Annotated in this window: 62 protein-coding genes and 5 pseudogenes (1 of these 67 only partly in view); 12 read left to right on the top strand and 55 right to left on the bottom strand. The window is 37.4% G+C overall.

What is annotated here, in order from left to right; translation table 11 throughout:
• The 18 genes and pseudogenes from OMU_RS15225 to rpsN all read right to left on the bottom strand — a co-directional run.
• Positions 1 to 196 carry the 5' portion of a metal-dependent transcriptional regulator gene (locus OMU_RS15225; protein WP_010708749.1) on the bottom strand. It extends 38 nt beyond the left edge of the window, so the window shows 196 of its 234 coding nt (coding positions 1-196); it begins with the start codon at positions 194 to 196; the stop codon falls past the left edge of the window.
• Positions 197 to 211: 15 nt separating this feature from the next.
• Positions 212 to 1153 (bottom strand): metal ABC transporter substrate-binding protein, encoded by a 942-nt coding sequence (locus OMU_RS15220; RefSeq protein ID WP_016180771.1) that lies wholly within the window; start codon positions 1151 to 1153, stop codon positions 212 to 214.
• A complete protein-coding gene (locus OMU_RS15215) occupies positions 1150 to 1992 on the bottom strand; it encodes a metal ABC transporter permease (protein WP_016180770.1) in 843 nt (280 codons plus the stop codon). The genes OMU_RS15220 and OMU_RS15215 overlap by 4 nt, the downstream gene beginning before the upstream one ends.
• Before the next feature lies 1 nt (position 1993).
• Positions 1994 to 2713 (bottom strand): metal ABC transporter ATP-binding protein, encoded by a 720-nt coding sequence (locus tag OMU_RS15210; RefSeq protein ID WP_016180769.1) that lies wholly within the window; start codon positions 2711 to 2713, stop codon positions 1994 to 1996.
• A gap of 199 nt (positions 2714 to 2912) precedes the next feature.
• A pseudogene (locus OMU_RS15205) lies at positions 2913 to 3889 on the bottom strand (NAD(P)/FAD-dependent oxidoreductase).
• A 67-nt stretch (positions 3890 to 3956) separates the two neighbouring features.
• Entirely contained in the window at positions 3957 to 4469 is a 513-nt protein-coding gene (dcd, locus tag OMU_RS15200) for a dCTP deaminase (RefSeq protein ID WP_016180767.1), read from the bottom strand.
• Positions 4466 to 5544 (bottom strand): annotated as a pseudogene (locus OMU_RS15195) (ammonium transporter). Before OMU_RS15195 ends, dcd begins: the two are co-directional and overlap by 4 nt.
• 28 nt (positions 5545 to 5572) lie before the next feature.
• Complete coding sequence (locus OMU_RS15190; RefSeq protein WP_016180765.1) at positions 5573 to 6664, bottom strand: CobW family GTP-binding protein; 1092 nt, start codon at positions 6662 to 6664, stop codon at positions 5573 to 5575.
• Between the two features lie 1053 nt (positions 6665 to 7717).
• Complete coding sequence (locus OMU_RS15185; protein WP_016180764.1) at positions 7718 to 8125, bottom strand: NusG domain II-containing protein; 408 nt, start codon at positions 8123 to 8125, stop codon at positions 7718 to 7720.
• Positions 8122 to 9345, bottom strand: coding sequence for a GTP-binding protein (locus OMU_RS15180; RefSeq protein WP_016180763.1), 1224 nt, complete (start codon positions 9343 to 9345; stop codon positions 8122 to 8124). Before OMU_RS15180 ends, OMU_RS15185 begins: the two co-directional genes overlap by 4 nt.
• Before the next feature lie 79 nt (positions 9346 to 9424).
• Complete coding sequence (locus OMU_RS15175; protein WP_016180762.1) at positions 9425 to 9664, bottom strand: hypothetical protein; 240 nt, start codon at positions 9662 to 9664, stop codon at positions 9425 to 9427.
• Between the two features lie 21 nt (positions 9665 to 9685).
• Entirely contained in the window at positions 9686 to 11215 is a 1530-nt protein-coding gene (locus OMU_RS15170) for a zinc ABC transporter substrate-binding protein AdcA (protein WP_016180761.1), read from the bottom strand.
• A 17-nt stretch (positions 11216 to 11232) separates the two neighbouring features.
• Positions 11233 to 11355: a putative metal homeostasis protein gene (locus OMU_RS23175; protein WP_010708761.1), complete on the bottom strand. Its 123-nt coding sequence runs from the start codon at positions 11353 to 11355 to the stop codon at positions 11233 to 11235.
• A 23-nt stretch (positions 11356 to 11378) separates the two neighbouring features.
• The gene (locus tag OMU_RS15165; RefSeq protein WP_016180760.1) at positions 11379 to 12371 is read right to left on the bottom strand and encodes a CobW family GTP-binding protein; all 993 of its coding nucleotides are present in this window, start codon (positions 12369 to 12371) and stop codon (positions 11379 to 11381) included.
• A 23-nt stretch (positions 12372 to 12394) separates the two neighbouring features.
• Positions 12395 to 12544, bottom strand: a complete 150-nt coding sequence (gene rpmG, locus OMU_RS15160) for a 50S ribosomal protein L33 (protein ID WP_016180759.1) — start codon at positions 12542 to 12544, stop codon at positions 12395 to 12397.
• A 23-nt stretch (positions 12545 to 12567) separates the two neighbouring features.
• Positions 12568 to 12945: a hypothetical protein gene (locus OMU_RS15155; protein ID WP_016180758.1), complete on the bottom strand. Its 378-nt coding sequence runs from the start codon at positions 12943 to 12945 to the stop codon at positions 12568 to 12570.
• Between the two features lie 30 nt (positions 12946 to 12975).
• The gene (gene rpmF / locus OMU_RS15150) at positions 12976 to 13155 is read right to left on the bottom strand and encodes a 50S ribosomal protein L32 (RefSeq protein ID WP_016180757.1); all 180 of its coding nucleotides are present in this window, start codon (positions 13153 to 13155) and stop codon (positions 12976 to 12978) included.
• A 26-nt stretch (positions 13156 to 13181) separates the two neighbouring features.
• The gene (rpsN, locus tag OMU_RS15145; RefSeq protein ID WP_025188931.1) at positions 13182 to 13451 is read right to left on the bottom strand and encodes a 30S ribosomal protein S14; all 270 of its coding nucleotides are present in this window, start codon (positions 13449 to 13451) and stop codon (positions 13182 to 13184) included.
• A gap of 206 nt (positions 13452 to 13657) precedes the next feature.
• Between rpsN and OMU_RS15140 the strand changes: the two genes are divergently transcribed.
• Both OMU_RS15140 and OMU_RS15135 read left to right on the top strand, forming a co-directional pair.
• The gene (locus OMU_RS15140; protein ID WP_016180756.1) at positions 13658 to 14680 is read left to right on the top strand and encodes a YibE/F family protein; all 1023 of its coding nucleotides are present in this window, start codon (positions 13658 to 13660) and stop codon (positions 14678 to 14680) included.
• Positions 14680 to 15435, top strand: coding sequence for a YibE/F family protein (locus tag OMU_RS15135; RefSeq protein WP_016180755.1), 756 nt, complete (start codon positions 14680 to 14682; stop codon positions 15433 to 15435). Before OMU_RS15140 ends, OMU_RS15135 begins: the two co-directional genes overlap by 1 nt.
• A 148-nt stretch (positions 15436 to 15583) precedes the next feature.
• Here the strand turns inward: OMU_RS15135 and OMU_RS15130 are convergent, their stop codons facing one another.
• The 18 genes and pseudogenes from OMU_RS15130 to rpsP all read right to left on the bottom strand — a co-directional run bounded on the left by OMU_RS15130 (position 15584) and on the right by rpsP (position 31540).
• Positions 15584 to 16495 (bottom strand): conjugal transfer protein, encoded by a 912-nt coding sequence (locus tag OMU_RS15130; protein WP_016180754.1) that lies wholly within the window; start codon positions 16493 to 16495, stop codon positions 15584 to 15586.
• A 176-nt stretch (positions 16496 to 16671) separates the two neighbouring features.
• Positions 16672 to 17481 (bottom strand): HNH endonuclease signature motif containing protein, encoded by an 810-nt coding sequence (locus tag OMU_RS15125; RefSeq protein WP_016252570.1) that lies wholly within the window; start codon positions 17479 to 17481, stop codon positions 16672 to 16674.
• Positions 17482 to 17716: 235 nt separating this feature from the next.
• A complete protein-coding gene (gene ltrA, locus OMU_RS15120) occupies positions 17717 to 18961 on the bottom strand; it encodes a group II intron reverse transcriptase/maturase (protein WP_016178253.1) in 1245 nt (414 codons plus the stop codon).
• A 68-nt stretch (positions 18962 to 19029) separates the two neighbouring features.
• Positions 19030 to 19152 (bottom strand): hypothetical protein, encoded by a 123-nt coding sequence (locus tag OMU_RS23945; protein ID WP_016178252.1) that lies wholly within the window; start codon positions 19150 to 19152, stop codon positions 19030 to 19032.
• Between the two features lie 352 nt (positions 19153 to 19504).
• Positions 19505 to 20440, bottom strand: a pseudogene (locus tag OMU_RS15115) (reverse transcriptase domain-containing protein); the annotation flags it as partial.
• Between the two features lie 617 nt (positions 20441 to 21057).
• Positions 21058 to 22023: pseudogene (locus tag OMU_RS15110) on the bottom strand (FtsK/SpoIIIE domain-containing protein); the annotation flags it as partial.
• A gap of 82 nt (positions 22024 to 22105) precedes the next feature.
• Positions 22106 to 22441 (bottom strand): hypothetical protein, encoded by a 336-nt coding sequence (locus tag OMU_RS15105; protein WP_002297364.1) that lies wholly within the window; start codon positions 22439 to 22441, stop codon positions 22106 to 22108.
• A gap of 5 nt (positions 22442 to 22446) precedes the next feature.
• A complete protein-coding gene (locus OMU_RS15100; RefSeq protein ID WP_016180750.1) occupies positions 22447 to 22821 on the bottom strand; it encodes a YdcP family protein in 375 nt (124 codons plus the stop codon).
• A gap of 12 nt (positions 22822 to 22833) precedes the next feature.
• Positions 22834 to 23148, bottom strand: a complete 315-nt coding sequence (locus tag OMU_RS15095) for a YdcP family protein (RefSeq protein ID WP_002297366.1) — start codon at positions 23146 to 23148, stop codon at positions 22834 to 22836.
• Positions 23149 to 23262: 114 nt separating this feature from the next.
• Positions 23263 to 26496: a fibrinogen-binding MSCRAMM adhesin Fss3 gene (gene fss3 / locus OMU_RS15090; protein WP_016180749.1), complete on the bottom strand. Its 3234-nt coding sequence runs from the start codon at positions 26494 to 26496 to the stop codon at positions 23263 to 23265.
• A gap of 84 nt (positions 26497 to 26580) precedes the next feature.
• Positions 26581 to 27236 (bottom strand): annotated as a pseudogene (locus tag OMU_RS23755) (hypothetical protein).
• A gap of 359 nt (positions 27237 to 27595) precedes the next feature.
• Positions 27596 to 27943, bottom strand: a complete 348-nt coding sequence (gene rplS, locus OMU_RS15075; protein ID WP_010746105.1) for a 50S ribosomal protein L19 — start codon at positions 27941 to 27943, stop codon at positions 27596 to 27598.
• Positions 27944 to 28085: 142 nt separating this feature from the next.
• Positions 28086 to 28661 (bottom strand): helix-turn-helix domain-containing protein, encoded by a 576-nt coding sequence (locus OMU_RS15070; protein ID WP_016180746.1) that lies wholly within the window; start codon positions 28659 to 28661, stop codon positions 28086 to 28088.
• A gap of 165 nt (positions 28662 to 28826) precedes the next feature.
• Positions 28827 to 29567, bottom strand: a complete 741-nt coding sequence (trmD, locus tag OMU_RS15065) for a tRNA (guanosine(37)-N1)-methyltransferase TrmD (RefSeq protein WP_016180745.1) — start codon at positions 29565 to 29567, stop codon at positions 28827 to 28829.
• Positions 29554 to 30078, bottom strand: coding sequence for a ribosome maturation factor RimM (gene rimM / locus OMU_RS15060; protein WP_016180744.1), 525 nt, complete (start codon positions 30076 to 30078; stop codon positions 29554 to 29556). Before rimM ends, trmD begins: the two co-directional genes overlap by 14 nt.
• 22 nt (positions 30079 to 30100) lie before the next feature.
• Complete coding sequence (locus OMU_RS15055; RefSeq protein WP_016180743.1) at positions 30101 to 30928, bottom strand: membrane lipoprotein lipid attachment site-containing protein; 828 nt, start codon at positions 30926 to 30928, stop codon at positions 30101 to 30103.
• A gap of 79 nt (positions 30929 to 31007) precedes the next feature.
• Positions 31008 to 31253: a KH domain-containing protein gene (locus tag OMU_RS15050; protein WP_016180742.1), complete on the bottom strand. Its 246-nt coding sequence runs from the start codon at positions 31251 to 31253 to the stop codon at positions 31008 to 31010.
• 11 nt (positions 31254 to 31264) lie between these two features.
• Complete coding sequence (gene rpsP / locus OMU_RS15045) at positions 31265 to 31540, bottom strand: 30S ribosomal protein S16 (protein WP_016180741.1); 276 nt, start codon at positions 31538 to 31540, stop codon at positions 31265 to 31267.
• 193 nt (positions 31541 to 31733) lie between these two features.
• Here rpsP and OMU_RS15040 point away from each other — a divergent pair, with 193 nt between their 5' ends.
• The gene (locus OMU_RS15040; RefSeq protein WP_016180740.1) at positions 31734 to 32288 is read left to right on the top strand and encodes an NADPH-dependent FMN reductase; all 555 of its coding nucleotides are present in this window, start codon (positions 31734 to 31736) and stop codon (positions 32286 to 32288) included.
• Between the two features lie 108 nt (positions 32289 to 32396).
• On the top strand, positions 32397 to 33044 hold the full coding sequence (locus OMU_RS15035) for a GNAT family N-acetyltransferase (protein ID WP_016180739.1): 648 nt from the start codon (positions 32397 to 32399) through the stop codon (positions 33042 to 33044).
• A gap of 74 nt (positions 33045 to 33118) precedes the next feature.
• Here OMU_RS15035 and OMU_RS15030 read toward each other — a convergent pair whose 3' ends face one another.
• On the bottom strand, positions 33119 to 33634 hold the full coding sequence (locus OMU_RS15030) for a dihydrofolate reductase family protein (RefSeq protein ID WP_016180738.1): 516 nt from the start codon (positions 33632 to 33634) through the stop codon (positions 33119 to 33121).
• A gap of 67 nt (positions 33635 to 33701) precedes the next feature.
• Positions 33702 to 34283 carry a DNA-3-methyladenine glycosylase I gene (locus OMU_RS15025; RefSeq protein ID WP_016180737.1) on the bottom strand — a complete coding sequence of 194 codons (582 nt, stop codon included), beginning with the start codon at positions 34281 to 34283 and terminating at the stop codon, positions 33702 to 33704.
• Positions 34284 to 34418: 135 nt separating this feature from the next.
• Here OMU_RS15025 and OMU_RS15020 point away from each other — a divergent pair, with 135 nt between their 5' ends.
• From OMU_RS15020 to OMU_RS15005, 4 genes are read left to right on the top strand one after another with little or no spacing between them, the layout of a single operon-like run.
• Positions 34419 to 34805, top strand: a complete 387-nt coding sequence (locus OMU_RS15020; RefSeq protein ID WP_016180736.1) for a GntR family transcriptional regulator — start codon at positions 34419 to 34421, stop codon at positions 34803 to 34805.
• Complete coding sequence (locus tag OMU_RS15015) at positions 34802 to 35686, top strand: ATP-binding cassette domain-containing protein (protein WP_016180735.1); 885 nt, start codon at positions 34802 to 34804, stop codon at positions 35684 to 35686. The genes OMU_RS15020 and OMU_RS15015 overlap by 4 nt, the downstream gene beginning before the upstream one ends.
• Entirely contained in the window at positions 35683 to 36873 is a 1191-nt protein-coding gene (locus OMU_RS15010) for an ABC transporter permease (protein ID WP_016180734.1), read from the top strand. Before OMU_RS15015 ends, OMU_RS15010 begins: the two co-directional genes overlap by 4 nt.
• Positions 36874 to 36877: 4 nt before the next feature.
• Positions 36878 to 37498, top strand: coding sequence for a VanZ family protein (locus OMU_RS15005; RefSeq protein WP_016180733.1), 621 nt, complete (start codon positions 36878 to 36880; stop codon positions 37496 to 37498).
• 109 nt (positions 37499 to 37607) lie between these two features.
• On the opposite strand, the gene ffh is transcribed toward OMU_RS15005, so the two are convergent.
• The 3 genes from ffh to OMU_RS14990 are packed head-to-tail and all read right to left on the bottom strand — an operon-like array spanning position 37608 to position 39838.
• A complete protein-coding gene (gene ffh / locus OMU_RS15000; RefSeq protein WP_016180732.1) occupies positions 37608 to 39023 on the bottom strand; it encodes a signal recognition particle protein in 1416 nt (471 codons plus the stop codon).
• 15 nt (positions 39024 to 39038) lie between these two features.
• Positions 39039 to 39377, bottom strand: a complete 339-nt coding sequence (locus OMU_RS14995; protein WP_016180731.1) for a putative DNA-binding protein — start codon at positions 39375 to 39377, stop codon at positions 39039 to 39041.
• Positions 39377 to 39838, bottom strand: a complete 462-nt coding sequence (locus OMU_RS14990) for a 2-thiouracil desulfurase family protein (RefSeq protein ID WP_016180730.1) — start codon at positions 39836 to 39838, stop codon at positions 39377 to 39379. Before OMU_RS14990 ends, OMU_RS14995 begins: the two co-directional genes overlap by 1 nt.
• A gap of 118 nt (positions 39839 to 39956) precedes the next feature.
• Here OMU_RS14990 and OMU_RS14985 point away from each other — a divergent pair, with 118 nt between their 5' ends.
• Positions 39957 to 40652, top strand: a complete 696-nt coding sequence (locus OMU_RS14985; RefSeq protein WP_016180729.1) for a response regulator transcription factor — start codon at positions 39957 to 39959, stop codon at positions 40650 to 40652.
• Positions 40649 to 42385 (top strand): sensor histidine kinase, encoded by a 1737-nt coding sequence (locus OMU_RS14980; RefSeq protein WP_016180728.1) that lies wholly within the window; start codon positions 40649 to 40651, stop codon positions 42383 to 42385. Before OMU_RS14985 ends, OMU_RS14980 begins: the two co-directional genes overlap by 4 nt.
• A gap of 76 nt (positions 42386 to 42461) precedes the next feature.
• Here OMU_RS14980 and OMU_RS14975 read toward each other — a convergent pair whose 3' ends face one another.
• Complete coding sequence (locus OMU_RS14975) at positions 42462 to 43334, bottom strand: phosphate ABC transporter substrate-binding protein PstS family protein (protein WP_034876272.1); 873 nt, start codon at positions 43332 to 43334, stop codon at positions 42462 to 42464.
• 246 nt (positions 43335 to 43580) lie between these two features.
• Here OMU_RS14975 and OMU_RS14970 point away from each other — a divergent pair, with 246 nt between their 5' ends.
• Positions 43581 to 43781, top strand: coding sequence for a hypothetical protein (locus OMU_RS14970; protein WP_016180726.1), 201 nt, complete (start codon positions 43581 to 43583; stop codon positions 43779 to 43781).
• Positions 43782 to 43835: 54 nt separating this feature from the next.
• On the opposite strand, the gene OMU_RS14965 is transcribed toward OMU_RS14970, so the two are convergent.
• On the bottom strand, positions 43836 to 45002 hold the full coding sequence (locus OMU_RS14965; RefSeq protein ID WP_016180725.1) for a pyridoxal phosphate-dependent aminotransferase: 1167 nt from the start codon (positions 45000 to 45002) through the stop codon (positions 43836 to 43838).
• A 343-nt stretch (positions 45003 to 45345) separates the two neighbouring features.
• Here OMU_RS14965 and OMU_RS14960 point away from each other — a divergent pair, with 343 nt between their 5' ends.
• Positions 45346 to 45729, top strand: coding sequence for a hypothetical protein (locus OMU_RS14960; protein ID WP_016180724.1), 384 nt, complete (start codon positions 45346 to 45348; stop codon positions 45727 to 45729).
• A 41-nt stretch (positions 45730 to 45770) separates the two neighbouring features.
• Here the strand turns inward: OMU_RS14960 and OMU_RS14955 are convergent, their stop codons facing one another.
• From OMU_RS14955 to infB, 12 genes are all read right to left on the bottom strand, one after another.
• Positions 45771 to 46679, bottom strand: coding sequence for a helix-turn-helix domain-containing protein (locus OMU_RS14955; RefSeq protein ID WP_016180723.1), 909 nt, complete (start codon positions 46677 to 46679; stop codon positions 45771 to 45773).
• Between the two features lie 107 nt (positions 46680 to 46786).
• The gene (locus tag OMU_RS14950) at positions 46787 to 46972 is read right to left on the bottom strand and encodes a DUF6440 family protein (protein WP_016180722.1); all 186 of its coding nucleotides are present in this window, start codon (positions 46970 to 46972) and stop codon (positions 46787 to 46789) included.
• A 292-nt stretch (positions 46973 to 47264) separates the two neighbouring features.
• Positions 47265 to 48107 (bottom strand): MerR family transcriptional regulator, encoded by an 843-nt coding sequence (locus OMU_RS14945; RefSeq protein ID WP_016180721.1) that lies wholly within the window; start codon positions 48105 to 48107, stop codon positions 47265 to 47267.
• Positions 48108 to 48129: 22 nt separating this feature from the next.
• Positions 48130 to 48870, bottom strand: a complete 741-nt coding sequence (locus OMU_RS14940; protein WP_016180720.1) for an ABC transporter permease — start codon at positions 48868 to 48870, stop codon at positions 48130 to 48132.
• Positions 48863 to 49585 (bottom strand): ABC transporter ATP-binding protein, encoded by a 723-nt coding sequence (locus OMU_RS14935; protein WP_016180719.1) that lies wholly within the window; start codon positions 49583 to 49585, stop codon positions 48863 to 48865. Before OMU_RS14935 ends, OMU_RS14940 begins: the two co-directional genes overlap by 8 nt.
• 69 nt (positions 49586 to 49654) lie before the next feature.
• Positions 49655 to 50053 (bottom strand): GNAT family N-acetyltransferase, encoded by a 399-nt coding sequence (locus tag OMU_RS14930; protein ID WP_016180718.1) that lies wholly within the window; start codon positions 50051 to 50053, stop codon positions 49655 to 49657.
• Positions 50054 to 50204: 151 nt separating this feature from the next.
• Positions 50205 to 51149, bottom strand: a complete 945-nt coding sequence (gene ribF, locus OMU_RS14925; protein ID WP_016180717.1) for a riboflavin biosynthesis protein RibF — start codon at positions 51147 to 51149, stop codon at positions 50205 to 50207.
• Positions 51150 to 51345: 196 nt separating this feature from the next.
• Positions 51346 to 52287 (bottom strand): tRNA pseudouridine(55) synthase TruB, encoded by a 942-nt coding sequence (gene truB, locus OMU_RS14920; RefSeq protein ID WP_016180716.1) that lies wholly within the window; start codon positions 52285 to 52287, stop codon positions 51346 to 51348.
• A 135-nt stretch (positions 52288 to 52422) separates the two neighbouring features.
• Positions 52423 to 54504, bottom strand: a complete 2082-nt coding sequence (locus tag OMU_RS14915) for a cation:proton antiporter (RefSeq protein ID WP_016180715.1) — start codon at positions 54502 to 54504, stop codon at positions 52423 to 52425.
• Between the two features lie 4 nt (positions 54505 to 54508).
• Positions 54509 to 54799, bottom strand: a complete 291-nt coding sequence (locus tag OMU_RS14910) for a hypothetical protein (RefSeq protein ID WP_016180714.1) — start codon at positions 54797 to 54799, stop codon at positions 54509 to 54511.
• Between the two features lie 122 nt (positions 54800 to 54921).
• On the bottom strand, positions 54922 to 55269 hold the full coding sequence (gene rbfA / locus OMU_RS14905; protein ID WP_016180713.1) for a 30S ribosome-binding factor RbfA: 348 nt from the start codon (positions 55267 to 55269) through the stop codon (positions 54922 to 54924).
• Positions 55270 to 55388: 119 nt separating this feature from the next.
• Positions 55389 to 57671: translation initiation factor IF-2 (infB, locus tag OMU_RS14900; protein WP_016180712.1), on the bottom strand; the 2283-nt coding region annotated here is incomplete at its 5' end.

The raw sequence follows: 57671 nt of genomic DNA, 5'->3' as shown, positions 1-57671 counted from the left end.
TTCCTTTAGACGTTAAACGAAAGTCTTTTTCTAAATAATCTTCACTCCTGAGCTTATCCAACATCTCACTAACAGACGATGGATTGACGTTTAGAATTTTTGCTAAGTCATTGTTCTTGATTCCTTTCCTTTTTTTAGATAATTTTTGTATTGCTAGCAAATAGATTAATATGGTAGTTTGTTTAATTTTAACCATGTTTTATCCTCCAAATTATTTAGAGAGTCCTTCAGCAATCTTATCAAGATTCCATTTCATCATCGCATAGTAACTATCTCCATCTTGCCCTTTTTCTGCAACAGAATCGGTAAAAATAGTTGAATAGATTGGGATATTCGTATCTTTCGCTACTGTCTTCATCGGTCTATTATCTACACTACTTTCTACAAATAATGCAGGAACTTTTGTGGTGCGGAGTTTTTCAACTAAGCTTTTAATTTGATCAGGAGTTCCCTCTTCTTCAGTATTAATCTCCCAAATATAGGCAGATGGAACATCATACGCTTTAGAAAAATACTTAAAGCATCCCTCACTCGTCACTATCATTTTTTTATTTTCAGGAATTGCAGCAAATTTAGATTTTGCTTCTTTATCTAAAGAATCTAATTTTTCAACATACTTGTCTAAATTCTCTTTATAGAACTTTTTATTTTCAGGATCTTTTTCTGCTAAACGTTCTTCAATATTTTTTGCATAAATAATCCCATTTTCTAAATTCAACCATGCATGAGGATCTTCCTTGCCTCGTTCATTTTGTCCTTCTAAATAAATGATATCTATTCCATCACTAACCGCAAAGTAATCCTCATTTTCCTTTTTGTTAGCATTCTTCACTAGCTTTGTAAACCAAGCGTTTCCACCAGTTTCCAGATTTACACCATTATAAAAAATCAAGTCAGCTTTCGAAGTTTTTTGAACATCTTCTGGTAAAGGCTCATATTCGTGCGGATCTTTTCCAACAGGAACTATGCTGTGCAACTCTATTTTATCACCGGCTATATTCTCGGTAATATCAGAAAGAATAGAATTTGTAACGACCACTTTTAGTTTTTCATTTGTTTCTTTCGTATTATTTCCGGTTGAGCACGCTCCTAACATGAAAATACTTATCAAGGCTCCTAAGCCTAACGCAATGTTTCTCCATTTTTTTTTCATAAATTCGTAACCCTCTTTCTTAAAAATTTTTGTTTTGGCGAAATTAAAAAACTAATAGCAAAAAATGTTGCCGAAGTAAGAACAATACTAGAACCAGCCGCAATATTAAATGTGTACCCTACAAATAATCCTAATATAGACGAAAAAGCTCCTAATATTGATGATATAAAAATCATAGTTGATAAACTAGTCGCATATAAATAGGCAGTCGCTGCTGGGGTTATGAGCATCGCGACAATTAGTATGGTTCCAACACTTTGCATTGCAGTTACAGCGACTAGAGTAAGTAACACCATCAATAAATAATGGTAAAAATTTACGTTCATTCCCATTGCTTTTGCCATCAAGGGATCAAAAGAAGTAATCAGCAATTCTTTAAAGAATAAAAAGACAACAATTAATACGATGATTGAAACTCCTATTGTGATCCACTTGTCTATATCTTGTACTGCTAAAATATTACCGAATAAAATATGGAACAGATCTGTTGAACTATTAGCAACACCAATAAGAATGACTCCTAGTGCTAAAAAGGAACTGAAAGTTATCCCAATAGCAGTGTCTCCTTTTATAATGCTGTTGCCTTTTATAAAAGTAATAATTATAGAAGCAAATAACCCAAACAGAATTGCCCCTATAAAAAAATTAATCCCCAAAATATAAGAAATAGCAACCCCTGGTAAAACAGCATGTGAAATTGCGTCGCCCATAAGTGACATCCCTCTTAAAATAATGAAGCATCCTACTGTTCCAGAAACAATTCCAATAACTACAGAAGTAATTAATGCATTTTGTAAAAAGTGAAAGTCATACAGTCCATGAATAAAATTTTGAATCATACTACACCTCCTTTTCTATGAATATAGTATCTCCGTATGCTTTTTTAAGATTTAATTCATTAAAGACATCCGCAACTCTCCCATGAGCAATTAAATTCTTATTTAAAATTAAAACATTATCAAAGTAATCTTTTACCTTACTTAAGTCATGATGAACGATTAAAATAGTTTTCCCCTGTTTTTTTAGTTCCTTAAGGGTATTCATAATAATTCTTTCACTAATTGAATCTATTCCCACAAAAGGCTCGTCTAAAAATATATAATCAGCATTCTGTACTAAGCATCTCGCTACCAGCACTCGCTGAAATTGTCCCCCTGACAATTCCCCTATTTGACGATTTGAATAGTCTGATAAATTCACTTTCTGTAACGCTTCGGTAACTTTTTTCCACTCTTTATTTTTTACTTTTTGAAAAATTTTCATTTCTGCATATGTTCCTAAGGAAACACATTCTTTAACCTTTATCGGAAAGGTGGAATCAATAGTTGCTTTTTGTTCAACATAAGCAACCTTCTTTAATTTTTTTTTACTATCCTCATTATCAATCATTATTTCTCCTTGATGAGGAATAATATTTAGCACAGCTTTTAGTAGAGTAGATTTCCCAGCGCCGTTAGGACCTACTATTCCTGTAATTGTTCCTTTTTTTATTTCAAATGAAATTTTTTCTAAAGCTAAAAAATTATTATAAAAAACACTAGCATCACAAACTTTTAACATAGCTCTCCCCCTTCTAATCGATAATGATTATCAACAGTTTTAGGTTACCCTAAAAAATTTTTTTTGTCAACCACATTTGCGGCCATTTCTAATACTAGAGACTAAACAATAAGGATTCTTCATTTCAATTTTCGTGTTTCTTTAACACGTACATGTTATTTCACAACTAGAACAATCCTCTAAACAGAAAGATTGCATTTTATAGTAGTCTAATTTTTTTATCGATAATAAGCTCATTTCGGTGGGCAATCTCACTAGCAATCAATGCAAATCGTTGTCTGAATTTATAAACATAACAGAATATCGCGGAACCGTTTCGTACACTCGGTCCTGTTAGAAAAACATTTTTTGCTACTGTTGATTCATCAAATTGGTTTAATAACGCCTCTCCGTTTTCTTTATACTCAAATAAAGATGTAGCAATTGTTTTTACGCCATTTTGAAATCCTGTACAAACAATTGGGGTATTTTCCGCCTTAAATGATTCTCCATTATCAGTAATCAGTTCGTATCCATCTGCTAATTTCTCGATTCTTCTAATTGTTGCAGATGTAAAAATCTCTGTCTTGTATAAGGGGATAGTCTTATACTTGGATCTGCTTCCCTAGAATCTAAACCAGAACTTTTTGTATAGATAGACACATCTTTACCTAATTTCGCTAATTCAAGAGCGGCGTCAATTGCACTTTCATTCCCCCCGATAATCGTTTGGTGTTCCCCTTCAATTTCTTTCCAAGAATTCACTTCTCCGTAATGCAATCCAAATCTATCAGCACCTTCAATGTTGGTTTTAACCGGAAAAGAAAATTCTCCAACAGCAAAGATGAGATACTTCGTAGAAATCGTTCCTTTAGTTGTTTCTATAAGATATTTTGTTCCTTCTTTTTTTATAGTTTTAACTGTACAATCTGTCTTAAGTGGAAGATGATATTCATCTGAAACCAATTGCAAGTATTCTGCGTAATCAATACCTGAAAGCCGTTCTTTTCCTAGAGTATACGCAGGAGAAGTATCAACCGCTACGGCATTTAAATCAGACATACCAAACCCATTACTTGTAAAAGAAGGGGTAATAAATCTCGTCTCTTGCGGCCAATTAGCAAAACTGTTTCCAACTTTTTCTTTTTCAAGAATCACAAAATCACTCATCCCAAGTTCTGTTAAAGTGACTCCCATTCCAACACCTGCAGCTCCAGCACCTATAATTACGATTTCTTTTTTCTCTACCATTTTCTACCTCCACTTAAAATTCCATATACATTTTGCTAGCTTCTAAACCATTATTCTCAGAGTATTTTTTCCGATAGAGATCATACTCACCTTCGATTGTATGATAGTATATCTGACAAATATCAATTCCAGGATAAATCCAAATCGGAGCAATCGCATGCATTTCTAATGTCCAATAGCCAGAGAAACCGATATCACCAAACCCAGCTGTTACATGAATATTTAATCCGAGTCTCCCTAAAGAAGATCGTCCTTCTAACATAGGTACGAAAAAGTCCGTTGCAGTGTACTCAACCGTTCTTCCTAAATATAGGTGATGGGGTTCAAGCAGAAAACCAGATTGTGGAATTGTAAATACCTTTATTTCATTTTTTCTTTTCACATCTAAAACCGAATCCGTATAAACTCCAATTTGATTATGCAATCGCAAATTATAACTATTAGGATTGATTTGTTCTTCATTAAATGGAGTGATAATAATTTTATCATTTTGTAACTCTTGAATTTTTCTTCCTGATAAAATCAACGTTTCACCTCCGTACTTGAAATATATTCTGTTTCATTATTCTTTGAAGAGGATTGTGCATCAAAATCATTAATCAGCTTTCTCAAAAAGTAATGAATAAAAAAACTTAAACCAAAACTCCATAAGCAAACAAAAAAGTCCCGATCAATTGATTAAAAAAATTCCCTTTTTCTGCTAGAATACCTGTTAAAATAGACCCAATAATTCCGCCAATCGCGTTCATCCCAAAAGAATCTCCTGCATCATCAAAGTTTGGAAAATACTGATGTATTCTTTCAATAACAATTGGGCAAGCAATACACACAATTATTGAAATCAACAATGAAGCGCTTGGTCCCACATAACCTACAGAACAGGTACTTCCTACCAAGCCAACAATCATTCCATTCATCAGGTCAAAAACAGAAATTTGTTGTTCTAGTACTCGTCGTGTTAAAAACCAGCTTATTCCTCCACCTATAATTGAAATAAGCGTATTTAACCAAATTAGGATTGCTGCTTCTCCCATCTCACCTGAAGGAGCCATATTAAATCCAAACCATCCTAAAGTAATAAATACCATTCCGATAAAAGCCATTATTTCCTGTATATCAGATGGTCCTGTAATCTTTGAGCGAATAGGTAAAGTTCTTGCTAAAACAAGACTACCTATCCCGGCAGTGGCGTGTACGACTAATCCCCCAGAATAATCTAAAACACCAATATCACTCAGCCAATTCTGTTCTCCCCACAATGAATAACACACTGGTGCATAGATAAATAAAATCCATAAAGGAACATATAAGGCAATGTATTTCCAGTTACTTCGTTCTAACACTGAGCCTACAAGCATAATTACTGCATATAGGCAAAAGAGTAGTTGCAAAACTAGTGAAACAACTTCATCTGGTAATATCAAATCAGAAAAAATACTATATTGAATATTTCCATAAAAGCTTAATGAATATCCCATAGCTAACCAAAATACAGTAGTAGAGAGAATAGTGATTATCCCCAAAACGAGTGTGTGACGTATATACTTGCGATCGATCATCCCGATATAATACAAAACAACCCCAAATACCATCAGCCACATAACCCCAAAACAAAGCCAAAGAAATATATTATTCATAGGAATTCCTTAACTGATGGTCGGATATACTTTTTTTACTATCAACCAAAAGCATATCCGTTATCTCTTTTTGTGGTAAATTCTTTCCAATTAATACGATTTTTGTCTCTGGAGATCCCTTCCAAGCTTGTCCTTCTTCAAGCTTATAGACCATGTTAACCCCTTGTAAAACGATCTGGCACGGTTGTCCTTCAATGCTCAAAATTCCTTTATAGCGCATCAAATCCATCCCGTATTGAAAAATCAACAATCTAAGCCAACTACCAACTTGTTCTTCAGGCAGAGGAGAATTACTTGTAATTACACAGGTATCTACGTCTGTGTGGATATGATGATGACTTCCATGACCATGGCCTTCATGATGACGGTCATGGTCATGGTGTCCGCTTTGTTGGTGATTATTAATAGTATGGTTATTTATCATGTGGTCAATATCAACATTCACATTTTTTGCCCCCGAGATGGATCGATCGAATAAATCTAACCCGACAATGTCTTCATAAGTAACAGTATTCATATTGAGTACATCTGTATCAACAAGAGAATTGATCTTATTTAGCACTTTTTTTAATCTATTCACTTCTCTTGTATCAGTTAAATCTGTCTTAGTAAGAAAAATTTTATCTGCAAAACCAACTTGCTCAACCGCTTCGTTATAATTTTCTAGTTGGTACAAGCCATTTTTGGCGTCAACTAATGTGATCAAACTATCAACAACAAAATGTTCATTTAACAACGGGGTACGAATAATTGTTTGTGCTATAGGACTAGGTTCTGCTAAACCACTTGTTTCAATAATTATTCGATCTATCGGGGCACTACCTTTTTCAGCCACTTGCAAAATAGCCAGAAACATGTCAATCAGATCTTCTCGTAATACACAGCACATGCATCCATTATTCATTTGAAAAATCTTTTCTTGCTCATTTGTTAAGACTAATTGATGATCAATTCCAACATCTCCGTATTCATTGACTATAATTACTACATTTTCATCTCTGGTATCTTTCATTAATTTATTTAATAGGGTAGTCTTCCCTGAACCCAGAAACCCAGTTAGAACCGTAATTGGTATTAAACTCATTCTTTTCTCTCCTTCGTATTAAAATGATCTTCTATACAATTGCAAATAATTTGCAATTATCTTAAACGAAAACGTGGAAAAGTTAGAATATTCTCTTGTTAATTCATCCAGGTATTCCCATTTTTGTCTTCATAATTCGTTTCATATTTACCAGAAACAGTATTCTTGCTCCTCGGATCGTTATTCCTAATAGTCACATCTATGTGCCACTTCATAAATATAAACATTTTGATGTTGCATCAAATCTTAGACAGAGTTTCTAGAGACAAAAAATTAATCTTCCTACAAAAGAATGAACTTTATAACCCAATACTGGAGTGACAAGACTTTTACAAACAAAAAAGTTAAATTCTGTAAAAGAAGAGATTTGATTGGAGTTTGATAATCTAAACTAGAATATATTAGGTTTATGTTTTAGCAGTTTTCTAGATATTCTACAAGCCTCCTAACAACTTCTGTCTTACTTTTAACCTATGTTTGTTTAATGCTTCTCGTTTAACAGAAATGTCTCTATCACAGCATGATTGTAAGGAGTACTCTTCTCCGAATGACTAACCATGAATTTATTTGCTTGAATTGCTTAAAGATCTGATTAGGATACTTACTGATCCACATTTTGATGGCATAATTGGTCAGCAATAAATATGCAAATACTACTAATTACGGGGATCTGCTAATTTGAAAATTATTTTCCACAATCATCAATAAAGGATCATCTAATAGTTTTTTTTCTTCAATTTTCCTAGTGCATGTGGTATCTTCATTTCTCATTTATTAGTAAGATAACGAGATCAGAAGGACCCTTTAAAATAACTAACAATGAATTCTAACAGACCTATCATTTGGTTTTTCATTGGAAACATTCAGAATTCAAGATTCTATTATTGATTATCCTAAATTTGAATTAATCCGCCTGATTAACCTGGCATAGTGCTTGAGCAGAGATCATAGCGCCCCTTATTTATCTTGTATTGTTAATAAATCAAGATATATATAGCCATTCTTCTATAAAGTTTTATGTGTTATTGATGTTCGTGCCACTCGTCTTAATGATTAGTAAATGTAATAATCCGAACTTCCTTTTTTCTCAACACTAATAACTAGCTTATGGGGTAAACAAACGCTTGTTTGTCCAGGTTTCGATATCCATCCGGTTTTCACTGCAATCTGATCAGGACTATTATCTTCTTTAACTCGAATTCTTCCATCTTCAATCTCAACAATATTATATTGTCCCTTAGACGGGTAATACTTCACAATTTTATGATTGATCTTATCCAAATCGAAGCGATTCACTTCCTCACCATCAATCCGAACGATGGCATATTTGGTAGTATCTTCAGTTGAATTGTTCTTCTTTTCGAGTGAAAATACGAATAAGGGAATAAAGGAGCTAATAATCAAAATGCCAATAATTATGACATCGCCTATCTTGACACCAGCTTTTCTTAAAGACTTCATTCCGTTGACGGTATCTGGCTAAACATAGTAGACTTCTTCCATGCAAATGGTGAAGTTTTTCGGAAATTATCCGCATTCAGAGAATCAGAATCAATTAAACAACCATCAAGTTGCTCTGTAATCCATTGTTGATCCATCTCCATACCAATGAAAACTAATTCATTAATGCGATCGCCAAACAACGGATGCCAAGCTTCCTTCAATTCAGGATTTTGTTGAATAATCATTTGACGCTCAATTTTTGGTAAACTAGCTACCCAATAAGTTAATGGTTCAATACTTTTGTGATTACCTACCGTTTCAAAGACCGCTGAAAAATCACTGTGTTGAGCAAACCAAAGAAATCCCTTTGCCCTTGTAATGTTGTCGGGAAAATTTTGATCCGCAAAATGGGCAAATTTTTGTGCATCAAAGGGTAACCGATTGCGATAGACGAAACTTGAGATACCATATTCTTCTGTTTCAGGAACATGATTTTGATAGCCAAGCTCTAACTCTTTGAGCCAACCTGCTGAATAGGAAATCTCATCTATATTAAAAAGATTTGTATTTAGAATTTCCGATAAGTCTACTTCACCTTTGATTGTCCGAATTATTTTTGCATTAGGCTGTAACTTAGCAATTAGACCATTGATTTTATCAATCGTATTGTTTGGCACTAAGTCGCATTTATTTAAAAGCAATATGTTACAACACTCGATTTGATCAATTAGCAAATCGCGAATATCCCGTTCTTCTTCAGCCACATCACCTTCATTTTTTCTTTCTTGAATTTTTTCGCCAGCTCCGAAATTATCCCAAAAACGTTTTACATCCACTACTGTGATAATGGCATCAATCTCTAATCGCTGGGTCAAATCAATGTCTAAAGGATTCTTAGCTAAAGTAATTGATTGTGCGATTGGAATTGGTTCACTGATTCCTGAAGCTTCAATAACAATTTGATCCAAGTCAGGTAATTGCGCTAATTGATTTAGTTCGACAATCAAATCTTCACGTAAGGTACAGCAAATACAGCCATTCGGCATTGAAACTAGTTTTTCTTCGGTTCTTTTAAAGCCTTTCTTATCGACTAGTGCTTCGTCAACATTCACTTCCCCCATATCATTTACAATAACGGCAATTTTCTTTCCATGATTACCATGTAGAATATGATTTAAAAGTGTCGTTTTTCCTGAACCAAGATATCCGGTTAGGACCGTGACAGGTATTTTTTTCATAGAGAACCTCTTTCTTTACATAATAAAGAGCAGATCAAATCCAAATAAGGAAAAAACTGATCTGCTCTGGTGTTATCAATTAATTGGTCAGGTTATTTTGCCGTTTTGCTAAACGCCTACTTCTCCCTGTATTGACCTTGATAAAGCGACAGTCGGGATCTTGTTTTAATCCTCTAGAGACCGTATCGATACTGACTTTTAAGGTGATAGCAATATCAGCTAACGTACTCCCGCTCAATCGCATTTGCTTTGCAAGTCGATACCGTTGATAAGCCTCAATATTCTTGGGTTCCATGGACAATAAGGCTTCTCTTACCACGTGATTTCCTCCAAAATAATTTTAATGAGCCATCATTTCTTGCGCAATTTCATGTTCAGACAATGAAGCTGGATAAAAAGTAGGCCAGTTATGCAATTCATTGTAAAGTTTTTCTTGACTCTCCCCGCCAAAGAAAATATGGAAGTGGGCTGCCTTACTTGGTGCAATTCCGTGATCACTAAACTGCACATACTTAAAGCGACCAGCCTCAGCGTCTTCTGTTTCAAAATTAAAGCGCACACCGCGATTCCCTTTTTCATAAGTCAAAATTTTGTACCCAACATACTTGTAGGTATATTTATGGTGTTCTCCCTTGACTACAAAATCCATGGTGTTTCCTTCAATGTTAATGGCCTCCACATCTGTCTGATAGCCGGCAGTGTAATATTCTTTGTATTCCTCTGCCGTCATGTCTTTGTTAATTTTTGCTTTGTAATCAAAGACTGCATCCAGACTTCCATCTTTTAATAGAGGGTAAACAGATTGCCAGTCACCTGCATAATCACTTAGTTCGCGATCCTTCACATCAGCGTCTTCAAAGTAACCGTTAGCAACTGTCTTTTCGTCCTTCGCTTCCTTCTCTGGTGCTACTTCTTTACCGGCAACTGTTGTGGTTTTCTCTAACGCTTTTAAATTATCTTCCATCACTGAAACATAATCTTCCCCATTATCCATTTGTTTTTTTGTCAAGCTTTCAAGTGGATTTAATACTTCCATTTTTACGTTTGCTTCATTCGCTAGCGTTTTCGCAATTTTATCATTAGCATTTTTTTCAAAGTAAATGTAATTAATCCCATTCTTTTGTACATATTCTTTTAATTCGGCTAATCGACTAGAAGTAGGCTCTTGTTCTGGTGTTAATCCAGCAATAGGAACTTGTGTCAAGCCATAGTCTAAAGCCAAATAACCAAAAGCAGCATGTTGAGTTACAAAGCTTTTTTGTTTCGCATCCTTAAAACTAGCAGTGTAGTCAGCATCCAACTGTTTCAGTTTGTTTAAATATTTCTCGGCATTTGTCTCAAATACTTTGGCTTTTTGTGGATAAAGCTTAACTAACTGATCCTTGATATTCGAAACTTCTTGAATTGCCATTTTAGGTGAAACCCATGTATGGGGGTCAAGTTCGTGATGATGACCTTCTTCCCCGTGGTCGTGGTCATGTCCTTCTTCTTCACTACCCGGCAACAGAATCATGTCTTTTGTACCTTCTACAACGTTAGGTATACCTTTCTCCCAACTTTCTTGAGCCTTTGGTACCCACGTTTCCATGTTTTCATTATGATAAACAAAAACATCGGCATCGTGAGCTTTTGCCATATCTTTGGCAGACGGCTCATAGTCATGAGGCTCTGATCCAGCCGGAACCATTAACTTCACATTTGCTTCATCGCCGACGATATTTTTTGTGAAATCATACATTGGATAAAATGTTGTCACAATCTCTAATTTTCCATCTTTATCATTCGATACTTTCGCATCCTTATTGCTAGAGCAAGCTCCCAATAATCCTAAAGCTACTACCGCGATGAGTCCTACACTTATTTTCTTCATTCTTTTTCCTTCCCCAATTACGCTGACTTTTTCATTTTATTTCGTTTATGTTCCTTGATAATTTTTAATGCCCGTTTTCTAGTTTTAATATTCGGGCTTTTGAGACGTCGATGCGCACTAGATAAATCCATTTTCTCCATTACAAACCACCTCCAGTCATTTCTTACCGTGATTTACTTTCAGAAATTAATTTATCAAAACTCAGTTTGATCATTTCTTCATCCAATTTTTTTCCGATCAGGATAATCGTGGTTTGGTCTTTTTTTTGAGTAGTATATTGAAAGTTAACCTGTTCATTGACTCCTTGCATGGCGACTACAAAGTCATGCTCTTGCAAGGAGATTAATCCTTTAGAACGGTACAATTTTCCTTGATTGGTAAAAATCAGCCAGTCAATCCATTGGAGTAAAAAATTCTTGTTGAGTTCTTGGTCTGAAGTTAAGAGGATTGATTGAAAATCATGTTCTTGATGATGGTGATGGTGATGATGCTCACCTTCATGACTATTTTTTGATGAATCATTTTCAAGAATTAAGGGCTGATTGAACTTTTCCAAATTAAAAAAATCCTCTTTTTGAATTAAATCATTCTGTGTAAAAGTCCTAATATCAGCTAAAGGGTTGATGTTTTTAATTTCTCTCTGATAGATTTCTCGTTTAGACAAACTTGTATTTTGTTTTTTCGATACAAAAATGCGATCTGCCATGACAAGTTGCTTAAGAGCTTGTGGCTCTCTTTCAATCAGCTCAAAGTTTTCACTATCAAAAATAGTCAATAAACTATCAATATATAGATTTCCTCTTAGCTGGGGTGCTGTTAAAAGTGTTTGTACGATTGGTTGCGGGTCCGCGATTCCTGTAGTTTCAATGATTATTTGCGAAATTGCTTGTTGTCTTTCTTCGACAACTTCCAGTAAAGAAGTCAATATTCCTAATAAATCACTGCGCAGACTGCAACACATACAACCATTATTTAGTTGTAAGACCCGTTCCTCACTGTGAACCAATAATTCGTGATCGATTCCAACCTCACCAAATTCATTTTCAATTATGACAATTTCTTCCTTTGGATAAGGTGAAACTTGCAAAGCTTGATTGATTAGTGTCGTTTTCCCAGACCCCAGAAACCCAGAGACGATTGTAACTGGTATGCCCATTTTGTCACCTTCTTACTGTTTCCCTATTTGACTTCTTTAAAAATTGCCCGCCACCGCAGTTTTGGTGAATATTTTTTTAACTCTAATCGTTCCGGGTTATTCCGTTTATTTTTACTAGTAAGATACAGGCGTTCCCCTGTTTCTACGCATTCTAAAATAATATTTTGACGCATAAATTTCCCTCCTCTTTCGCTAGTTATCGATCTTCAAGATACGTTTCAATCTGTTGAGTATCCTCGTAAGGCAACTCCCCAGATTCCAACTGCGAAACTAAATTTTCTTTCATCTCGATGGGTATCTCCCAATAACCATCGATACGTTGAAATAGCTCTTCGTCATACTCTTCAAAAACTGGATAGATTTTTAAGAACTCATCAAATGACAATCCTTCGTCCTCATAGTAATCTTTGACTAATCCATTTTCGATTGCATGCTGAGTTGGCAAACCAGTTTCGGTAATGATTCCTTTTTCAACCATTGAACGATAAAAAGTACTTTTATCTAGTGCTTGTTTGGTTGTTTCAAGATAATACTTCAACCCTTGTTCAACTAAAGGTGGGTAAAGAATTTCCATTTTGAGTCCCTCCTAAAAGTTATCTATAAACTATTTTTGAGCTCGCTTAATTACTTGCTTTCCTTTGTAGTAACCCTTCAAAGATACATGATGGCTGCGTCTGTAGTCCCCATTCGTTTCGTCAAACGAAATCTCTGGTTTTACTATGGCTTGATGAGTTCTTCTTAATCTTTTCTTCGCCTTAGATGTTTTTCTTGCCGGTACTGCCATGATACTTCCTCCTCATAAGATGAAAATTACCAACTCGCTTTTTTTACTCCAGGAATCAAACCTTGATGGGCAAGCTCCCTAAACTTGATACGAGACATACCAAACTTTCGCATATAACCTCTTGGGCGACCATCCGTCTGATCACGAAGCTTCAGCCGAGTTGGGTTTGAATCTTTTGGCAATTTAGCAAGGCCTGCATAATCTCCTGCAGCCTTTAATTCCTGACGTTTTTCTGCATATTTTTCAATCATCGCCATTTGTTTCTTCGCCTTAGCTATTTTCGATTTCTTTGCCATATCCATTTGCGCTCCTTCTTATTTTGATTTACTCAATATAAATCGTAAAGGTTCCGATTTAACATTGACACCATATCAGTAAAAATTTCTGTTGTCAACAATAAATAACATGAAAAATAATTCACATGAATAACCAGTCATTTGAAAGCTCATTTAGCAAGGTGTATAGTGAACCGGAAAAATTAAAAGAACAGGAGAATGAAATATTGAAGAAAAAGATGCTAATTTTCATAATCTTTCTTCCGATGATTTTGATGATAGGTTATCAAGTTCAACATAAAAGCGCTAAATTTTACCAAAATCCTATTATGGAGATTTCAAAAATCAAAGAAGAAGACGGATACAAAGTTATCGAAGGGAAAATACTTAATAAAAATGGAGAATTCCTTAAACTTACTATTGACAATCAATCTGTCACTGGCTTAACGACTCATTTAAGGATTAAGGATCAAGTATTGTTGAACGAAGATTTATCCTCTGTTATTAGCGAAAAACGCGATGGGCTAGCTTTTTCAATAGTTACAGTTTTTCTACTCATTCTATTGTTAGTTGGAAAAACCTCAGGGCTTAGGGCTTTCATAGGGTTATGCATCAATCTGCTCTTGCTTTTGTTGTCTCTTAGATTTGAAATTGTTTATCCTAGCATCCCAACACTATTCGTCATCATTATTTATGCAGCTTTATCTATTATCGTGACTTTTCTATCTAATTATGGTATTCACGCTTTTCGATTAGATTTGATAGCAGCAACTTATATCATTGTCCTTTTAGGATTTCTGATTTGTTTTACTGCGCTTAAATTTATGGGAAATAAAGGGATTCGATTTGAGGAAATGCAATTTCTAACACGCCCTTATTTGGGTGTCTTCTATTCAAGCCTAATATTTGGTGGTATCGGGGCGGGTGTAGACATGATTGTCACATTAGTAACTCCTCTAAAAGAATTGATTAGACAAAAACCGACTATTACTACCTTGGAGTTAGTTGCTTCAGGACGACGTATCGCTAAAGATGTTACTCCTTCTATGATTAATGTATTAATGTTTGCCTACCTCAGTGGTTCTTTACCCATGATAATTTTTTATCTTAATAATGGCTGGTCCTTGGCAGCAACTCTAGAAATGCATCTTTCTTTAGAAATCCTTCGTGTATTTTGTGGAGCATTTGTTATCTTATTATCTGTGCCAGCTAGTCTCCTCTGTGTTCTTTGGAAAGGAGGCCTTCAATAATGAATGTTCTTATTTTTTTATTTCTAATACTATGTATTATGTCATTTATTATCTTGGGAAAATCTTCCTTTTATTTGTTAATAGGTCTTTTCATGAGTTTTGGAATTTTTCTAGGATTTTCGCTTTCTCTTAGATTCGGGGTACCCTTAACTCCATCTCTTTTGATTTCACTATTCACCTTATCTGGCGTTATTTTATTTTTTGTGAATGGTTACACCACAAAAACAAAATCAGCATTTCTTTGCGTGATAATTACTTTTACTTTAATAATCTTGATAATTCCTACAATTACTAAAAATCTAAATATCGCTGGATTTAGTTCAGAGGAAATTGAAGAAATTTCTGTATTAAATTTAACAGCCAAGATGCCCTTTGAAGAAATAGTCTCTGCTGTAGTTATTTTTTCCATGTCTGGTGCTATCATCGATGCAAGCATTGCCATCACAAGCAGCATGTATGAGCTTCATAACCAAATCAAATTCGAGAATCGTCATAAATTGATTGCTTCAGGGATGAAAGTAGCTACAGAACTATTAAGTTCTAGTATTCACACATTGTTTTTTGCTTTCATCGCGAATAATCTGGCACTATTTTTTTGGTTCTACGATCTTAATTATCCTCTATCCACTGTTATAAATTCTAAAGTTTTCATTACTGAATTGACTATCAGTCTCTTAGCTGGTGCTTCAACGGTGATTACTCTTCCACTAACTGCATGTTTTTCAGGCTATTACTTTATGCGCACTAAAAAATGAATTATGCTTTATTAATCAATTAAGACCCAGTCTTGTACCTTCCTATTACAACATTCACTTTTTACTACTAAAAGAAAAATATCCCGGGTCATCAAGTTATGTCCCGGGATATTTTCTCATCTGATTGTGAATTGTTCATAAAAAATCACTATTCAGAATCAATAATTGTCCAATTTCCATTTTCTCGTAATCTCAAACTGTACTCAAATATACTTGTTATTTTTGACAAATTATCAAGATATTTCACATCAACTACCACTTGTATATTTTTATCTGTTTTCTCAAAAACTAGGTTCTCTAATTCTACAAATTTTAGATTTTTATTGATTGGTCGCATCGCTTCATTTTCAACATAATATTCTAATTCCTTTTCTGAAGCAGTTGGATAAAGTTTGAAAAACGTCTCAAGAAACTCAGTGATTTCTTCCGTTGTCTTGGCATCAATTTCCGAATCACTTTCTACTTGTTTTACCTCATATTTTGCCTTATCAGGTTTTGCGATCATAGTAGGCAAACTCGTCACTATATGGTTCCTGTTTTCATCTTCAAAGATCGACACTCGGTATGCAGAAGAAATTGGTTGTGTCTTTTTCCCTTCCGTAATCTTTTGATCCACTAAAAATGAAACGACAAATCCTTCTGAATGTTTTTCTACATCTAAAATTTTTATTGATTGAACTTCGGAACTAGTGGGAGTATCCGCTCGAACCATGTCTTGGCTCAAAGCGATTCCTTCTTCTGTAAGATACTGTTCGAGATTACTCATTCTCTTTTCAATTACCGCCTTGTTATTCTTCCACGAAAAGTATTCTTTCGCAAAATCCTTCGTAAAATTTTCAATGCCAGAAGTATTCACTACCTTCTCTTTTACAATCACTTTCTCATGGGTCGTGTGCTGATCAATGGCGGTGAAATTTTTGTAGATTCCAAAAGCAAGACTGCAAGACAGTAAAAGCCAAAGAGCAAGCACCATTTTTCGATGCTTGCCCACTGAAACTAATCGTTCTTTTTTCTTTTTTTGTATCTTTTCCTTCTGATTCCGTTCAATTTTTATCTTCATCTTCATTCCTCTTTTCTTTTATTTGTATCGGCCAGCTCCGATAAGATGCTGTTGCCAATAGCTTTCAGTTAGATTTGTCCAGCCCACCGATAGCGATAGGTAAGACTTTGAGGTTATCTCCATCTTTTCCCCCGCTTCACACCGTGCATGAGAGTTTCCCCTCACACGGCGTTCCATCAACAGTAATTCATTTCTATTTCACTATTCCCAGCTAAAGCACGTAATTTATTCAGCTTTTCCAATGATCTTTCCTTTTTTAATACCAAAGGTAAATAATGAACTATCGTTTCTCTTTTAGTCGCATGAATCAATTTGTGTGTTTCTTTTGTAACAATCACAAGATTCTTATAGTTATCATTCCCACCAAGTGATAACGGCTTAATGTGATGAACTTCCATATTATCTTTTGATAAATTTTCACCACTAACATGACATTTTCCTTGTTGGGCTATGAACAGAGAGATTCGATTATCGTTAAATTCTACAGACTTATTCGGATTGGAATTTTCCAGCAGGTAATAAACGGTATGCATATCCATCTTTAATCTTTGATGAATAAACAGCCTACCTTCAGGCGTATATCGATTCCAGTCCTTCGGAAAGATTCTTGGCATTGTAAATTTTATCCCGGCTATTGGAAATAAAATCATGTTCGCTATGAATCGTTTCTTCCAGTTATATTGTTTATAGAATTTTTGATAGGTACTGGTTAGCGTTCCGTGCTTATTGCGAATATTTTTGGTTCGACAATCAAGACTTTTATTTACTGTGAAAGCAATATCTACAAAATCTAAGTTGACCAGAGTCGCAATTTTATAATAGTTATGCAAACCTAGAACAACAGAGTTGTACTTATTGACATTATCTACAGTTGGATTAGCGGCGATTGTTTTGATATTGTTCTTTAGTTTATCTACCGCATTAATCTTTGCCTTATCACACATTCGGCTTCGATTGGTATATCCGTTTGCTTTTCCTTTTTTCACTTTCAACTTGAATCCTAGAAAGTCAGAATAATTTTTTCTCAGATTAGTTACTTTTGACTTTTCAGGACTTATGTCTAAATCAAGTCGTACTTTTAACCATTGTTTTGTTGCGAGGAAAATTTTCTGGGCAGTATGATAATCTTTGCACATGATTTTGAAGTAAGTAGCCCAAGGGAACCTCCCCCTTAGGCCCTCTCAGAACCGGACGTGAACCTCTCAGCTCATCCGGCTCCCATTATCCAGCCGATGGTAATATTCCAATTTTCCAATGCGCGAATAAATTTCTTTCTCGCTTGGCGATTTCCCCTAACCAATGTTCCGCTTTTCTTCGTGCTTGTCGCTTTTTATATTTACGACGAACCCACTTCACGAGACATTGGTTGATGTAGCGCAGTAGACTGTACATTTCTGATTTATAGAATTTCATGTAATAGTTCATCCATCCTTGAATTTTACTATTGAACATATTCGCTAAATCCTCTAGCTTTTTGTCCGCTTTTAATTGTAATCGCCAATTCCTTACCTCTTTGCGAATCGCCTTTTTCGCTTTATCTGATACAGCCGGAAGAAAATTTGTGAAGCATTTTCCATATTTATTCTTGGCGCCTCTAGGTCTAAACGTAAAGCCCAGGAAATCGAATGTCGTTATCGGATAGTTCCCCATCCTATCACTATCTCTGCAGTAAACAATCTTTGTCTTATCAGGATGTAACTCCAAACCAAAGATTCTAAACCGTTCTTCCAATCTTTTCTTCAGATATTTCGCTTGCTTTAGGGATACACAATGAGTAATACCATCATCGGCATATCTAGCCCACTGTATATTAGGAAATTCTTTTTCCATGAAGTCATCAAACGTATAATGAAGAAACAAGTTCGCTAGAACTGGACTGATTACACCACCTTGCGGTGTCCCGGCTTTTCTCGAAACAGTCGAACCATCTTCCCTCTGGAAAGGTGCTTTTAACCATCTTTCCACATATAGGATAATCCACTTCTCTTGAGTGTACCTTTTTACCATTTCAATTAGATAGTCATGTCTGATATTGTCAAATAGTCCTTTAATATCAAATTCCAGTACCCAATCTCTTTTCCAGCATCTAACTCTTGTTTTCTCTATTGCCTGGATTGCCGACTTATTCGGCCGATAGCCATAAGAATCCTCATAAAACAATCGTTCTACTACAGGTTCAAAATACATCTTCGCTACCATCTGTGCAATCCTATCTTCAACTGTTGGAATCCCAAGTACTCTCAGCCCACCACTCTTTTTAGGAATGGATACTGCCTTTACCGGTTTTGGGAAATAACTTCCCGATGATAATCGATTCCACAGTTTGTATAGATTATCTTTCAGCTTATATTCATAAGCCTCAATTGATTCTTCATCTACTCCAAAAGTTCCTTTATTGGCTTTTACTTTTAGAAATGCTTGGTAAACTGCTTGTTTTGAAATATTGTATGACTTTGTTTCTTGCATAAGTTCCTCCTCCTTAAAGTTGACTTATCCTTGAAACTGGATAACTCAGGTTCTTCGCTCCACTCTCGTTACAAGAGCTTCTTCACTACTACAACCCAATCTGCCCCCATGACTGCATCGGTACTCTTTTCTTGCGGGGCTTCCGCTTGAAATACTCCCTTGACATCAGCCCGTGGGTTCCCACGTTCCATATAGACGCCTATGTTATGTTCATGCCACCTTTATGCCGCCCGCCGCCTGATCAGTAAACAGGTTTCCTCCAAGCTCATCCTAGGTCAACGACTATACCCAGTTTTGACGGAATTTATACGCTTTCGACACTTCTGTGGGTGGTTCGTATGGTCACTCATCTCCATAACACACACCTGACAACTCTTGGTTGCCTTTTCCTTAACGCTCAATACCATAGCTTTTGACTACAGCACCTTAAGGTGGTTTGAAACCTCCACCTGTATGGCGGTTTCGGCAGGCCGTCTGCCATCATCTATACAGCATAGCTGCTTTGAATAGTTTATCTATTCACGCACACTTTCATGGCGCACAATCGTCTGCGTATCTTGTATAAGACAAACGCTTAAATTCTGGGTCAAAGAAGTTTACCGAAGGTAAGGTTGAACGTTGTTTCTTTAATGCTTTGAATTGTAAAATCAGCTCATGTCGTTGGTTTGAATTCATTTCCAGTTTATTGATTTTTTGTTGAAGATAATCCATTTTAGCTTTAAGATGCTCATATTCAGGATTTCGTTTTCGACGCTTTCCACTATTGAATTCTGACCGGTACTTATTCATGTAGCTATCAAGTTCATTGAGATAAATATTGGAAAGAATAGGGGAAATAATTCCGCCTTGCGGCATTCCACTATAAGTTTTGTGAAATTTCCATTCTTCCAGATAGCCTGCTCTTAAAAATTTCCAAATTAAGCGAATAAATCTTTCGTCATCAATTTGCTTTCTCAATACTTGAATCATGATATGATGGTCAATTGTATCAAAGAAAGAGCAGATATCGCCTTCAATGAACCATTTGCTTCCAATGAAATTATGCTGTATTTGCTTTAATGCTGTATGACAACTTCTGTTTGGTCTGAATCCATGGGATTGGTTGGAAAATTTTCCCTCATATATAGCTTCTAATAGCATTCGGACAACTTCTTGTACCAATTTATCCTCAAAAGTTGGAATTCCCAACGGTCTTTGCTTCCCATTCTTTTTTGGGATATAGATTCTTTTAACTGGTTTGGGTTGATAACGTTCATTTTTTAAATCTTCAATTAACTTCGTAATTTTCTCTAGCTTAAATCCATCAATCGTTTCTTTTGATATTCCTTCAGTGAGATTTCCGCTGTTTGGAGCTAGTTTTCCATAAGCAATAAGGAAGAATTCCTCATTAAATAAGTTACGGTACAACCGTTGGAATCTATACTCCGATTTTTTGGAGTTTGCAATTAGATTGTTTAATATTATTTCTGGATTTCTCATAAGCCTCGCGCTCCTTCCTAAAATTATTAAACGTAAAACAAGTTGATTTCCTTCGCCATGTACTAGGCTTTCCCCAGCTCAGACTACTACGAAATCTCCGTTACCATATCAGATATTCAGTGCCATTTTTCTTGATGTCACTCTTGAAATTTATCCCTGTTACACAGGATTGCACATAGCTGTTTTTCAGCATTCTGACTTAGGTAATCCCCATTTAGCACTTGTAAAATGACTTGATAAGATATCGGATATGGCGTTCATCTACTTACTTCTATATGGAAGCTCCTGTATTCAGAGATACTATAATTGTGACTTCGACGATATCACAATTATCCAAATACACATGACGTTTGTAGTTGCAGTTCCGTCAAGAGTCTTATTAACCTAGTGTAGACTACCATTCAAGCAATCCAGCTTTTATCCTTGTTCCTATCCTTTCAACTTGCCAATACAGTCTTGAAGTTGCAACTCTCCAATTTTAGGCTTTTCCAACATGCTACACTCCCTGTTCAGTTTCCATTCCAGATAAGTTGGCTGTTGATAGGTTTAAAACATAGTAGTATCTAATTACCTAGCGTATTGTCAGTACGCAATTTTACAAGCCCTTATGGGCGCACATCAAAGATTAAAAAGTTGGGTGGAAGTCCAAGATAGGCATAATTCTCTCCTGTTTTGTAGTTAGACATTTCTTTCATTGCCTTGCTACGAGCCATCATACGTTCATAGAAATCTTCCACACAAGCAGAAATTTCTTCCTTTTGTGAATAAACATGAGGCATCACCGTACCTAAATCAGCTAAATCTGCATTTTTGGGATCGAGGATAAACAATTCTGCATCTGACTTCAATAGTGCTTCGATAATGGTGAGGAGGAAATAGGTCTTCCCTCCACCTGTGCCACCAGCGATTAACATATGGGGTAAAGAATCATAAGCCCATACTTGATTTTTCATCAATCGCAGAGTCCCATTTTCTGCCACTACTTCGTCTATCCCAATTCGATTGGCGATCATATCATACAGTAAAGTATACTCCACATAGGAGTCTTTGAGTTCCTTTTCTACTAACTCACAATACAGTCCGCTTTCTAACTTCTTTTCCAATTTTAAAAGCTGATCTTGGTATTTCCCAAGTGAAATTTGAACGCGAATAGACAGTAATCCATCTTTCATTCGATAATAGATTTTGGGGAAGTAACTGATAGTCTCTCTGGTTCGGCTACTATTCAAATCTTTGAAAAAGCCTTCACTTTGAGTTTGTTTCACTTCATACCAATGGTTCTCTAGAATCATCCGAGCTAGCTTTTGTCGATGCCACAAGCTTCGCCAATGATCAGGAAAAAAGTGAATATAAAGCAATATCATAGCTCCTGAAAAAGCGAGACTTCCAAGCAGACATACTAAATCTTTTATAGACCAAACGATTTCAATAGTAGAAAGTGATAGCTTAGAAATATCAAATTGTCTAAACTCTTGAAAATAAAAGACGCTCATCCAACCGATGAACAGAGCGAGTAGCCAGCCAAGAACAAAGTGATAAACCAAGTGCTGATCTCCTGCGCGTATGCGATGTCCTTTGTACATTTTGATGGTTTCCACCTCCAATCGAAAAAGCCCAATAGGATTTCATTAGGCAATTTCAAAAAGTTATGCTAGTCATTTACTGCTACGAGGAGGGGAGTTGTTTCGTTTCAACCAATTGATTTAAAAAGCCTTCAATGGCATCCGGCATCTCCACACCAATTTCTTCCAAAATGGATTCTGCCTGCCGACATAAGTTTTCATTTACTTCGACAACTATAAAGAAAGACTCTTCTTCTCCTAACCAGTCTAGTACATCAGAGTCTTCTTCACTGTCGCTATTTTCTCCAAGTAAACCTTGATGTATAATCAGAAACATTTTTTCATCAGAGGTTAATGCTTTAACGAGTTGTTCCTCAGTCAGCTCGCCTTTTCCATATTGATCGAGACAATCTAAAATATGTTCAACATTAATTTCCATAATCTTCACCTATTTCTTTCATTTTGGTTCGTAGGATTTCCTTGATTCGGCTGCCGCTTCAAGACTAAATCATCCGCCTTAATGAACCAATTAACGGTAGTTCCTTCTCGAAAAACATAATTGGCAACGGTATCCACGATTGGATTGACCAACTCTACCTCTGCATCATAAGCAAACTCGCGTAAGGGTACATTAGCCGGGATACTAACTTGAATCATTCGCCCTTGTGCAGAGGATTTTAAATTATAGGTTCGTTCTTTTACCTCATTACCAATTGTTCCATCCTCATTTTGCTTCCGTACTTCTCGGCGTAATGCGGAAAAACGCAACTTCCCAAATGTTAAACCTGAATCTACGACAATACCTTCTGTTAATCTCATCTTCTTTTCCTCCTATGCTTTCACTAAATCATCAACATACAACACGTAATCAGTAAACCCACGATTCTCAATCTCATAGCCTTTGGCAACCAAATGGGGATTCACGGCTTTTAGCGGTTGGTCTTGATCAAAATCCTTTTCACCGGCTTCCGCAGCTACTACCACCTCAATATCATCGGCCCGTTGCTTACTGGAATACAAATGATAACTGCGACCAATCACCGTAGTATTCCGTCCATATCCTTCTGTTATAATTTCTCCTTCACCGGCATAACTTAACTTTCCAAAGGTTTCAGCCATATCTGGCACGACAAATTTCAATTCCATCTTCTTTTCCTCTTTTCATTGTTAGTTTTGGATACAAAAATAGCGCGACTACTTTTTTAGAGGAGGCGGTCGCGCACGTTGGTTCTTAGGATTTACTTGTATCATCTCATCACCTTAGTTCCGGCGATTCCAGAAATAATAGCCCGCCGTCGCAAAAATCAAAGTAAAACCAATGAACAGTAAAACATTGGAATTTTTCTCCCCGGTTTGAGGGAAGGTCTTCACTGTGGGACTAGATTCTTGAGAGCCACTTGGAACAGTTGGTGTTTCCGGTTGTTTCGGCGTACTTAGTATGGTTGGAACTTCTTTTGGTGTTAAGGTTTGAGATTTTTCTTTCAAATCTTCATTGTGTTTTCCATTGATATTCCCATCTTTATCGTAATTGATTTCCGCAAAAGTAAACTTGGTTCCTTCTGGATATTTTCCGGTATCTACTTTTTTCGCAAGCACAGTTTTGGTGAATTCTTTATCATTTACTTCATACTCAATCTTGCCAGATTTCCAAATTTCTTTGTTTGTACCATCCGGTAACAAAGCATACAGAATTGTTTCGAAAGCTTCTTTTGAGCCATCCAGTACATCATGAGTAATCGACACATCATCAAACATATCCACCACATCACCATGAGTAAAGGTCTGAGAACCGTTTTCTAGGTGGGCCTTTGTTTGGATAGAAACATGACGTTCCACCGTACAATTAACAGTTTGGGCTTGATTATTCAAGCTAACATCCTTCGCTACTGGCTTATCGCCTGCTTCAAAAGCTTCCTTATTTTCATACACATAGTTGAATAAGACAATAGTTTTATTTAAAACTTGTTCGGCGGTTAATTTATGCTGAATTTTCCAAGTTCCTGTTTTCTCTTTGTTCGCCAACGTTGCGCTTGTTTCTGCAATCACCACTGGTTTGGCTTTTTCATCTTTTTCTTGGGCAGCTTTTGTCGCATCCACATCAATGGCTTGCGCTACCACATACCAGTCTTCTTTGATTTCATGTAGATTGTAACTCAATTTATCAACTAGCTCGGTAGAATCCAGAGAAGTTAATTCTTTGTTTCCGTCTTTCCAAGTCGCAAGAGAAGTTAAACTATCTTCTTCCTCAGGCAAATCATAGAGCATTAAACGGTTCAAACTAACAGAAAATGCTTTGTTCGTCAGCTTCTCGTAAGGAACGGTCACCGTTTTAATTGGTTGTTTTTGGTCTTGTTCGGTAATGGTAAAGACATACTCACTCTTCACAAAGTCTTCTTTGTTTTCCTTAAAAGTAGAACGGATTTCTAATGGCGTAATCTTTTGAAAACCTTCTGGGGCTTCTACTTCTTCAAGTAAATAATCCCCATAAGGAAGATTTTCAAACTTGCCATAACCATCAAACCCTAATTGCTCGTTATAAGCTGTGGTCGCTTCATCTTCGGCACCTGTGATTTCATTGGTCCCTTCCAATGGCGACACTTTAAAGGTCAGATCATTGAAGCCAGTTTCGGTAGTGCCCGCAGCTGATCCAGCAAATTTAAAGAAATCAAAGCCAAAGCGAATCACTTGTTCTTTTGCCGTAACATCTCGGGTAATCACGGCATTTTTTTCGTTATCATCTACCTTTTTGATAGAAACAGGATACTTCGTTTCATCCAAGGTATATCCTTCAGGTGCTTTGGTTTCTTGCCAGTAGTACTCGTTGATGGCTAAGTGTTTAACGGCAGCTTGATTCTTTTCATCTAAAGCCAGAGTCACTGTTTCATCAGAAGCTTTCGTTCCCTTTACCATTTCTGGTTTAAAAACTTCACTCCATTTAACCGCTTTTCCATCCTTAGCAGTAAACAAGGTATATTCAGTCCCCTCAAAGACTGCCCTGCCTTGTGTTTTATCTCCAGTATCCTTGTCTTCTTTTATCAGAGTTGTTTCCCCAGTAATTTCTTGGTTTTGCCCTTTGATATTGCTGGTCACAAGGGCCACGGTTTGATTGGCATACTTCAATTCGACTTTTACTGCTTTAAAGGTATTCACGAAGCCATTAGATGCTTTGGTTTCGGTCACGTAGTAAGTTCCCAATTCCAATGCATTAGCAATCTCTTTTGGTGTTTCTGCATGACCGTTTTCATCCGTGGTCATTTCTTGAACAATTTCACCAGTGGGACTGTCCTTGCGAATAGCAAACGTGTTTCCAGCTAAAGAGTAATTGTCGTTCCAAAGATCACTTCCTGTTTCAATCCCGGTTTTATCCAGAATGATTTGACCTTTTTCTCGCGTATTTTTTGAAGTCATTGAAATGGTCTCGCCCGCTTTAATCGTAGCAGTCATGGGTATGGTATCAATCGTATAAGGCGCCGGCACCGATTTTTCGGTAATGGTTACCTTTGTACCATGAGGAATCCCATCCAATGTAGCAATGCCTTCTTTGTCAGTAGTCACGTCTTTTGCAGGTAAATTTTTTCCAAAGTCTAAATGGAAAACCGTTCCTGGTACAATAGCACCTGATTCTTTATCAACTTTTTTGATTTTTAAAGAACCCTCGGTTTCTACATCAATTTTGACCGTGTAAGTGTTCGGTTTATCAATCGCCCCAGCCATCAGGGTTTGTTGGCCAACCTTTTTATAGGCGACAGGTGTTCCGGTGCCAGCAGATTTCTTAAGCGTCAGCACACCACTTTCTTTTGAACTCGCATTTGGGGTGATTATCAACTGATTGCCATTCACACGATAATCAATGTTTGCGGTATTTTCCACCACTTCATCAAACTCTGACAAATTCAGATTATTCGTATCCGTCATAGTAGTCGATTGCCCTAATACTATTTTAGCCGTACTATTATGGAAGCTTGGTTTCTTCTGATAATCGGCAATGGCTTGATTGATTTTTGCCTCAATGGCTGCGATATTTACGGCACTACCATTCAATCGTTTGATTGAGTGAAGGGTATACCCATTAACTTCTTGCCAGATCATCTTCTGTGCCACAATATGAGTATCTACATCTGTACCGGCTTTTTTCCATAGAACGGAAACTAGTTTCGCTTTCTCTGGCATATCAGGCAATGGATTTTTCTCATAACCCGGCGTGAACTCATTGTCAATTGGGACTCCTGGCTCAATACAGAAAATATCTTGTTTCACGCCGTTGTACACAGCATAATGTGGAACAGTGACTTCTGACATTGGACGACCGTCACTGAAAGTTCCTTCAACAACATATTGATGCGCTAAATCTAATTCAACCGTCACTGTTTGTGGATGAGTAATTTCATCAGCAAAGACAATCATAGGACCAATCGCTCCTACAATTGTTTGATCCAGACCCAACAAAGCTAAAGCCGCAAACAATCGCCATTTTTTAAATCTCGGTTTTTTCATAAAGTAAAATCTCCTTTCGTTTTTTGCAATAAAAAAAGACGTTCAAATTTTTAGTTTTGAACGTCTTTCTTAAATTTGATACTATTAACTTTTCTTTCGAGATAGATTATTTCTTTGTTTATAAATTTTGATTTTACGATAATCAAATCCAATTTCTTCCATTAATTCCTCCCAAGTTTTATTTGTCCTTCTCAATATTGTTATCGCCGAAGGAAGCTTATCCGATTTTGATAGCTTACGAAATTTCGTCATCGATAAATCTTCTTCAAGTCCTAATCGAATAATTTCTTCCCTAAGCTCCATCAATAATTGAAAATTAGTTAACAAATTTTTCTCTTCCTTTTTTCTAAATAGTGGTCGTACATCACCAACTATTTTTTTCAACGTACTTAGAGAAGGGACATCTCTTCCAACTGCTTTTTTTTCGTAATTACGCTGTGACCGAATTTTTTCATCACTTATAAACTTTTCTACTATTTCAATCAATTTGTCATATGGCATCTTAGTCCATTTTCCATAATCATTTTTTTAAGTCCAATACTATCTAGTAAGTTGTCCCATGATCCATATTTCTGATTAATGAACCAAATACTTGGTGACTCATTGGGGTATTCTGCTAGCTTTTTTTGGTATTGTCTTGTAGATGTAATTCCGTGTTTTTCGATAAAATTATTAATTGTTAAAATCAATTTTAAGTCACTTTGGTTCTTCCAAATAATTCGACCATCAATCTTATCCATTAATGAATCTCCTAAAAAAAATTTAGAGAATATCTATCACAACAACTTTTTATCACCAAAGTATATGTTTTGCCTTTTTTTGAGAACTGACACCTTTTTATCCTAAGGGGTTAAAAACATGATAAATTCGGTAAATGTTTTGGTATTTTTCGTATTATATTTGCAGTCAAGTTGACTACTAAATTTTGTCCTATTTTGACGACACTGTTAGTCAATATCGGACAATCTAGGGGAATATGAGTAAAAAATAGCCCAAAACAGCCAATTCAGGCTTAAAACTGCGATAGAGAAAAAAGAAAAAGCCCTTGATATACAAGGACTTTTCACAGATTTTAGAGATTTCAGGAGTTTTTCCGTTATTATCTTCTAATTTCTTTGATACGAGCTGCTTTTCCGTGTAATGCACGTAGATAGTAAAGTTTTGCACGACGCACTTTACCGTAACGAACAACTTCGATTTTGGCAACACGTGGAGTGTGTAGTGGGAAAGTACGTTCCACACCAACACCGTTAGAGATTTTACGTACTGTGTAAGTTTCGCTGATGCCAGCTCCACGACGTTTGATAACAACGCCTTCGAATAACTGAATACGTTCGCGAGTTCCTTCGACAACTTTCGCGTGAACGCGAACAGTGTCCCCAGGACGGAATGCTGGGATATCAGTACGTAATTGTTCTTGAGTTAGTTCTTGAATCAATGGATTCATCTTTATCATTCTCCTTATTCCAAACATTCATAGGACCACCTGTCCCAGCGGAATATCGTATAATAGATGAGCTTTACACTCACCTGAATATTCTAACAGAGGAACTTCTATCTGTAAAGATAAAATTCTTGTCAGAAGATGATTATTTCAATTTCCGGCGTGTTTTGATGAAGTGATTCTCCGCAAAATCAAAGCTGTCTTCACTAACATCAATTGTCAATCTGCGGGTAAGAAGCTCATTTTGAGTGATATTGATCAAATAATAGATTCCCTTTTCTTTAATTAAATAGTATTTGCTAGGATCACGCCAATGATCCTCCACTTCATGGATACCCGGAAGCAGTAAGAAATCGACAATCTTTTCTTTATTCGACATTTTTCTTTTACGGTATAACTCACAGATTGTTTCCGCGTTCGGAAATTTTTCTAATACGATTTGATCTTCCAACAAAGCATTTCCTTTAGGCTTTGTATAATTCGAGCGATCAATTGATTGTTTGATTAAGTGATTATCAATCGGTTCCTGATCATTAACTAAATAATCAATGCTCACTTGAAAAAGCTGGGCAATTCTCTTTAAATTATCGATATCTGGAATTCCGCGGTTGGTCTCCCATTTGGCAATCGCCTGTCTTGATACCTCTAGTTTTTCTGCCAAATCCTTTTGCGATAACTCTTGCTCTAATCGCAGTCGTCTAATTTTTTCTCCACTAAGCATCTGCTTTCCCCCCACTACCTTTTCTGATTCAATCATACAATTAATCAGTCGGTTATAGGAAGAAACTCTTTGTAGCAAAATAGTTACGTAACGTAACAAGGCTGATTTAATAGCATTTAATCAAACCACTAAAAGAGCCCTTGATATAAAAGGGCTCGACATACACTATTGTTCTTCTTGTTTGATCTCTGCTAAGAATTTTTCCATCTCAGGAGTCAATTCTAATTTTTCCAACATATCTGGTCGACGCAAATAAGTTCGGCGCAATGATTCTTTTAATTGCCATGCCTCAATCAAACGATGATTGCCGTTCATTAAAACTTCTGGAACTTTCATCCCCGCAAATTCAGCTGGTCGCGTATATTGCGGATGCTCCAGCAAACCTGTGGAGTGAGAATCTGTTTTTGCCGAAATCTGATTGCCTAACACTTCTGGTAACAGACGAACAGTTGCATCGATCATTACAACAGCGCCAAGTTCACCGCCAGTTAAAACATAATCGCCTAGTGAAACCTCATCAGTTACTAGCGAGCGAATGCGCTCATCATAGCCTTCATAATGTCCACAAATGAAGACTAATTGCTCCTCCTGTGAAAATTCCTCCGCCATATTTTGATTGAAAGGTTTTCCGGCAGGATCAAGTAAAATAACTCTTTTTTTCTGCTCACCGGTTTCCTCTTCAATCGCCTTTAAATTATCATAGATAGGCTGTACCTTCAGCAGCATACCTGCGCCTCCACCATATGGATAATCGTCGACTTGCATATGTTTATTCCCCGAATACGCTCGAAAATCATGGACATTGATCTCCAGTAACCCTTTCTCAATGGCCTTGCCGATGATCGATTCTCCCAGCGGACCTTCAACCATTTTTGGAAAAAGTGTCAGTACATCAATTCGCATCATCCAACAACCCTTCTGGAATTTCAACATGGACGATTCCTTCCGTTAAATCAATGTCTTTAACGACTGATTCGATGTAAGGAATTAATGCATCTTTTTGCCCTTTACGCTTAACTACCCAGACATCATTGGCTCCAGGAGATAAAATTTCCGTAATCTTGCCGATTTCCTTATCGTCTTCATCTACAACCGTTAATCCGATGATCTCATGGTAGTAATATTCATGTTCATCCAATTCCCTCAGCTGTTTTTCTGAGATTTTCAGAATGCCGTCGCGAAAGGATTCAACATCATTGATATTTGGATAGCCTTCAAAGCTAAGCAAATCAAAATTTTTATGTCGGCGATAACTTGCGATGGTTAGTGGAAGAACATCTTGCTTTTCGCGAAATAAGAAAAGCTGCTCCCCTACTTGGTAACGTTCCTCCGTAAAATCAGTCGTAGAAATCACGCGAACTTCACCGCGAATTCCGTGAGTATTGACGATTTTTCCAACTTTGTAATAATTAGTCACGTAGTTTCCTCTTTCTTTTCATCTATTTTGCCATTGAGACAGCCATTTTCAAGGCACTCATTGAATCGTTATTCATGATTGTGTATACTGTTTGATTGTTTTGCCAAACCACACGATTGGATTGATAATCACCTTTAGCCACACGTAATGAGATCTGGCCAGCATCATACGGAACTGGCAAGAAAGCTTCCTCTAAATATTCAACTGTTTGTTTGGCTAATGGAACAGGATCTTCTTGTTCAAGATTGTTTGCCTGTACAGCCAAGCTCCAATTGCCTTCTTTCCACATAACAAAACTAGACCCGGCACCAGCACTTCGGTAACCTGTGATAGTATGACCTAGATCAACCTGTTGACCATTTGCATCATAAGTCTGACCAACTTCATTTTTGGCAGTTTCCTTTGAGTCAAAGGACTGGCGCTGGAAATAAGCCACGGGTGTCTGATTCTTCAACGATGGATCATTAAAGGGGGTTGCTTCATTTACAATATAAAAATTGATCTTCAAAATACCTTGCTCTTCAGAAGCGCTGATTCCAATCTCCTTCCCGCTGCTGATAGTTGCTGGGTCGGGAAAATTATCATTTGGATAATTTGCCTTTAATTCATCGATTGCCGCCATCCCATGATTGCCGTGAGTGGAATCTGTACCAGAAGAATTCGTTGCTGCCTTTGTACTTGAAATGGTTGACGAATTTTTACTTGAATCACTTTTTTTCGAACTCACTGTGCTGGTATTCTCAGTCGTAGCAACAGTCGATTTCGTCGAGCTATCTTTTGAATCATTATTTCCAGAATTACATGCCGATAAAACAAACAATGCACTTAGCAAAATTAAATATTTTTTCATGATGGAACACCTCCACCCATAGTTTATCGTACTTCTAATGAAAAAACACCCGAATCAAACTGACTCGAGTGTTCTTACTTTATTTACCATCCACGATGTTGAGACGAACTTTTTTCGGTCCATTCGTTCGAACACTGTAAACGATCGTACGAATCGCTTTTGCTACTCGACCTTGTTTTCCGATAATTCTGCCGATATCCTCTGGTGCAACGACTAGGTTGTACTCAAAGAAATCTTTAGATTCTTCAATCTCTAACTTCACTTCTTCAGGCTTTGTCACCAAAGGGTGAACAATAGTCAACACAAGGTTAGTTAAATCTTGCATAATTGATCACCTTACTTCTTAGCGAATTTAGCTTCGTGGTGTTTTTGCATGATGCCTTCTTTAGAAAGAATGTTGCGAACGGTATCAGAAGGTTGTGCACCTTTTTGTAACCAGTTTAAAACATCTTCTTCTTTTAATACGACTTCTGCAGGGTTTTTCAAAGGATTGTAAGTACCCACAGTTTCGATAAAACGTCCATCACGAGGAGAACGAGAATCAGCAACAACGATACGGTAGAAAGGTTTCTTTTTAGAACCCATACGTTTCAAGCGAATTTTAACTGCCATTGTATAACTACACCTCCATATAATTAATCACAAGATGTAGTCTAACACGCTTTTAGTTAGCTGTAAAGAGTTTTTTCTTTACAGGTCTATTTTTCTTTCAAAGCATATTTTTTGCACATTTTACTTATTTTTTGTAAGATAATAAATGTAGATAACAACAGCGATCGTAATGATCGAATTAGGAGGAATTATTATGACAAAAACAATTGGTATTTTAGTCGGCAGTCTGCGCAAGGATTCTTACAATAAGATCGTTGCAAAACAATTTGCAGAATTACTGCCTGACGGCTTTGAAGCAAAATTTATTGAAATTGGCGATCTTCCATTTTACAATGAAGATCTTGAAGTGGAAGGCTCTGTTCCTGAAGCTTGGACACGTTTCCGTAACGATGTAAATAGCGTCGATGGATTATTCTTCGTTACTCCAGAGTATAATCGTTCTGTTCCAGCAGCGTTGAAAAATGCGTTAGATGTTGGTTCTCGTCCAATGGGCAGCAGTGTTTGGGGTGGTAAACCTGGTTTAGTCGTGACTGTATCCCCTGGTGGCCCTGGCGGCTTTGGTGCAAACCACGCATTACGTCAATCATTAGTTTTCTTAGACGTTCCTACTTTGCAACAACCAGAAGCTTACATCGGCGGCATTATGAATCTTGTTGATAATGACGGACATATTGCTGATGGTACGGTTGAATTCTTTAAAACAATCACAGATAAATATATCGAATTCTTCAATAAATTAGTTAAATAATTTCACCAGAAGACTGCGGATACTGTTCTTAAATGAACAATGTCCGCAGTCTTTTTTGATGCACTTATTATGCTATACTCAATTTAGAATTAGATTGGAGGATATCATTTGACTATTACTATTAGACTTGAAGAAGAACGAGATTATCGCAGGGTTGAAGAAATTACTCGCGAAGCTTTTTGGAATTTATATTTACCTGGAGCTGAGGAACATTACCTTGCACACACACTTCGCAAGCATCCGGATTTTATTCCAGAGCTGACCTTTGTCATTGAACTAGATGAAAACATTATTGGCAGCATTTTTTATAGTAAAGCTAAAATCGTTGATGCTGATAACAACGAGTATCCAGTCATTTCCTTTGGTCCCGTTAGTATCGCACCAGAGTATCATCGACAAGGCTATGGTCGAATGCTGAACGAACACTCCATCAATGAAGCAAAACGCTTAGGCTATGAGGCAATCGTACTGGGTGGCTTTCCTTATCACTACCATACATATGGTTTTATTGGCACAAAGAAGTACAACATCTCCATGCCGGATGGAAAATTTTATACTGGTATTATGGCCTTACCGCTAAAGGATGGGGCGCTTGATGCTATTAGCGGCCATATTGTCTTTTCAGAAGGGCTATATCCTGATCCCCAAGGATTAGAGGCTTTTGATCAAACCTTTCCTGAAAAAGAGAAGAAAGTATTGCCTTGTCAAGCAAAGTTTGAAGCAGCTGCAAGCGAAATCGATGAACATGAGTATTAAGACAGAACGCTCCTATTCTTTCCAATTTGAAAAGGAATAGGAGCGTTCGAATTTATTTTATAAAGAAATTTCGATTAAGCTTGCTTTAAATGTAGCTGTGCAAACTGACCGAACTGTTCTGTTTCGATCAACTTTAGTTTTTGTTGGTTGATTTGTGGCAAAAAGAGCGGAACGCCCTCGCCTAATAGTATTGGTACGATTTGAATCCACCACTCTTCAATTAAGCCAGCTTCAATCACTGGTTGCAACAAGGCACCGCCGCCAACAACCCAAATCGTTTTCTCTGATGGTAGATTTTGAATAAACGTTATAGGATCTTCATTAACCACTTGAAGATTGTCATCAACGTCTAAATCCGTGTGACTAAAGACAAAGTTTTCCTTCTCTGGATAAAGAATTTCTAACTGTGCATCACGTTTTACTACTTCATAGGTTCTGCGTCCCATCATCGTATAATCAATCGCTTGATAAAATACATCATAAGGTACTAGTTCGCCACCTTCTTGATGATACAACCAATTTAAACCGTCTTCTTTATCCGCTAAATATCCATCTAAACTCATTGCTCCGTAGAATACTGCGTGTGCCATCTAATCCCACCTCTTTCTTCTATTCATTTTATCAAGTGGCAAGACCAATTCAACTTTATTGCCTATCTTAGTCGTTTTGCTTCATCCCAGTGTTCAGCTCTTCATATCGGAAACATGCCATCTCATGATCGTTTACAATTCCAACTGCCTGTAAAAAAGCATAAATCGTTGTACTGCCGACAAATTTAAAGCCGCGTTTCTTTAAATCTTTGGCAATTCGGTCAGACAGCTCTGTTTTCGCCGGTACTTCTGAAGCATTTTTTATCTTATTATCTACCACTTGATGGTCGGTAAAGCCCCATAAATAATCAGAAAAGCTGACTCCCTCAGCTTGCATCGCTAGTATCTTTTGCGCATTGTTGATCGCCGCTTCGATTTTTCGACGATTGCGAATAATTCCTGCATCCTGCATTAGCGATTCGATCTTTGCTTCATCAAATTCTGCAACCTTTTTAATCTCAAATTGTTCATAGGCGTTGTCAAAATTATCCATTTTATTTAAAATCGTTTGCCAGCTTAATCCAGCTTGGTTCATATCCAAAACTAACTTTCGAAAAAGACGTTGATCATCGTATTCTGGCGTACCCCATACCGTATCATGATACACCTGCATATTTTCATTATTTCCTGACCATTGACACCGATACATCCGCATCACTCCTATTTTCAAATTTAAAAAACGAACATACGCTCCCCTTGAGTATACCAGAAAATGAAAAAAAGTCATTGCCTAACTGAAGTGTACTATGTATACTAGCACACGTAGATACATGGAGGTGAGTGTATGGTTCATATCGATAAAAACAGCAGCCGTGCTTATTACGAGCAATTAGTATTAGGAATCAAAGAAGACATCTTACATGGTATTTTACAGCCCGGAGATAAAATACCATCTGTCAGAGAAATGGCGAAGCAATTGTTAATGAACCCGAATACCATCAGTAAAGCCTATAAGGTATTAGAAACGGAAAAAGTACTTGTTACCGTCAAAGGCAAGGGTACTTTTGTACGCGCGATTGAAGAACCCCCTAGAGATGAGATTCGTATCCAAGAATTAAAAGAACATTTGAATGAACTTGTTATCGAGGCACGACATCTACAAATCTCGCAGAGTGAATTGATTGCTTGGATATATGAAGCAGAAAAAAATTTGGGAGGTCTTACCATATGATTGTAAAAAATTTGAACAAAAAAATTGATCAGCAACCAATACTCACAACGGTTGAGTTTGAATTAGCTGAACATGAGATCGTTGGGCTTGTCGGTCGAAACGGTTCTGGAAAGACCACCTTATTACGCGTAATTGCTGGACAATATTTACCTGATAGAGGAGATATATTGATTGATCAAAGATCGATTTATCAGCGACCAGAATTAAAACAGGAAATCTTTTTTATTGATGAAAAAGAAAATTTTTTCCGTCTCTATACTCTTAAAAAAATTGCGCGATTCTATCAACTAGCCTATCCAAAATTCGATTTTGTCTCCTTTAAAGAATTGGTAGGAATGCATGGGCTTCCATTGAATAAAAATTACCGCCAGCTTTCAAAAGGACAGCAAGCATTGTTCCAAATTATTTTAGCTGTGTGCTCTAATGCGCAGTATTTATTATTAGACGAACCTTTTGATGGGTTAGACATTATCGTGAAAAAAGAAGTGATTGGTTTACTGATGAGCCATTTAAGCGAAAATTCTTGTACGGCATTGATCGCTTCTCACAACTTACTGGAGCTGGAAAATTTGATTGATCGTGTATTGCTGCTAAAAGATCAATCGATCATCAAAGACTACCGTTTGGAAGATATGCGAGAAACAGCGAAAAAACTTCAGTTGGTCTTTAAAACAAAAAAAGTACCTATGGTAATCAAAGAAAATTCTAAAATGCTGGATTTTCAAGGTCGTGTCGTTACTGTTGTATTTGAAAATTTCACAGCAGAATTAGAAACAGCCATCAAAGAATTTGATCCGTTAGTATATGAAGAATTGCCTTTAACTTTAGAAGATCTTTTCGAAGCCAATTTAAAAACACGTAGAAAGGGGATTTTGAGATGATCCGTGCTATTATTTTTGAGCGTTATAAGAAAGTACTGATCGCCGCGTGTCTACTGGTGATTGGTGTGGGTGTATTTAACGCCTTAACTGAAAATAAACAATGGAAAATGATTTATCATGAACCTCATGCCAAAGAAAACTTTGAAAAAAATCGCGCTGGAATCACCTATTGGGATGAAAAAACGGAAAAAAATGTTCACTATACTTCTTATCACCAATTTCAAAAAGCTCAACTGGAATTTTATCACTCCGATTCAGGCGGTTTCGAAACACTTGAAGCCTCAAATTATTCTGAGAAAACTTTTTATTATTCAAATTTTTCAACCTATTTTAATGGTGCTTTATTGCTACTCGTTCCCTTATTAGGATTCTTGCTCTTCTTTATTGATCAGAAAACAGCTTTTAATCACTATCTTTTTTCATTAGGATGCTCACGAAAGATTCTATTTCAGAGTAAAATTCTCTATGTCGCCCTTCCTTTTTTATTGGTAACCCTGATTAGTCAATTTGTGTACGCCTTGCTGATCCATGCGCTGATTCCAGCTCCTTATATGAATGCGACCTTAGGACAATTAGTTACTTCTATAATTAGTCATTCTTCATTACTCTTTTTTTTATTTTGTGCAGGTACTTTTATTGGGTCTATGGTTGGAAATGTATTTTTTGGTCCCTTGACCTTATTTGTATTTCTCTTTTTGAGGAGTTGGCTGCCAAATGCGATCTATTCATTGAGTGACATTATAAACTTAGTAAAAGGATCAAGTCATTCCTCATTACCAAGAACTTTATTTGTTGATTCGGTTGGAAAAAACGGTGGCAATATGTTGGTAAACTGTATTTTGGTTGTCGTTGGTCTGCTTTTAATTTTTTGGACCTATCAAAAATTCCAGTCATTATCATTAGAAAACGATAATGCCTATTTGCTTCATAAAGAATCGCGCTGGCCGATCTGGGGAATGATGACGCTGTTTACTTCCTTTGTTCTCATTTTTAATTTCTTTAATCCTTGGATGATCTTTTTGACTAACCGAATGAGTCGGATCGATACGTCAATTAGCCAACCGATTCTATCGACTGTCCTAGTTACTCTAATCGTCGCCGGAATCTGTGGCCTTATACTGTTTTTCGGCGAAGTGACGAAACATCTAGCAAAGACTCTTAACAAGTTCAATCATCAAATGAGGTGATTCTATGGGTGTTTTAGATATTTTATTTTCTCTTTATCGAATCGGATGTGTCTTTCTACCTTGTCTGATTTATCAATATTTTTCGCTGAGAAAGAAACAGGAGAAAATTTTCATTTCATCAATGCTTTGGCGTTTTATTTTCTTATTTTATCTCTATCTGGTGATTGACGTGACCGGTGTCGGTACGTTGGAAGACCTTTTAAGTTATCCAGAATTGATTCGCCCCGAGGAAATTAATCTGGTTCCCTTTCAATCAGGCGTTGGTCTGTTGAATCTTTTGAATATCATTATGTTTACACCGTTAGGCTTTTTATTGCCGTTAGTTTGGAAACAGTGTCGCAAACCTGTGGTGTCGGTTTTGCTGGGTTTCCAATTTTCATTGATGATCGAATTGCTCCAATTGTTTAATCGTCGGGCAACTGATATTGATGATTTATTGATGAACACGTTAGGTGCATTTGTCGGTTTCCTAATTTGGTTGCTTTATCGCAAATTATTCAATAAAACTCCGAAAGAAATCCAGTCTTTCTCGCAAAGAGAACCACAGATTTATCTCATTTTGAGTCTTGCCGGCGTCTTTTTCCTGTATCATTGGCGTTTCTTTTTAGAGCTAGCTTATTTTTAACTTAGAAAAATTGATTTTCTCTATTATGGAATAAAATCCACAAAATAGCGTCTATCTCAAAAACGAGATAGACGCTGTTTTACATCGTATTTCTAACAAATTTCTTCTATTATTTACGCTTCTTTTTTCTCTTCTTGTTTTTCTTGACCATCCGGTTCATCGCCATCTTACCCATTTTGCCTTTGATACCATTGCCAAACATTTGATCCATCCCAGCAGGCATGCTGCCTTTACTCATTTGCTGCATCATTTTCCGAGATTCTTTGAATTGCTTAATCATGCGATTGACTTCGACAACTGAGTTTCCTGAACCAGCAGCGATCCGCCGACGACGGCTAGGATTTAATAAGTCTGGGTTTTCACGTTCAGCAGGGGTCATGGAGTAAACCATCGCTTTTTTACGTTCAACATCCTTTGGATCAACCTTGACATTTTCTATCCCTGGCATTTGACTCATCCCTGGAATCATCTTCAGTAAATCTTCGATTGGTCCCATGCCCATCACTTGGTCTAGCTGCTCAATGAAATCATTGAAATCAAAGCTGTTTTCCTTCATCTTGCGAGCAAGTTCTTCAGCTTTCTTTTCATCGTAATCTTGCTGTGCTTTTTCGATCAAAGTCAGCATGTCACCCATACCTAAGATTCGGCTAGACATCCGATCTGGATGGAAGACTTCTAGGTCGGTTAGTTTTTCACCTGAACCGATGAACTTGATCGGTGCTCCCGTCACAGCACGGATCGACAGTGCCGCACCACCACGAGTGTCTCCATCTAATTTGGTAATAACGACCCCAGTGATTCCTAATTGTTCATTGAAGCTTTGCGCCACGTTAACCGCATCTTGTCCAGTCATTGCATCAACGACTAATAGAATTTCATTTGGTTGAGCGATTTCTTTGATTTGTTTCAACTCATCCATTAATGCTTCATCAATATGTAGACGACCAGCCGTATCAATTAGAACATAATCATTTTTATTTTCGCGGGCCTTTTCCATCCCTTGACGGACGATTTCAACAGGACTGACATCTGTACCCATATCAAAGACTGGCACGTCTAATTGTTGGCCTAATACTTTTAATTGGTCGATAGCCGCTGGACGGTAAACGTCTCCCGCGATCATTAGAGGACGCGCTTTTTCATTTTTAATCAATTGGTTGGCAAGCTTTCCAGCAAAGGTTGTTTTACCTGCCCCTTGCAAACCTGCCATCATGATTACTGTCGGAATTTTTGGTGATTTCTCAATTCCAACCGCTTCTGATCCCAATGTTTTGGTTAATTCTTCATCAACAATCTTCACGATTTGTTGTGCGGGAGTTAAGCTCTCTAAAACTTCTACGCCCAAAGCACGTGTGCGCACTTCTTTGGTAAATTGCTTTACAACTTGTAAGTTAACATCGGCCTCTAATAAAGCGAGACGAATTTCTCGCATCATTTCAGTAACGTCAGCTTCTGTAACCTTTCCTTTTTTACGTAGTTTCCCCATCGCAGCCTGCAGACGCTGCGTCAAATTTTCAAATGCCATTGCTTATTTTCCTTTCTATTCATCTAAATCTTGTAAGCCGGTAATTGTTTCGGCTAAAAACTCATCCTTGGGATAATGCTCCGTCACATATAACGCCAACTTATCCAGTTGTTCTTCTCTTACGATGTAATCAGAAAACAAATGAAGCTTGCGCTCGTAATCCTCTAAGATTTTTTCTGTTCTTTTGATATTATCATAAACCGCCTGACGACTCACCTGATATTCCTCAGCAATCTCTCCTAGAGAAAAATCATCGGCGTAATACAACTCCATATAATTCATTTGCTTCTCAGTTAAAAGCGTCGCGTAAAATTCAAACAACGCATTCATGCGATTCGTTTTTTCGATCTCCATTACGTTATCCTCATTTCTTGCCAGTTTTCTTCAGAATAAACAGGTAAGCCTTGTCGGATAAAATACGCGGTTGCCACACCCATTCCTTTGATCCGAGTTCCAGAAAAGCTGCCATCATAAATCAAGCTGCTGCCACAAGATGGGCTTCTCTCCTTTAAAACCAGGCCCGTAATCTTCAGCTTTTGTATTTCTTCAAAGGCCTTGATTGCTCCTTGTTTAAATTCCTCTGTCAAATCATTGCCCTCTTTATCTAGAACTTTTGCTAGGCCTTCCCACACAGCGAAACCATCACCGCCCTGTATCTCAGCAGGATGTCTAGGTGTCGGTAAACCGCCTAAAACCTCTGGACAAATCATGATTGCCTGATTCTTCTCAACTAGCTTTTTCAGCTCTGTAATTTCATTTGATCCACCATCATAACGACAAGCTACCCCGCCCAAACAAGCACTGATCCCTAGCATTGTTATTTCTCCCAACAAATTAATAGAAAATAGGTGACAAAACTGCCTTCCCATTATACCATTTATTCAGGTATGGAAATAGTCTTTCACAAATGTTCTTATAAAAAAGGAGACACATATGAAACGTGTATTAGTTGTAGACGATGAGATTTCAATCGTAAAGTTATTGAGCTTTAATTTAGAAAAAGAGGGCTACACTGTCACCACTGCTGAAGATGGAAAAGAAGGCTACGAATTAGCCTTAAATGAAAAATTTGATTTCATTATTTTAGATGTGATGCTGCCGTCAATGGACGGTCTGGAGATTGCAAAAAAACTGCGTCAGGAAAAAGTCGATACCCCGATTTTAATGTTGACCGCTAAGGATGATGCCATTGATCGCATCCTAGGCTTAGAGATCGGCGCTGATGACTACCTGACCAAGCCCTTTTCTCCAAGAGAAGTCCTAGCCCGCATGAAAGCAATCTTTCGTCGTGTAGAGCCGCGCCAAGAACCTGTTGAACACGAGTTTTTAACTGCTGGCGATATTAAAGCGGATTTATCAAATTATCAGGTCACAGTACGAGACAAAAAAATTGAACTGACACCAAAAGAGTTTGAACTTCTAGTCTATTTCATGAAACGTAAAGAACGTGTGATTGATCGTGATACCTTACTTGATCGCATCTGGCAATATGATTTTTCTGGTCAAAGTAGAATTGTCGACGTTCATGTATCACACCTGCGGGAAAAAATCGAGATAGATCCTAAACATCCACAATATCTACAAACCGTTCGCGGCTTTGGCTATAAGTTTCAGGTGCCAGCACAATGAAACGCAAACACTTAGATTATCTTGTCCCTTTATTGCTTATTTGTTTGCTCTTTCTCGGCAGCTGGAAATTAGCCAACCATTTTTATACAAAAGAATTGTTAGAGCAGCAAGAGGAGTTTTTGAGTAGTAATGGTGAACTAATGATCCATCGATTGGATCTTGCTCAACTTGATTCTAACGAGAATAAAAAGGCGATAGAGAGTTTTTCTAGAGAGGCCAATGATCGGATCACTCTGTTAGATGCTAAGGGGAAAATTATTTTTGACAGCTCCGAACCGCAGCTTTCTGGTAGCCGGGAAAATCGACCAGAAGTAAAAATTGTTTTAAACAGTAATATTGTTGGTTCTTCCGTTCGATACAGTGCTACCTTAAAAACTGAATTGCTCTATACTGCTCAACCCATTAGGTCTGGCGATAAAACAGTTGGTATTTTAAGAGTAGCAAAAAGAACCTCCGCCTTTCAGCCGAAAACACGTAACTTCCAGCGAACGATTTTTGTTATCTTACTGCTATTTTATACATTTATCTATTTAATTATTTGCTACTTGACCTATCAACGGAATCGACCAATCGAAACCGTTCTCCCAGTTTTACAGCGGATGTTGAAAGAACCAGAGAAAAGCAATTACGTGATGCAGGATTCGCCGCAATGGCAGGAGCTCTATGTTACTGTGAATCAGATTAGTGAACAGTTGAATGCAACCTATGCTGCCTACACATCGACAGAAGAACAATTCTCCACACTTTTCCATGAACTGACGATTGGTGTCTTCATCATTGATACCGATGGGCGCTTTATCATGATTAATCCGTCTATGGAAGAGCTACTGCAAATCGGCGGGATTAGTCAACAATATTATTGGCAGGTGATTGAGGATCATAAGTTCATCCAATTGATCCAACAGGTATTAGTCGATAAAAATCAAGTCCATCAGGAAATCTCGACTAAACTACCAAGCGCGATGAATTTGGATATTCGTTTACGCTATATTGAAAATGAAGTCGAGGGCGATCAAATTATGGGAACCGTCTACGACTTGACACATGTTCGTCGTTTAGAAAAAATTCAAAAGGATTTCGTTGGAAATGTCTCCCACGAATTGAAAACACCGGTTACCTCGTTACTAGGATTTACAGAAACGCTCTTGGATGGTGCGAAAGATGACCCCGAGCTGACCGCAGAATTTTTGACAATCATGCAAAATGATGCCAAACGATTGCAGCGACTGATTCAGGATATCATCGAATTATCAAAGGATAGCAATGATCTAGCAGAAGATCGGCAAACAATTGAGATAAATTATTTTTTGCACCAGCAAATTGAGTTATATCAGCATCTACTAAGGGAAAAACAGATCACTGTTTCAATTGAGGGCATGGAAAATTGTTTTTACCAGACACGTTTGACTTTCTTTCAACCGATCATAAAGAATCTTTTTGAAAATGCAATTCAATATTCTCCCGAAAAAAGTCAAATTGAAATAGCCTATCATCTAACCGATCAATTAGAAATAACCGTAACAGATCATGGCATCGGTATTTCAAAGGAAGATCAAAAACGAATTTTTGAACGTTTTTACCGTGTAGACAAAGCCCGCGCTCGTCATTCTGGCGGAACCGGATTAGGTCTTGCAATTGTTAAAGAATACAGCGAGATCCTCGGCGGTGAAGTCAAGGTCGAAAGTCACCCTCGCTTAGGCTCCACCTTTACAATTAGATTGCCAAACAAATAATTGACAAATAAAGTAACCCCGCTAGTGTTTTCATGATGAAAACACTAGCGGGGTTCGACTTTTTTCTTTTTAGTTATTATTTCACTGTTCCATCAGCAGCGCGTTCAACCTTCATTGAAGTAATTGGCAGATAACCTAATTCCTTCACCGGTCCATTTTGCACATCATCGCTAACCATGTATTCTAAGAAATCGGCTAACGCTTTTTCCGGTTTGCCATTTGTATACATGTGTTCATAAGACCAGATCGGCCATTTGTTGGTCGTAATGTTTTTATCGTTTGCTGTAACGCCGTCTAATTGTAGCGCTTGTAAACTATCATCAACATACGATAACGCAAGGTAGCTAATTGATCCTGGAGTCTCCGCTACAATTTTTTTCACTGTTCCTGATGAATCTTGCTCTTGTGACTGAATTGGCTCTTTTCCATCTAAGCCCCATTTCTCAAAAGTCGCACGGGTTCCACTGCCAGAAGCACGGTTAACCACCTGAATGGCTTCATCCTTGCCTCCCAGTTCTTTCCAGTTTTTGATTTTTCCGGTAAAAATATCGATTAGTTGTTGTTTAGTAATATCTTTTACACCAACATCTTTATTAACCACTGGAACAAAACCAACGACTGCTACTTTATGATCAACTAACTTGCTGGCATCTACGCCATCTTTCTCTTCAGCAAAAACATCGGAATTTCCAATTTCAACCGAGCCGCTCTCAACTTGACTTAAGCCCGTGCCGCTACCGCCACCTTGCACAGAGATTTGGACATTTGGATGATCCTGTGTGTAGCTTTCTTGCGCCGCATCAACTAGCGGTTGTAGAGCTGTTGAACCTACTGCTGTAATTTTTGCGGTGTCCTCTTTCGCTGATCCTGAATCCTTTGTTGCGTTTCCGGTACCGCACCCTGCTAAGAGAATTCCTGAAAATGCTAATGCTAAAATAATTTTCTTCATCATGTACACTCCTCAATTTAGATAGTAAACAGTTTTTATAAGGGAAGCGACAGTATGCTTTTGCCGTGTCTCTTATTTTTAGTACACCGTTACTTTACCAATGGAACGTAAATATCTGATTGAAGCTATGTAAACGATTCGTAAAGAACTGTAAATATTGAGTAAAGACAAAAATGCTTACTTTTAATTAGTTTTGGTGTACAATACTTTTGTAATGAAAAGTATAATCGAGAGAAGCGAACCAACATGTTAGTGATTACTTATGCAATAAACAACTCAGAAAAAGAAACAACTTATCCTGGTACCGACGATTTTGTTGCGGCACAACTAAAAGAGGTGCCTGATCTGCCTGATTTTTATCATGTTGTAAAAGCGACTGTTGATAGCAACGAGATTGCTTTGAAGGACAAAACGATCAGCGGTCTATTCAACTATCTAAACAAGTAAGTAGTATTCGGCAAAAAGAAACGATCAAACCTAAAAAGATTTGATCGTTTCTTTTTATTTTCCTAGGTAGGTTGACAAACGGTTCATGGCTTCAACCAAACTCTCCATTGAAGCAGCATAACTAATCCGAACATAGCCTTCACCTTCAGGTCCGAAGGCAATTCCTGGGATAATTGCTAATTGATTTTTTTCAGCTAAATCAATACAAAAAGCCATTGAATCTTGCTCATATTCAGCTGGAATCTTCGCAAAAATGTAGAAGGCTCCTGACGGACGTGCCACCTCAAATCCCAGTTTCGTCATTGCTTGATAGACATAATCCCGACGTTCTCGGTATTCTTCCCGCATGACCTCTGCATCAGAAATTCCCTGAACTAATGCCCGAACCGCGGCCTTTTGCGAGATCGTTGAAGCCGCTGTAACTAAATACTGATGAACTTTAATTATTTGTTCTACCAATTCTGCTGGAGCAAAAATAAATCCGATTCGCCAGCCTGTCATCGCATGAGATTTTGATAACCCATTGATGACGATTGTTTGGTCGCGTAAATATTTTCCAAATGAAACATGCTTCGTTTCATAATTTAATTCACTATAAATTTCATCACTGATCACAAAAATTGGGTACTTTTTCAAGGTTTCACTTAAAGCAGATACTTCTGCTTCATTATAGGCAACGCCTGTAGGATTTGATGGCGATGTAATGATGATTGCTTTCACCTTATCGCCGTGTTCTTCCATTGCCTGATCGATTTGTTCCGGCGTTAAAACAAAACCTGTTTCCCGCGTATCAATATAAACAGGTTCAGCACCTGCTAATAAGATTAATGGCTCATAGCCTGGATAAGTCGGAGCCGGAAGCAATACCTTATCACCAGCCTCCAAAATTGATAACAAACTTGCCGACAACGCTTCCGTTGCCCCTACTGTCACCAAAACTTCAGTTGTAGGTTGATAATTGACCGTATATTTTTCAGATAAAAATCGACTCGCTGCTTCTCGAACATCAATTAGACCCGACATGCCAGTATAATGACTAAAATTATCTTTAATCGCCTGTTGCCCTGCTTCTTTCACGTGTTCAGGGGTATTAAAATCCGGCTCTCCTAACGTCAACTTCAACATATTAGGAATTCCAGAGACTTTTTCATCAAATTGACGAATCAATGAGACGGCGATTTCATAGACATTTTTGTTAAATCGATCTTGCAATTTATTCATATAACCCCTCCATTTCTAATCATATTATCACAAAAGCTCAGATAGTAAAGGAAAAATATCGGCTCCATGCTAGTGATTTGAAAAGAATCGTCATTCTTACATGATTTATTTCAATACTTACACTCCCTTTTTAGAAGTTTACTAATTTAATGTCTCTTTCTTTTTTAGAATCGTAAAAACCATTTTAAAATAAAAAAATTTAGCTCTAAATAACTTATGATTTATTGATAACAGTATAAAAGAACTTTCATTATCCATAGTATTTTACTGTTTTGTGTTGAATTGACCATTTAACAATCATAAAATAACCATACAATAAATGATTGTCGAGGTGATCCCTACAATGAGTAAGAAAACAATCATGCGTGTACCCTTTGTTTTCTATTTAATTCCCTATGTTCATCTATCTTTAGCAGTTGATTACTTATTTGATTCAATCATAGGGATTTTTCTATTTCTGCTCCTTACCATACTGATTGGCTTTTATGCAAAAATTACTAAGCAGCTATCCTTATTGGTTTTTGGTAATCTCGTCAATATCATATTGAGCTGCTCATTAATTATTTTTAAGAGTCCTTTAGTCAGCCTATATCATTCCACTTCGCCTTTTATAGCGGCAATCCCATTGATCGTTCTCTTTTTGATGACACAATTAACTGGTATTTTTTGGGGCTATGTCCTTCATAAAGAAATGTCGATTTCAATCAGTAAAGAAAAGAAGAATTAAAAAGCTTCGGATCAGTATGAATGATCCGAAGCTTTTTTGTATCAACTTACTTCTAAGTCTTTGGTTGGTTTAATCCATATTTCGATCTTTGGCTCATCTGTTACATTTACATATTTTTGCACTAGAAAAGGAGCCATATTCTCCATTTCTATTCCATGCCTTTTGAGCCAAGTCCCAAAGAAATAGTCGTTTGCCTTGTACAAAGCATCTTCTACCAGATACTTGAAGTTTTCCGCTTCAAACGTGCAAACATAGTAGATTCCAGGGTTCATTTGATAGTGATTATAATTCGTCAAGGTTTGAGCATCCGATAATCCACCTACAAAATATTGGACTTTTTCAGGAGTGGTATCACTCGTAAAGCAGTCAATCTGTACCCCATTCTCAATTAAATTAGGAATCGTTTCTTGTTTCTCATGAAATTCATCCCATAACTCAATCAATACATTGACTCCTACTTTGTTCATTTCACGCGACTCGACTTGTCTGGAAAATCCAGTATAGTATTCGGTTTTTGCCAGTTCTCGCCTGTTTACTTCAAGAACTAGATCGTCTACCACTAACGGCACCCCTTCATCCACCACCGTATAATAAATCGATAGATCCGGCTTTAAAAAATCCGTCAATAACAGATCATTTTTACGATAAGTCTCCGGCGTAACACCATATATTTCTTTGAAAGCTTTTGTAAATGTCTCATGACTATTAAAACCGAATTCACAAGCTATGTCAGCGATCCGTTTATCGGTCTTCAACAACGATTTAGCATTTGCTACTCTTCTCGCTTTGATATACTCATTAACTGTTTTTCCAACCAAACGGTTAAATAATTTTTGAAAATAGTATACCGATAGATAAGATACCTTTGCTAATTCTTCGATTGATAGCTCTTCCTTGATATTTTCTTCCACATAATCCACTGACCTTTGAATAGCATCCCAAGCATGCATCTAACTCACCCCTTATTTAAATAAATCTGATTTTCATGCCGCCATCATCTTTATAAGAAAATAGTAGCATATCTTTTAGATGCAGGCTTGTTCGCTAGTGCTATCTGCTATTTATCTAACTCTTCAATCGGTGTGATCACTGGTTTGCCATCTTTAACTAACAACGGTGTCAATCCCCCAGCGTAGCCTACTTTATTGAACATATAATTCACACCCGTCTTTCGATCAACAAAAATCATGATCGCATCCAATTTTCCTTGAGAATAAACCCTTACAAACCGATCCTTTGTCATTACAATTCCTTCTTTCTGTTTTTTTGTAGAACGTTTTCATGAAACTAAATTTAGCGTAACACAACCAATTTATCTGGACAATTGCTAATATTCATTATTCTTCAAAAAATGTGAAAAAAATTGCTATAAAAGATGGTTAAATGAACTTATTCTTGCTTTAATTAATGAATTAATTAACCTTCACGAACTATTCTTGCTAAACCTTAAACTGTCATAATCAACGAAATCAATCAAAAAAGTTCCAAACTCAAAATATGAGTTTAGAACTTTTTTGTCTATAATCTGAGAGAAATTATTGCAACGATTTCTCAGTTTTTTTTACAGGTATTTGAATTTCCGTCAGCCAATCATCTTCACTATCTTTATTCCACATACCATCGATATAACTTTCTCGAATAGAACCAATAATCTCATAATCATTATCCTCAACAAATTTAATCGCTGCTGCGAATGCTCTAGGAATATTTTCATAAGGACCTTTGTGCATTGTACAGACTGCTTGAGGCACTTCATCCATCCTCTTAAATTTTAATTCATCCGTTTCTTCTTTCATTTCAACTACGGATTCACAGACTTCAATATCGATGTTCTCTTCTTTATATCCAGCATCATGATAAATATTGAAGCAGTATTCAGGCAATGCACAGACACAACCAGCCTTCTCCATCTGTGAGCCCATCTCAGGAATCATTGATGAAAGAACTTCAAAGCTGGGAATGATTTTCCTCATTGATGCAACGATGACTTCTGGTAATCGTTTAATCACCATATGATAATTATCATCCTCTTGCTGCAAATACCCTTCAATCTGAGAAAGCATCGACATTCGATCAGAAATTTCCTTCATCAGCTGCTGCTTTTTTCTTTGTAATATCCGCTGCTCACTTTCGCCATCTTGTACACGTTTAATTTCTTCTATACTATAGCCAATTCTGCGTAATGCGAGCAAACGATGCAGAGGTTCTAATTGACTCGAACTATAGTAGCGGTAGCCGTTATCAGGATCGATAAAACGGGGGCGAAGCAGCCCCACTTCATCGTAATAGCGTAGTGCTTTGATTGTAACCTGATTCATTTTAGAGAACATACCAATGCGGTATAATTTTTCTTCAACTTTTTCACATTCGTGATCCACTTCTTTTCCCCCTAATTTCTGGCTATTCCCAGCGAAAGAATTTCGCTGCTAAACCGAATCCCACAATCGAAATTACACTCAACAATATTATGACAAATTGTGGATTTCCAACTGGTTGATTTAGACTGACGCTTTTTAACAATTGAACACCTTGGGTTAAAGGAAGCACGCTGGCTACTTTCTGCATCCCTCTTGGAAAAATTTCAAAGGGAATCACTGCGCCAGATAAAAAGAGCATCGGAAAATAAACCAGACTGCACACAAGGTTTGCGATCTTCATATTTTTACATAGACTTGCAATCAATAATCCCAAACTGTACATAGCAATCATAACTAAAAAATAACTAGCAATCAATAAGAGCCAATTACCCTGCATTCGATAATCAAGAAAGACGATGGCTGCCAATGCAACGAGTCCTGCAGAAATAATCGCCGTTGTCATAGCTACTAACACCTGAGTTGCGATTAAATGTCCAGGTGAAGCGGGTGTCACGAAAAAGTGCTTCAATATTTTCTTGTCGCGATAATCACAAATTGTTAATGGAATTCCCATAAATGCAGTGGCGCAAATGCCAACGACTAAAAGCGAGCTAAAACTGCTGTCTAAAAAAGTATAGGATGTATTTCCCGCCTGCTTATTTCCAGCAATCATGGTCGTCAATAGCAATACACCTAGAGGCATTCCAATCCCGAATAAAATCCCATCAATAGAACGAATCGCCAATTTTCCTTCAACCTTTGCCAAATTGATTACCTTATTCATCTTCGTCCTCCCCTACAAACCAAAGATACGCGTCTTCTAAATTACTCTGAGAACTCTCCGCCAATAATTCTGGAATACTTCCTTCAACGACAATGCTGCCATTCTTAATGAGGCAAATACGATCACATAGAATTTCAGCTTCTTCCATATAATGCGTCGTCAAAAAGATTGTTAAATTGGTCTTCTTTAATTTTAGCAAAGTCTGCCAAACCGTTCTGCGTGCCTCCGTATCTAATCCAGTCGTTAACTCGTCCAAGAAAATAATCTCTGGATCAGGAATCAAGGCTAACACGATCGAGAGCTTTTGTTTTTCTCCGCCTGAAAGCTTCTCAACAGGTTGCTTTTTAAACTTCTCTAATTTAAACAATCTCAACAACTCACGGTAATCTCTAGGTTTTTGATATAAACTAGCCAATTCTCGACATAGCTCATTCACGTGAATATTATTTTGATAGCTGGAAGATTGCAGCTGAACTCCAACTTTTTCGAAAACTTCTCGTCTTCGCTTACGTGGATCTAATCCTAAAATTTTTGCTGATCCATAATCAGGCCGTTTAATACCCAACAGTGTTTCAATAGTGGTCGTTTTCCCCGCTCCATTTGGCCCCAATAAACCAAAAACTTCACCCTTATTGATGGTGAAGGAGAGTTGGTTGACGATTTTCCTACCTTTGATTTCTTTAGTTAATTGATCAGCTGTAATAGCTACACTCACGATGATCCTCCCCTTTCATTAACAGAATACTGTCTCCTGTTAAGGGAGAGTCAACAGCTTTTCATACTTTTATTGCGGCCTTACTATGAAAATCGTTCCCTCTTTTTGATAACCTTGCTTTTCGTAATAGGGATCAACATCGCTCATAACATATACCGTTTGTTCAGGGAAATCTTTGCAGGCTTGCTCCATTAAAAAGCGACCATAGCTCTTTCCACGACAATCAGCATCTACTAATAAATCATAAACATATACGCCAAAACCATCATCTTCTCGGCAACGAACATACCCACAAATCTTTTCTTTCTCAAAAAGTAAATAAGTTATTGATGTCAATAAAACTCGCGCGTATTTTTTCTTCCCTTCACCATTACAATAATCTGTCCAATCAGACTCCTTTTCCATCATTTTAAATAAATCCTCTGCATCCTCCTCTTGATAAGGGCGAATATACCAAGAATTTTCCATCAAAAAAACTCCTTTTTATTTTATACTAACAAATAACCATCAAAATACTAGAATTTACACAATTTAATAGATTGCTATTCTCTAATAAAAAAACGTTAACTATAAATGGTGGAAACAAAAAAGGACACTCATTTTTGAATGTCCTACTTACTTAACCCTTAAAATATTCTCTGGTGGCCTTTTCGTCTATCTCAAGCTGCTGAATCAATCCTTCAACGGATTCAAAAGCTACTTGTCCCCGCAACATATGATACCAACGTACCTTAACTTTTTCACCATAAATTTCTTCATTAAAGTCTAAAATATTGATCTCAACTGTCAACATACGATTGGTTCCAAAAGTATCATTATGACCTATCGAGCCCATCGCTGGATACCATTGATCGCCAATTTGAATTTCATTGACATAAACGCCTTCTTTTGGCAATTTCATATCATCGGGTACTTGGATGTTGGCTGTCGGATAACCAAGTTTTCGACCCCGTGCTTCGCCATGAATCACCGTTCCGCTAATCTCATAAATATAGCCAAGTAAATGATTGGCCTCGTCTAGACGCCCCTCAGACAATAACCGGCGAATTCGCGAAGAACTAATTTTTTCAGTCTCGTGTTCTTCTGTTTTTTTAGCAACAATTACTACCTCAAAGCGCTCTTTCGCATAGTTAGGTAAGTTTTCGGCATCAGCCGTTTGGTCTTTTCCAAAATTGTAATCAAAACCTGAGACTGCCACTTTTGCGTGTAGCCCTACGATGTATTGATCGACAAACTCTTGAGGACTTAACGCAGCGAACGAAGATGTGAAGGCTACCTCGTATAACAAATCAACACCCAGCTCGGACATCCGTTCTTCTTTCTGCTTCAAAGTCGAAAGATATTGAATCGGCTTGCTCTGTACTTGTTGAAAAACAATTGCCGGATGCTGATTAAACGTCATCACAGCTAATTTTAAATTTTTTTCTTTCGCAATTTTTTTACCAGTATTGATGACTTCTTGATGACCACGATGAACACCATCAAAAAATCCTAACACCAACACACAATCTCCAACAGGAATTTCCTCTGATTTATATGGATGCCGTAATTTAACAATTTCCATTTAGTGTGCCTCCTAATTCATATTATTGTATTTATTTTTCTTGAAGAAAAATAAGTCTGATTTTCATGCCGTATATCATCCAACTATACATACATTTTTCCTAATCGTAATCAGATTGGGCTTTTCCTCTTTAATCACTGCCAAAAGTTGGATTGACATCCTAATTCATATTATTGTATTTATTTTTCCTCAGCTACTAAGCCTGAGGAACTTGAGCAATCTCGTTTCGAATTACTTTGCTTGGTTTCAAAAGCCAGTTTTTTTCTGGGTGTTGTCCGTAAAGACTAACTAATTTTCCTTGATAAAAAAATGCGATCAGATCAGCTGGCATCTTTTTGATTCCAAAAGATTTCATAGATAGAACTTGTCCATTTTTTACCTTTTGCCAAGCAGCATCTGTTAAGTCAATTCGCGGAAATTCCTTCATTGCCTCTTCAATCGGTTGCAATGCTTGATTGATCTGACCTTTTTCCATCAATTCGCTAACTTGCGACAATGTGACTGCCTGTCCCACTGAAAAACCGCCGCTGACTAAACGAGTAAGTTCGGACATATGAGCAGGATAGTCTAGCTTTGCCCCAAGATCAACAGCCAAGGTCCGTACATAAGTACCTTTCCCGCAAGTAACTTGAAATCTCCAACTCTGAGTTTTTGCTTCTTCATTATAAATCGGAGCAGTCGTACGTTTAAAACTCTCAATCTCCGCTTCCCGTTCAGGGCGATCTACCGTTTCACCAGCACGCGCATACTCATACAATCTTTTCCCGTTGACTTTAACCGCTGAATACATTGGTGGTATCTGCTTGATTTTCCCGATAAAAGCAGCCATTACTCGATCAATTTCAGCTTCAGTTAAAGGGCGGTCTACTGCTTTTTTCTCTACTATTTCACCACTGCGATCTTCTGTAGTTGTAGAAAAGCCCAACGTAATCTCACCTTCATAAATTTTCCCACTATCTTGTAAATATTCGATCACCTTGGTTCCCTTACCAATACAGATAGGTAATACCCCATCGACGTCAGGATCCAAAGTTCCCCCATGACCAACCTTTTTTGTTTGTAAAATTTTTCGTAATTTAAAGACACAGTCATGACTTGTCATGCCGCGCTCTTTCCATAACGGCAAGATACCGTCCATCGCTGTTTCCTCATTTCTATTTATAATCAACGCTCCCATTATAGCATAGCTAATCTAAGAAATAACCAGCCAACTCTCTGAAGATATTTACCTGATCTTTTATTAATGCCAAAGAAAAAACCGCCAAGTTGACGGTTAATATTTCTTTTCTTTTGCTTTTTTCTTTTGTCGTTGTCGACTGATCACAAATGAAATACTTGGTTCTGATCGCTGCTGCATAGCGTAAGACTCTAATTGATTAACTTGATCACGATAATTATTTGCTGAAAAATTGGTGATATCTTCGCTTACTTCATATTTATCAATAATCTTTCTCTCTAAATAAAATCCGCGTATCAATTCTTTCGCATAAAGTGGATCTTGCTGAATCAAATAAGTACCAAATAAACCATGTCCACTGACCTGATTCATCAAATTTTTTCGTTCATCCACAAAGAAATCAATCAAGTCCTCATCATAAACATCCCGTAGATTTTCCAAACTATCCAAAATAGCTTCACTATTGCGAATAAAGATTTTTCTAAGAGTTGAAATATCTTCGTTATCAACCGTCTCTTTACGCTTTTGCCGACGTTCCCAAAACATTTTTGGATGCATGATAATACGAATAATCCGCCGTACAAAAATTAACCAAAAGCTAAGCAATGACAGCATCTGTTTTGTCACTGACTCAGACACATTTGAAATGAAACGAGAATACAACCGATACGCACCTGAATTGATCTGATGTCTTCTAAAACTTTCATCTAATCCATCTCGTTCAACTGAAATAATCAACGCTTGGATTTCTTGAAATTCTTGTTGCGCACTTTCCGGCATCGAATTATTGAAGAGCGTTTGGATTCTTCCTTGATAATTTGCGATCACCGCAAGCAGTGCAAAGCGTTCTTTTTCATTCAATTTTTTATTATCCAAATCTTCGTAAAGCTCGCTAATTACTTCCCGTAAAATTAACATTCGTTTAGGATCAGTTGGCGGTACCACTTCACCTTCAGATAAGATTGGTAATAAAATCATTCCGATAATCAATGTTAGAAAAGTCACACAGGCGGTGATAAACAGCAGTAAAGATCTCTCAGGAAACTCCAATCCATTGATCGTTGTTGGTAAAATAAAAATAGTTGCGATACTAACTGTTCCTTTGACACCACCAAAGGTTAACAGCAAGCGGTCTCTCAGCTGTTCATGATTTTTCTTCCAGCCTTGAGTCACAATGTAATAGCCGCTAACGAATAAAAAGCGTAAAACAAATAGTAAGGCTGTCAATAATAATACAATCCCTAACAAATGCACATTGGAATAATTTCGACTATTCCACACAGGAGAAAAAACTTGAGAAAGTTCAATTCCCAAAAAAATGAAAACCAATGCATTCAACATAAAGCTAATCGTACTCCACGAGCTTTCAGTTACATTGGAAAGCTGTGCCTCAAATAGATTTACACGACGGAAGCCGGTGGCCTGCAATACACCCGTCACAACCGCTGCGATAATTCCTGACGCATGAAACAATTCAGCAATAAAATAAGCGACGAATGGAAGTATTAATTCAATCAGCAGATACGCCGACACATCTTGTGCAGAGATTCGCTCAATAATTTTTATGACTTCATTTTTGACCCAAATGATCACTAGACCAACCAGTACACCTACAACGCTTGATTCGAGCAAGGATATCGAAGCATCAGCTGCCGAAAATTGTCCGGTTAGCAATGCGGCTACGGCAAACTGAAAGGCTGTAACACCTGTTGCATCGTTGATTAATCCTTCCCCTTCTAAAACGTGCATGACTGATTCAGGAATATTTAAGCGCTTTGCTAACGAACTAACTGCTACTGCATCGGTTGGACCCAAGGAAGCCCCAAAAGCCAAACAAGCAGCCAATGGAATCGCTGGCAAAATACTATGCAGAACAAATCCCAATCCAAATAATGTAAAGATGACGCCGCCAAAAGCCAGCAGCAATATTAAGCCAAAATGCTTCAAGATTGAAGGGATATCAGCAGTTTCCCCTTCACGAAACAAAAGCGGGGCAATAATCATTACAAGAAATACCTCTGGTTCAAAATTGATCGAGCTACCAACTTCCGTAAGTCCGAGGATAATGCCGAGGATAATCTGGATCATAAAAATCGGGAAAGACGGGAAAACTTTTGCTAAAACATTCGACAAGGTAATGGCAATGGCTAAAATGATGATAATCTCAATTAGGCCCATTCACTCACCTCTTGGAACAATTTTCTTTTGCCTTAAATAATAATTTTAAGAACTCTCTTTTCTTATTAATAATCCGATCTTCCAATTCGGACAATTCTTGTGATTCGCCATCTAACGAAAGCTGTGCACGCTTGGTTTCCATACGCAGTAAATCATGTTTCATCCGCTCTAATTTACGAGAGGTTAAAACATTAATTCTTTTTATTTTTTGTTTAACGGCTTTGCGTTCTTCTGGACTTAAGTTTTCAAATTCCTTATGGAGTTCCTTCATCCGTTCTTCAAATTCCGTGGTCATTCTAGACTCTGCCTCCTTGAAAATATCCAGCAAAAGGATTATTTACAAACTGCATACACTTTAACAGGATTTACTCAATAATGCAAAAAAGAACCTGAAAAAAATCTCAGGTTCTAACAAATTTATTCTTTATTTAAGTCGCGGATCATTTGATCAATCTTAGAGCCATATTCAACTGATTCATCCAATTCAAAAAACAATTCTGGTGTCTTGTAGATTGACAAAGCATGGCCTAGTTCGCGCCGAACCAATCCCCGTGCTTTGTTCAAACCTTCTTGTGCCTTTTCTTTATCTGATGCTTTATCAGATAACAAACTGTAATAAATCGTCGCTTGTTGCAAGTCTCCAGTCACGTGAACATCTGTAATGTTCACGTCTTGAACGCGTGGATCACGAACTTTTTTTCGTAAGATGTCATTGACTTCCTTCAAAATTTCTTGAGCCAGACGACGGTCACGATAATTTGGCATAACGACTGCCTCCTTCTATTTCCACTAACTAAAATTTTAATAGTCACGAATAATGGATGAAATTTCAGCAGATACTGTTCCACTTCCTACATTTATCAGTAGGAAGTGGAATTGTAATACTATTTAGGCTTGATTTCTTCCATAATGAATCCTTCGATCACATCATCAACTTTAATATCATTAAAGTTTTCGATCATAGCACCACATTCATAACCCATTTTAACTTCTTTCACATCATCTTTGAAACGTTTCAAGCTGGCAAGTTTGCCCTCGAGAATTACGATTCCATCACGAATAATACGCACACCGCTATCACGTTGGATAGATCCTTCGTTAACGTAACATCCTGCGATTGTACCAACCTTAGAAACTTTATACGTTTCGCGTACAGTCATTTGACCAGTAATCTTTTCTTCGTATTCAGGATCAAGCATACCTTTCATCGCTGTCTCGATTTCTTCGATTGCTTTATAGATAATTCGGTGTAGACGAATGTCAACTTCTTCGGTTGAAGCTTGCTGTTTTGCTTGTGGTGTAGGACGAACATTAAACCCGATAATGATCGCATTACTTGCTGCTGCCAGGGTAACATCACTTTCATTGATAGCACCTACAGCTGAGTGAACGATCTTCACACGCACACCTTCAACATCAATTTTTTTCAATGAAGCTGCTAATGCTTCGGCAGATCCTTGCACATCGGCTTTGATGATTACATTGACTTCCTTCAATTCGCCCTCTTTAAGAGATTCAAATAGGTTGTCCAATGTTACACGAGCACTTGCACTGCGATGTTCAAGCAACGCACGTTTTGCCCGTTCTTCACCGGCTGCACGAGCTGTTTTTTCATCTTCAAAGATCGCAAAACGATCCCCAGCTTGAGGTACATCATTCAACCCAGTAATTTCTACTGGTGTCGCTGGTCCAGCAGATTTTTCACGACGGCCAATATCATTCGTCATAACACGAACACGACCATATGTGTTCCCAACAACGATTGGGTCGCCGACTCTCATCGTACCTTGTTGAACCAATAATGTTGCTACAGGTCCTTTTCCTTTATCTAAGCGAGCTTCGATAACTGTTCCGATTCCGTGTTGCGTTGGATCAGCTTTCAAGTCTTCTACTTCAGCAACCAATAGAATCATTTCTAATAGTTCGTCGATATTTTGATTGAATTTTGCTGAAATTTCAACAAAAATTGTATCACCGCCCCATGCTTCAGGAATCAGTTCATACTCACTTAATTCTTGCATTACATGTTGTGGATTGGCACCAGGTTTATCAACCTTATTAACTGCTACAATAATTGGTACTTTCGCTGCTTTGGCATGGTTGATTGCTTCGATTGTTTGCGGCATTACACCATCATCAGCTGCTACGACTAAAATAGTAATATCTGTGATACTTGCTCCACGCGCACGCATACTTGTAAAGGCAGCATGCCCTGGTGTATCCAAGAAAGTAATCGGTTTGCCGTCAATATCAATTTGATATGCACCAATATGCTGTGTGATTCCACCTGCTTCTCCGCTTGTTACGCGAGAATGACGCAAGGTATCTAGTAACGTCGTTTTACCATGGTCAACGTGCCCCATAATAGTTACGACTGGTGGACGAGAAACTAAATTTTCTTCGTTTACATCTTCTGCATCGAAGAATCGATCAATATCAGCTATATCAATAGTTACTTTTTCTTGTGGTTCAATTCCATAATCCGTAGCTAACAGTTCAATTGTATCTTTATCTAATGGTTGGTTTTGATTGACCATAACTCCCATCATAAATAATTTTTTGATGATCTCAGCTGGTTCGCGATGAATCTTCTTCGCGATGTCTGCTACGTTCATGCCTTCTGTATATTCCAATACTTCTGGCAATTCGCGGAATTTACGTGGTGGAACAGCAGGCTTATTACTTTGTTGCTGTCTACCTTTTTTACCTTTTTTATTGAATTTGTTTTTATTGCGATTTTGATTGCCGCCAAAATTATTGTTACGGTTTTGGTTGCCATAATTGTTTTTGTTGCGATTTTGGTTGCCGCCTTGCGTTGATCCGCCTTGGTTCGAACGTTGGCCCTGATTTGAGCCATTTTGATTTGGTCGCGCTCCTTGACTATTTTGTGCTGAACGCTGTCCTTGGTTTTGGCGTTGCGCATTATTTGCGTTGCCTTGTGTTGGGCGCTGTCCTTGATTTTGACGCTGCGCATTGTTTGTATTGCTTTGTGATGGGCGTTGCCCTTGGTTTTGACGCTGCGCATTGTTTGTATTGCTTTGTGCTGGGCGTTGCCCTTGATTTTGACGCTGTGCATTGTTTGTATTGCCTTGTGCTGGACGTTGCCCTTGATTTTGACGCTGCGCATTGTTTGCATTGCCTTGTGCTGGACGTTGCCCTTGATTTTG

The organism is Enterococcus avium ATCC 14025 (genome assembly GCF_000406965.1).
Classification (GTDB): domain Bacteria; phylum Bacillota; class Bacilli; order Lactobacillales; family Enterococcaceae; genus Enterococcus_A; species Enterococcus_A avium.
The sequence above is the reverse complement of the archived record's forward strand: the minus strand, read 5'-3'. Positions and strand labels throughout refer to the sequence as shown.

What these genes read in the sequence shown, in the direction of transcription:
- fss3 (WP_016180749.1), bottom strand. Translation starts at nt 26,496, where the DNA reads ATGAAAAAACCGAGATTTAAAAAATGGCGATTGTTTGCGGCTTTAGCT.
- OMU_RS15030 (WP_016180738.1), bottom strand. Translation starts at nt 33,634, where the DNA reads ATGGCACACGCAGTATTCTACGGAGCAATGAGTTTAGATGGATATTTA.
- OMU_RS15165 (WP_016180760.1), bottom strand. Translation starts at nt 12,371, where the DNA reads ATGGGCATACCAGTTACAATCGTCTCTGGGTTTCTGGGGTCTGGGAAA.
- OMU_RS15095 (WP_002297366.1), bottom strand. Translation starts at nt 23,148, where the DNA reads ATGGAATTGAAATTTGTCGTGCCAGATATGGCTGAAACCTTTGGAAAG.
- OMU_RS14950 (WP_016180722.1), bottom strand. Translation starts at nt 46,972, where the DNA reads ATGACAAAGGATCGGTTTGTAAGGGTTTATTCTCAAGGAAAATTGGAT.
- ffh (WP_016180732.1), bottom strand. Translation starts at nt 39,023, where the DNA reads ATGGCATTTGAAAATTTGACGCAGCGTCTGCAGGCTGCGATGGGGAAA.
- OMU_RS14940 (WP_016180720.1), bottom strand. Translation starts at nt 48,870, where the DNA reads ATGAATAAGGTAATCAATTTGGCAAAGGTTGAAGGAAAATTGGCGATT.
- OMU_RS15220 (WP_016180771.1), bottom strand. Translation starts at nt 1,153, where the DNA reads ATGAAAAAAAAATGGAGAAACATTGCGTTAGGCTTAGGAGCCTTGATA.
- OMU_RS15025 (WP_016180737.1), bottom strand. Translation starts at nt 34,283, where the DNA reads ATGTATCGGTGTCAATGGTCAGGAAATAATGAAAATATGCAGGTGTAT.
- OMU_RS14910 (WP_016180714.1), bottom strand. Translation starts at nt 54,799, where the DNA reads ATGACCACGGAATTTGAAGAACGGATGAAGGAACTCCATAAGGAATTT.
- OMU_RS15210 (WP_016180769.1), bottom strand. Translation starts at nt 2,713, where the DNA reads ATGTTAAAAGTTTGTGATGCTAGTGTTTTTTATAATAATTTTTTAGCT.
- OMU_RS14990 (WP_016180730.1), bottom strand. Translation starts at nt 39,838, where the DNA reads ATGCTAGGGATCAGTGCTTGTTTGGGCGGGGTAGCTTGTCGTTATGAT.
- OMU_RS14930 (WP_016180718.1), bottom strand. Translation starts at nt 50,053, where the DNA reads ATGGAAAATTCTTGGTATATTCGCCCTTATCAAGAGGAGGATGCAGAG.
- OMU_RS15105 (WP_002297364.1), bottom strand. Translation starts at nt 22,441, where the DNA reads ATGGAAATTAATGTTGAACATATTTTAGATTGTCTCGATCAATATGGA.
- OMU_RS14960 (WP_016180724.1), top strand. Translation starts at nt 45,346, where the DNA reads ATGAGTAAGAAAACAATCATGCGTGTACCCTTTGTTTTCTATTTAATT.
- OMU_RS14995 (WP_016180731.1), bottom strand. Translation starts at nt 39,377, where the DNA reads ATGGAGATCGAAAAAACGAATCGCATGAATGCGTTGTTTGAATTTTAC.
- OMU_RS15180 (WP_016180763.1), bottom strand. Translation starts at nt 9,345, where the DNA reads ATGAAAAAAATACCTGTCACGGTCCTAACCGGATATCTTGGTTCAGGA.
- OMU_RS15055 (WP_016180743.1), bottom strand. Translation starts at nt 30,928, where the DNA reads ATGAAAAAATATTTAATTTTGCTAAGTGCATTGTTTGTTTTATCGGCA.
- OMU_RS15040 (WP_016180740.1), top strand. Translation starts at nt 31,734, where the DNA reads ATGACAAAAACAATTGGTATTTTAGTCGGCAGTCTGCGCAAGGATTCT.
- OMU_RS15100 (WP_016180750.1), bottom strand. Translation starts at nt 22,821, where the DNA reads ATGAGATTAACAGAAGGTATTGTCGTAGATTCAGGTTTAACATTTGGG.
- OMU_RS14915 (WP_016180715.1), bottom strand. Translation starts at nt 54,504, where the DNA reads ATGGGCCTAATTGAGATTATCATCATTTTAGCCATTGCCATTACCTTG.
- OMU_RS14970 (WP_016180726.1), top strand. Translation starts at nt 43,581, where the DNA reads ATGTTAGTGATTACTTATGCAATAAACAACTCAGAAAAAGAAACAACT.
- OMU_RS15135 (WP_016180755.1), top strand. Translation starts at nt 14,680, where the DNA reads ATGAATGTTCTTATTTTTTTATTTCTAATACTATGTATTATGTCATTT.
- OMU_RS15170 (WP_016180761.1), bottom strand. Translation starts at nt 11,215, where the DNA reads ATGAAGAAAATAAGTGTAGGACTCATCGCGGTAGTAGCTTTAGGATTA.
- OMU_RS14975 (WP_034876272.1), bottom strand. Translation starts at nt 43,334, where the DNA reads ATGAAGAAAATTATTTTAGCATTAGCATTTTCAGGAATTCTCTTAGCA.
- OMU_RS14955 (WP_016180723.1), bottom strand. Translation starts at nt 46,679, where the DNA reads ATGCATGCTTGGGATGCTATTCAAAGGTCAGTGGATTATGTGGAAGAA.
- rbfA (WP_016180713.1), bottom strand. Translation starts at nt 55,269, where the DNA reads ATGCCAAATTATCGTGACCGTCGTCTGGCTCAAGAAATTTTGAAGGAA.
- OMU_RS23175 (WP_010708761.1), bottom strand. Translation starts at nt 11,355, where the DNA reads ATGGAGAAAATGGATTTATCTAGTGCGCATCGACGTCTCAAAAGCCCG.
- rplS (WP_010746105.1), bottom strand. Translation starts at nt 27,943, where the DNA reads ATGAATCCATTGATTCAAGAACTAACTCAAGAACAATTACGTACTGAT.
- OMU_RS15015 (WP_016180735.1), top strand. Translation starts at nt 34,802, where the DNA reads ATGATTGTAAAAAATTTGAACAAAAAAATTGATCAGCAACCAATACTC.
- truB (WP_016180716.1), bottom strand. Translation starts at nt 52,287, where the DNA reads ATGGACGGTATCTTGCCGTTATGGAAAGAGCGCGGCATGACAAGTCAT.
- OMU_RS15185 (WP_016180764.1), bottom strand. Translation starts at nt 8,125, where the DNA reads ATGAAGTCTTTAAGAAAAGCTGGTGTCAAGATAGGCGATGTCATAATT.
- OMU_RS15130 (WP_016180754.1), bottom strand. Translation starts at nt 16,495, where the DNA reads ATGAAGATAAAAATTGAACGGAATCAGAAGGAAAAGATACAAAAAAAG.
- OMU_RS15005 (WP_016180733.1), top strand. Translation starts at nt 36,878, where the DNA reads ATGGGTGTTTTAGATATTTTATTTTCTCTTTATCGAATCGGATGTGTC.
- OMU_RS15070 (WP_016180746.1), bottom strand. Translation starts at nt 28,661, where the DNA reads ATGCTTAGTGGAGAAAAAATTAGACGACTGCGATTAGAGCAAGAGTTA.
- ribF (WP_016180717.1), bottom strand. Translation starts at nt 51,149, where the DNA reads ATGGAAATTGTTAAATTACGGCATCCATATAAATCAGAGGAAATTCCT.
- OMU_RS15020 (WP_016180736.1), top strand. Translation starts at nt 34,419, where the DNA reads ATGGTTCATATCGATAAAAACAGCAGCCGTGCTTATTACGAGCAATTA.
- OMU_RS14965 (WP_016180725.1), bottom strand. Translation starts at nt 45,002, where the DNA reads ATGAATAAATTGCAAGATCGATTTAACAAAAATGTCTATGAAATCGCC.
- trmD (WP_016180745.1), bottom strand. Translation starts at nt 29,567, where the DNA reads ATGATGCGAATTGATGTACTGACACTTTTTCCAAAAATGGTTGAAGGT.
- OMU_RS15215 (WP_016180770.1), bottom strand. Translation starts at nt 1,992, where the DNA reads ATGATTCAAAATTTTATTCATGGACTGTATGACTTTCACTTTTTACAA.
- OMU_RS15050 (WP_016180742.1), bottom strand. Translation starts at nt 31,253, where the DNA reads ATGCAAGATTTAACTAACCTTGTGTTGACTATTGTTCACCCTTTGGTG.
- rpsN (WP_025188931.1), bottom strand. Translation starts at nt 13,451, where the DNA reads ATGGCAAAGAAATCGAAAATAGCTAAGGCGAAGAAACAAATGGCGATG.
- OMU_RS15190 (WP_016180765.1), bottom strand. Translation starts at nt 6,664, where the DNA reads ATGAGTTTAATACCAATTACGGTTCTAACTGGGTTTCTGGGTTCAGGG.
- OMU_RS23945 (WP_016178252.1), bottom strand. Translation starts at nt 19,152, where the DNA reads ATGGAACGTGGGAACCCACGGGCTGATGTCAAGGGAGTATTTCAAGCG.
- rpsP (WP_016180741.1), bottom strand. Translation starts at nt 31,540, where the DNA reads ATGGCAGTTAAAATTCGCTTGAAACGTATGGGTTCTAAAAAGAAACCT.
- OMU_RS14980 (WP_016180728.1), top strand. Translation starts at nt 40,649, where the DNA reads ATGAAACGCAAACACTTAGATTATCTTGTCCCTTTATTGCTTATTTGT.
- rpmF (WP_016180757.1), bottom strand. Translation starts at nt 13,155, where the DNA reads ATGGCAGTACCGGCAAGAAAAACATCTAAGGCGAAGAAAAGATTAAGA.
- rpmG (WP_016180759.1), bottom strand. Translation starts at nt 12,544, where the DNA reads ATGCGTCAAAATATTATTTTAGAATGCGTAGAAACAGGGGAACGCCTG.
- OMU_RS15010 (WP_016180734.1), top strand. Translation starts at nt 35,683, where the DNA reads ATGATCCGTGCTATTATTTTTGAGCGTTATAAGAAAGTACTGATCGCC.
- ltrA (WP_016178253.1), bottom strand. Translation starts at nt 18,961, where the DNA reads ATGCAAGAAACAAAGTCATACAATATTTCAAAACAAGCAGTTTACCAA.
- OMU_RS15155 (WP_016180758.1), bottom strand. Translation starts at nt 12,945, where the DNA reads ATGGAAATTCTTTACCCACCTTTAGTTGAACAAGGGTTGAAGTATTAT.
- OMU_RS14985 (WP_016180729.1), top strand. Translation starts at nt 39,957, where the DNA reads ATGAAACGTGTATTAGTTGTAGACGATGAGATTTCAATCGTAAAGTTA.